This window comes from Polaribacter sp. Q13, assembly GCF_016858305.2.
GTDB lineage: Bacteria > Bacteroidota > Bacteroidia > Flavobacteriales > Flavobacteriaceae > Polaribacter.
Genome location: NZ_CP074436.1, coordinates 4114679 through 4172349, shown reverse-complemented (window position 1 = coordinate 4172349; position 57671 = coordinate 4114679). Strand labels below are relative to the sequence as shown.

61 protein-coding genes and 1 other RNA gene (2 of these 62 running past the window's edge) are annotated in these 57671 nt (G+C 30.4%); 38 read left to right on the top strand and 24 right to left on the bottom strand.

Translation table 11 applies throughout. The annotated features are described in order from the left end of the window. Both purL and JOP69_RS17680 read left to right on the top strand, forming a co-directional pair. Positions 1–354, top strand: the 3' end of a protein-coding gene (gene purL, locus JOP69_RS17685; protein WP_203393552.1) for a phosphoribosylformylglycinamidine synthase. It extends 3339 nt beyond the left edge of the window; the window shows 354 of its 3693 coding nt (coding positions 3340–3693); its start codon lies off the left edge, out of view; it ends in the stop codon at positions 352–354. A 90-nt stretch (positions 355–444) separates the two neighbouring features. Beyond that, the gene (locus JOP69_RS17680) at positions 445–1653 is read left to right on the top strand and encodes a threonine/serine exporter ThrE family protein (RefSeq protein WP_203393553.1); all 1209 of its coding nucleotides are present in this window, start codon (positions 445–447) and stop codon (positions 1651–1653) included. Positions 1654–1741: 88 nt separating this feature from the next. Here the strand turns inward: JOP69_RS17680 and JOP69_RS17675 are convergent, their stop codons facing one another. Together JOP69_RS17675 and JOP69_RS17670 are read right to left on the bottom strand one after the other, a co-directional pair. Continuing rightward, the gene (locus JOP69_RS17675; RefSeq protein ID WP_203393554.1) at positions 1742–1966 is read right to left on the bottom strand and encodes a hypothetical protein; all 225 of its coding nucleotides are present in this window, start codon (positions 1964–1966) and stop codon (positions 1742–1744) included. 62 nt (positions 1967–2028) lie between these two features. Further along, on the bottom strand, positions 2029–3423 hold the full coding sequence (locus JOP69_RS17670) for an MATE family efflux transporter (RefSeq protein ID WP_203393555.1): 1395 nt from the start codon (positions 3421–3423) through the stop codon (positions 2029–2031). A 133-nt stretch (positions 3424–3556) separates the two neighbouring features. Here JOP69_RS17670 and tpx point away from each other — a divergent pair, with 133 nt between their 5' ends. From tpx to JOP69_RS17630, 8 genes are all read left to right on the top strand, one after another. Beyond that, on the top strand, positions 3557–4054 hold the full coding sequence (gene tpx / locus JOP69_RS17665; RefSeq protein WP_203393556.1) for a thiol peroxidase: 498 nt from the start codon (positions 3557–3559) through the stop codon (positions 4052–4054). A 3-nt stretch (positions 4055–4057) separates the two neighbouring features. Further along, positions 4058–4438 (top strand): diacylglycerol kinase family protein, encoded by a 381-nt coding sequence (locus JOP69_RS17660; RefSeq protein ID WP_203393557.1) that lies wholly within the window; start codon positions 4058–4060, stop codon positions 4436–4438. A 42-nt stretch (positions 4439–4480) separates the two neighbouring features. Next, on the top strand, positions 4481–6955 hold the full coding sequence (locus JOP69_RS17655) for a DNA translocase FtsK (protein WP_203393558.1): 2475 nt from the start codon (positions 4481–4483) through the stop codon (positions 6953–6955). Between the two features lie 37 nt (positions 6956–6992). Beyond that, positions 6993–7649, top strand: a complete 657-nt coding sequence (locus tag JOP69_RS17650; protein WP_203393559.1) for an outer membrane lipoprotein carrier protein LolA — start codon at positions 6993–6995, stop codon at positions 7647–7649. 62 nt (positions 7650–7711) lie between these two features. Further along, complete coding sequence (locus JOP69_RS17645) at positions 7712–9175, top strand: LptF/LptG family permease (protein ID WP_203393560.1); 1464 nt, start codon at positions 7712–7714, stop codon at positions 9173–9175. Positions 9176–9181: 6 nt separating this feature from the next. After that, positions 9182–10327: a 3,4-dihydroxy-2-butanone-4-phosphate synthase gene (ribB, locus tag JOP69_RS17640; RefSeq protein WP_203393561.1), complete on the top strand. Its 1146-nt coding sequence runs from the start codon at positions 9182–9184 to the stop codon at positions 10325–10327. Between the two features lie 114 nt (positions 10328–10441). Next, entirely contained in the window at positions 10442–11044 is a 603-nt protein-coding gene (locus JOP69_RS17635; protein ID WP_203393562.1) for a TetR/AcrR family transcriptional regulator, read from the top strand. Between the two features lie 65 nt (positions 11045–11109). Further along, positions 11110–11844 (top strand): SDR family oxidoreductase, encoded by a 735-nt coding sequence (locus tag JOP69_RS17630; protein WP_203393563.1) that lies wholly within the window; start codon positions 11110–11112, stop codon positions 11842–11844. Positions 11845–11849: 5 nt separating this feature from the next. On the opposite strand, the gene pepE is transcribed toward JOP69_RS17630, so the two are convergent. After that, positions 11850–12554 (bottom strand): dipeptidase PepE, encoded by a 705-nt coding sequence (gene pepE, locus JOP69_RS17625; protein ID WP_203393564.1) that lies wholly within the window; start codon positions 12552–12554, stop codon positions 11850–11852. A 93-nt stretch (positions 12555–12647) separates the two neighbouring features. On the opposite strand from pepE, the gene JOP69_RS17620 reads away from it, so the two are divergent. The 7 genes from JOP69_RS17620 to cysK all read left to right on the top strand — a co-directional run bounded on the left by JOP69_RS17620 (position 12648) and on the right by cysK (position 21371). Next, positions 12648–13430 (top strand): carboxypeptidase-like regulatory domain-containing protein, encoded by a 783-nt coding sequence (locus JOP69_RS17620; protein WP_203393565.1) that lies wholly within the window; start codon positions 12648–12650, stop codon positions 13428–13430. 9 nt (positions 13431–13439) lie between these two features. Beyond that, positions 13440–14252, top strand: a complete 813-nt coding sequence (locus tag JOP69_RS17615) for a hypothetical protein (RefSeq protein ID WP_203393566.1) — start codon at positions 13440–13442, stop codon at positions 14250–14252. A gap of 11 nt (positions 14253–14263) precedes the next feature. Then, entirely contained in the window at positions 14264–14959 is a 696-nt protein-coding gene (locus JOP69_RS17610) for a hypothetical protein (protein WP_252191142.1), read from the top strand. A gap of 127 nt (positions 14960–15086) precedes the next feature. Further along, entirely contained in the window at positions 15087–15584 is a 498-nt protein-coding gene (locus tag JOP69_RS17605) for a DUF6702 family protein (protein WP_203393567.1), read from the top strand. 61 nt (positions 15585–15645) lie between these two features. Next, on the top strand, positions 15646–17775 hold the full coding sequence (locus JOP69_RS17600; RefSeq protein ID WP_203393568.1) for a M1 family metallopeptidase: 2130 nt from the start codon (positions 15646–15648) through the stop codon (positions 17773–17775). 139 nt (positions 17776–17914) lie between these two features. Beyond that, positions 17915–20113 (top strand): M1 family metallopeptidase, encoded by a 2199-nt coding sequence (locus JOP69_RS17595; protein WP_203393569.1) that lies wholly within the window; start codon positions 17915–17917, stop codon positions 20111–20113. 343 nt (positions 20114–20456) lie between these two features. After that, positions 20457–21371 (top strand): cysteine synthase A, encoded by a 915-nt coding sequence (cysK, locus tag JOP69_RS17590; RefSeq protein ID WP_203393570.1) that lies wholly within the window; start codon positions 20457–20459, stop codon positions 21369–21371. A 150-nt stretch (positions 21372–21521) separates the two neighbouring features. Here cysK and ftsY read toward each other — a convergent pair whose 3' ends face one another. The 10 genes from ftsY to JOP69_RS17540 all read right to left on the bottom strand — a co-directional run bounded on the left by ftsY (position 21522) and on the right by JOP69_RS17540 (position 28685). Then, complete coding sequence (gene ftsY, locus JOP69_RS17585) at positions 21522–22496, bottom strand: signal recognition particle-docking protein FtsY (RefSeq protein WP_203393571.1); 975 nt, start codon at positions 22494–22496, stop codon at positions 21522–21524. Positions 22497–22806: 310 nt separating this feature from the next. After that, positions 22807–22959 (bottom strand): DUF4295 domain-containing protein, encoded by a 153-nt coding sequence (locus JOP69_RS17580; RefSeq protein ID WP_203393572.1) that lies wholly within the window; start codon positions 22957–22959, stop codon positions 22807–22809. A 52-nt stretch (positions 22960–23011) separates the two neighbouring features. Next, positions 23012–23194, bottom strand: coding sequence for a 50S ribosomal protein L33 (gene rpmG / locus JOP69_RS17575; RefSeq protein WP_068449915.1), 183 nt, complete (start codon positions 23192–23194; stop codon positions 23012–23014). Between the two features lie 27 nt (positions 23195–23221). Next, complete coding sequence (gene rpmB, locus JOP69_RS17570) at positions 23222–23461, bottom strand: 50S ribosomal protein L28 (RefSeq protein WP_105049176.1); 240 nt, start codon at positions 23459–23461, stop codon at positions 23222–23224. A 109-nt stretch (positions 23462–23570) separates the two neighbouring features. Next, positions 23571–24050: a threonine/serine exporter family protein gene (locus JOP69_RS17565; RefSeq protein WP_203393573.1), complete on the bottom strand. Its 480-nt coding sequence runs from the start codon at positions 24048–24050 to the stop codon at positions 23571–23573. A gap of 2 nt (positions 24051–24052) precedes the next feature. After that, entirely contained in the window at positions 24053–24814 is a 762-nt protein-coding gene (locus tag JOP69_RS17560) for a threonine/serine exporter ThrE family protein (RefSeq protein ID WP_203393574.1), read from the bottom strand. A gap of 41 nt (positions 24815–24855) precedes the next feature. After that, positions 24856–26100, bottom strand: coding sequence for a competence/damage-inducible protein A (locus JOP69_RS17555; RefSeq protein WP_203393575.1), 1245 nt, complete (start codon positions 26098–26100; stop codon positions 24856–24858). A gap of 113 nt (positions 26101–26213) precedes the next feature. After that, entirely contained in the window at positions 26214–26822 is a 609-nt protein-coding gene (locus tag JOP69_RS17550) for a fumarylacetoacetate hydrolase family protein (protein ID WP_203393576.1), read from the bottom strand. Between the two features lie 74 nt (positions 26823–26896). Next, entirely contained in the window at positions 26897–27766 is an 870-nt protein-coding gene (gene purU / locus JOP69_RS17545; RefSeq protein ID WP_203393577.1) for a formyltetrahydrofolate deformylase, read from the bottom strand. 79 nt (positions 27767–27845) lie between these two features. Further along, entirely contained in the window at positions 27846–28685 is an 840-nt protein-coding gene (locus tag JOP69_RS17540) for a 1,4-dihydroxy-2-naphthoyl-CoA synthase (protein WP_203393578.1), read from the bottom strand. Positions 28686–28783: 98 nt separating this feature from the next. Between JOP69_RS17540 and JOP69_RS17535 the strand changes: the two genes are divergently transcribed. After that, positions 28784–29911 carry an alpha/beta hydrolase-fold protein gene (locus JOP69_RS17535; protein ID WP_252191141.1) on the top strand — a complete coding sequence of 376 codons (1128 nt, stop codon included), beginning with the start codon at positions 28784–28786 and terminating at the stop codon, positions 29909–29911. A 197-nt stretch (positions 29912–30108) separates the two neighbouring features. Here the strand turns inward: JOP69_RS17535 and JOP69_RS17530 are convergent, their stop codons facing one another. From JOP69_RS17530 to ffs, 5 genes are all read right to left on the bottom strand, one after another. Continuing rightward, positions 30109–30600, bottom strand: a complete 492-nt coding sequence (locus tag JOP69_RS17530; RefSeq protein ID WP_249987321.1) for a DNA-binding protein — start codon at positions 30598–30600, stop codon at positions 30109–30111. Beyond that, positions 30600–32258, bottom strand: coding sequence for a 2-succinyl-5-enolpyruvyl-6-hydroxy-3-cyclohexene-1-carboxylic-acid synthase (menD, locus tag JOP69_RS17525; RefSeq protein ID WP_203393580.1), 1659 nt, complete (start codon positions 32256–32258; stop codon positions 30600–30602). Before menD ends, JOP69_RS17530 begins: the two co-directional genes overlap by 1 nt. Positions 32259–32553: 295 nt before the next feature. Next, entirely contained in the window at positions 32554–33207 is a 654-nt protein-coding gene (fsa, locus tag JOP69_RS17520) for a fructose-6-phosphate aldolase (protein ID WP_203393581.1), read from the bottom strand. A gap of 239 nt (positions 33208–33446) precedes the next feature. Continuing rightward, a complete protein-coding gene (locus JOP69_RS17515) occupies positions 33447–34250 on the bottom strand; it encodes an SDR family oxidoreductase (RefSeq protein ID WP_203393582.1) in 804 nt (267 codons plus the stop codon). A gap of 167 nt (positions 34251–34417) precedes the next feature. Beyond that, positions 34418–34516: signal recognition particle sRNA small type (gene ffs / locus JOP69_RS17510), an RNA gene on the bottom strand. Positions 34517–34693: 177 nt separating this feature from the next. Here ffs and JOP69_RS17505 point away from each other — a divergent pair. The 6 genes from JOP69_RS17505 (at position 34694) to JOP69_RS17480 (ending at position 41778) form a co-directional block, all read left to right on the top strand. Continuing rightward, positions 34694–35215 (top strand): DUF4199 domain-containing protein, encoded by a 522-nt coding sequence (locus JOP69_RS17505; protein ID WP_203393583.1) that lies wholly within the window; start codon positions 34694–34696, stop codon positions 35213–35215. A gap of 63 nt (positions 35216–35278) precedes the next feature. Then, positions 35279–36235, top strand: coding sequence for a glycosyltransferase family 2 protein (locus tag JOP69_RS17500; protein WP_203393584.1), 957 nt, complete (start codon positions 35279–35281; stop codon positions 36233–36235). Between the two features lie 48 nt (positions 36236–36283). Beyond that, positions 36284–37999 (top strand): phospho-sugar mutase, encoded by a 1716-nt coding sequence (locus tag JOP69_RS17495; RefSeq protein WP_203393585.1) that lies wholly within the window; start codon positions 36284–36286, stop codon positions 37997–37999. Then, on the top strand, positions 37999–39828 hold the full coding sequence (locus JOP69_RS17490) for an ABC transporter ATP-binding protein (protein ID WP_203393586.1): 1830 nt from the start codon (positions 37999–38001) through the stop codon (positions 39826–39828). Before JOP69_RS17495 ends, JOP69_RS17490 begins: the two co-directional genes overlap by 1 nt. 13 nt (positions 39829–39841) lie before the next feature. Further along, positions 39842–40780, top strand: coding sequence for a glycosyl transferase family 90 (locus JOP69_RS17485; RefSeq protein WP_203393587.1), 939 nt, complete (start codon positions 39842–39844; stop codon positions 40778–40780). A 5-nt stretch (positions 40781–40785) separates the two neighbouring features. Beyond that, complete coding sequence (locus JOP69_RS17480) at positions 40786–41778, top strand: glycosyltransferase (protein WP_203393588.1); 993 nt, start codon at positions 40786–40788, stop codon at positions 41776–41778. A 3-nt stretch (positions 41779–41781) separates the two neighbouring features. Here JOP69_RS17480 and JOP69_RS17475 read toward each other — a convergent pair whose 3' ends face one another. The 4 genes from JOP69_RS17475 to JOP69_RS17460 form a co-directional block, all read right to left on the bottom strand. Further along, positions 41782–43203: a CCA tRNA nucleotidyltransferase gene (locus tag JOP69_RS17475; protein WP_203393589.1), complete on the bottom strand. Its 1422-nt coding sequence runs from the start codon at positions 43201–43203 to the stop codon at positions 41782–41784. A 148-nt stretch (positions 43204–43351) separates the two neighbouring features. Continuing rightward, positions 43352–44467, bottom strand: a complete 1116-nt coding sequence (locus tag JOP69_RS17470; protein ID WP_203393590.1) for a glycosyltransferase family 1 protein — start codon at positions 44465–44467, stop codon at positions 43352–43354. 1 nt (position 44468) lies between these two features. Further along, entirely contained in the window at positions 44469–45221 is a 753-nt protein-coding gene (locus tag JOP69_RS17465) for a glycosyltransferase family 2 protein (protein WP_203393591.1), read from the bottom strand. Positions 45222–45234: 13 nt separating this feature from the next. Continuing rightward, the gene (locus tag JOP69_RS17460; protein ID WP_203393592.1) at positions 45235–46050 is read right to left on the bottom strand and encodes a 2,3,4,5-tetrahydropyridine-2,6-dicarboxylate N-succinyltransferase; all 816 of its coding nucleotides are present in this window, start codon (positions 46048–46050) and stop codon (positions 45235–45237) included. 366 nt (positions 46051–46416) lie between these two features. Between JOP69_RS17460 and ruvX the strand changes: the two genes are divergently transcribed. The 4 genes from ruvX (at position 46417) to mazG (ending at position 49192) form a co-directional block, all read left to right on the top strand. Then, a complete protein-coding gene (gene ruvX / locus JOP69_RS17455; RefSeq protein ID WP_203393593.1) occupies positions 46417–46827 on the top strand; it encodes a Holliday junction resolvase RuvX in 411 nt (136 codons plus the stop codon). Positions 46828–46967: 140 nt separating this feature from the next. Beyond that, positions 46968–47558: a peptide deformylase gene (gene def, locus JOP69_RS17450; protein WP_203393594.1), complete on the top strand. Its 591-nt coding sequence runs from the start codon at positions 46968–46970 to the stop codon at positions 47556–47558. 95 nt (positions 47559–47653) lie between these two features. Further along, on the top strand, positions 47654–48076 hold the full coding sequence (locus tag JOP69_RS17445) for a DUF5606 domain-containing protein (RefSeq protein ID WP_203393595.1): 423 nt from the start codon (positions 47654–47656) through the stop codon (positions 48074–48076). A 336-nt stretch (positions 48077–48412) separates the two neighbouring features. Beyond that, positions 48413–49192, top strand: a complete 780-nt coding sequence (gene mazG / locus JOP69_RS17440) for a nucleoside triphosphate pyrophosphohydrolase (protein WP_203393596.1) — start codon at positions 48413–48415, stop codon at positions 49190–49192. 50 nt (positions 49193–49242) lie between these two features. Here mazG and JOP69_RS17435 read toward each other — a convergent pair whose 3' ends face one another. After that, the gene (locus tag JOP69_RS17435) at positions 49243–50199 is read right to left on the bottom strand and encodes a glycosyltransferase family 2 protein (protein ID WP_203393597.1); all 957 of its coding nucleotides are present in this window, start codon (positions 50197–50199) and stop codon (positions 49243–49245) included. A 295-nt stretch (positions 50200–50494) separates the two neighbouring features. Here JOP69_RS17435 and JOP69_RS17430 point away from each other — a divergent pair, with 295 nt between their 5' ends. The 3 genes from JOP69_RS17430 to JOP69_RS17420 are packed head-to-tail and all read left to right on the top strand — an operon-like array spanning position 50495 to position 51883. Continuing rightward, positions 50495–51031, top strand: coding sequence for a YfiT family bacillithiol transferase (locus JOP69_RS17430; RefSeq protein WP_203393598.1), 537 nt, complete (start codon positions 50495–50497; stop codon positions 51029–51031). Between the two features lie 45 nt (positions 51032–51076). Then, a complete protein-coding gene (locus tag JOP69_RS17425) occupies positions 51077–51541 on the top strand; it encodes a DUF962 domain-containing protein (protein ID WP_203393599.1) in 465 nt (154 codons plus the stop codon). Between the two features lie 3 nt (positions 51542–51544). Then, entirely contained in the window at positions 51545–51883 is a 339-nt protein-coding gene (locus JOP69_RS17420) for a tRNA-binding protein (protein WP_203393600.1), read from the top strand. A gap of 45 nt (positions 51884–51928) precedes the next feature. Here the strand turns inward: JOP69_RS17420 and JOP69_RS17415 are convergent, their stop codons facing one another. Then, on the bottom strand, positions 51929–52087 hold the full coding sequence (locus tag JOP69_RS17415; protein WP_105048061.1) for a YqaE/Pmp3 family membrane protein: 159 nt from the start codon (positions 52085–52087) through the stop codon (positions 51929–51931). A 286-nt stretch (positions 52088–52373) separates the two neighbouring features. On the opposite strand from JOP69_RS17415, the gene JOP69_RS17410 reads away from it, so the two are divergent. The 7 genes from JOP69_RS17410 to JOP69_RS17380 form a co-directional block, all read left to right on the top strand. Further along, complete coding sequence (locus JOP69_RS17410) at positions 52374–52850, top strand: lipocalin family protein (protein ID WP_249987345.1); 477 nt, start codon at positions 52374–52376, stop codon at positions 52848–52850. 17 nt (positions 52851–52867) lie between these two features. Continuing rightward, a complete protein-coding gene (locus JOP69_RS17405) occupies positions 52868–53563 on the top strand; it encodes an OmpA family protein (RefSeq protein WP_203393601.1) in 696 nt (231 codons plus the stop codon). 100 nt (positions 53564–53663) lie between these two features. After that, a complete protein-coding gene (gene rlmD, locus JOP69_RS17400; protein WP_203393602.1) occupies positions 53664–55118 on the top strand; it encodes a 23S rRNA (uracil(1939)-C(5))-methyltransferase RlmD in 1455 nt (484 codons plus the stop codon). Between the two features lie 158 nt (positions 55119–55276). Continuing rightward, positions 55277–55567, top strand: a complete 291-nt coding sequence (locus tag JOP69_RS17395; protein WP_166381745.1) for a 4a-hydroxytetrahydrobiopterin dehydratase — start codon at positions 55277–55279, stop codon at positions 55565–55567. Further along, positions 55557–56030 (top strand): DUF6452 family protein, encoded by a 474-nt coding sequence (locus tag JOP69_RS17390; RefSeq protein ID WP_203393603.1) that lies wholly within the window; start codon positions 55557–55559, stop codon positions 56028–56030. Before JOP69_RS17395 ends, JOP69_RS17390 begins: the two co-directional genes overlap by 11 nt. Next, positions 56011–56736 carry a DUF6048 family protein gene (locus JOP69_RS17385; protein ID WP_203393604.1) on the top strand — a complete coding sequence of 242 codons (726 nt, stop codon included), beginning with the start codon at positions 56011–56013 and terminating at the stop codon, positions 56734–56736. Before JOP69_RS17390 ends, JOP69_RS17385 begins: the two co-directional genes overlap by 20 nt. A 63-nt stretch (positions 56737–56799) precedes the next feature. Next, a protein-coding gene (locus JOP69_RS17380; protein WP_203393605.1) for an isopenicillin N synthase family oxygenase crosses the window boundary here: on the top strand, positions 56800–57671 show its 5' portion. It continues 76 nt past the right edge of the window; 872 of the gene's 948 nt are visible here — the first part of the coding sequence; the start codon lies at positions 56800–56802; the stop codon falls past the right edge of the window.

Below are 57671 nucleotides of genomic sequence, written 5' to 3'. Positions count from 1 at the left end.
TTTACATCGGTGAAAATTCAGGAAAATAATTCAGTAATGTTATCTAGTTTAGCAGGAACTGAATTAGGGGTTTGGATTTCTCATGGTGAAGGTAAATTTAACTTACCAGAATCTGAAGAAAACTATAATATTGTTGCCAAGTATGGTTACGCAGGATACCCGAATAACCCAAATGGATCTGATTTTAATACAGCAATGATGTGTGATAAGTCTGGAAGACATTTAGTAACAATGCCTCATATAGAGCGTTCTACTTTTCAATGGAATTGGGCAAATTATCCAACAAATAGAAAAGATGAAGTTACACCTTGGTTAGAAGCATTTGTAAATGCTAAAAACTGGTTAACGAAATAATTTCTCAAAAAAAGTATATCTAAAAGGGCTTTTTTCAAAGCCCTTTTTTTGGCTCTAATAATCAATCAAATAGATTATTTAATAAGTAAAATGAAAGTTCCAGAAAAATATTATTTCATCATTGAATTAGGAAAAGCACTACATATATACGGTATTCCTTCCTATAAAATTCAATCGTACCTTACAGAAGTAGCCAAGACACAAGGCATTACAGGTAGTTTTATGGATTCGCCAACATGGATAAATTATGTTTTTTATGAAGATGAAAATTCTTATAATTATATAGAATGTATTCCTCCGGGATCATTAAATTTAGGAGCTTTTTCTAGAATTGCAGAATTGACCAATAAGGTTATTGATTTAAAAATTGACAATGATTCTATAAGTAATGAATTGAAAATAATTCATTCTAAAACCAAAATTGTAAATCATTTACATTTAACTTTAGCATACGCTTTCTCTGCGGGTTGTTTTAGCATTATGATTGGTACCAATTGGATCTCTTTTATATTTTCATTATTACTTGGCGCATTTATATACCTTTTAGTGTATTTATCAACAAAATCTAAATATTTAGAAAATGTTTTTGAATCATTAAGTGCTTTACTAGTAACTATTATTTGTTGTGCTTTATCTTTAATTTTTCCTAACTTCAATTTAGGTTTAACCATATTGGCTTCTATTATTATTTTTATTCCAGGTTTAGCTATTACAACGGCCTTAGAAGAAATAACATCTAAAAGTTTAGTTTCTGGTGGAGCAAAATTATTCGATTCAATTCTTTTATTATTTAAACAATTTTTTGGAGTAATACTAGGCATCTCCTTAATGACCTCTATCGTTGATATTGATTTAACATATCATGTTTCCGAAATGCCAAAATGGACCATATTTTTGGCCATTCCTATATTTTCAATTACTCTTTTACCCATATTTCAAGTTCGAAAAAAAAATATGCTATTTGGAGCGATAACAGGTATTACAGCCTTTTTTATAACTGTTTTATTATCTGGATACGGAGTATTGATAAGTACTTTTATTGGAACTTTAGCAGTAGTAGGAATTAGCCGTTTATTTGGTCTGATTTCAAAAACTCCAAAAACAGTCTATTTAATTCAAGGTATTATTATGCTTGTACCAGGAAGTAAATCTTTTATGGGCTTAAGTAATTCCTTTTTTAACCCATCTACAACCACGGGATCTGTAAATTTATTTGAGCAAGTTACTTTTATTCTTATGGGAATCATTGGCGGACTGCTTTTTGCAGGTACATTTAGAGAAAGAAGTTCCAAAAAATAAGGGGCTATAAACCCCTATTTTTTTTTATCAGAAAAAGTAATTTTATCTAAGTCCTTAAAGCATTCAGCAGCTTTAAGGTTAAAAATAACTACTCGTAATCTTTCATTTCTGCATCATAAAAAGCACCTGCTTTATCCATTAGGTCGGCTAATTCTGTTGCAATATCCTCTTCACTTTCCCCTGTTAAATCTTCAAACCATTCTATTTCATCATCTTTTAAATTGATTAAAAAACGAGGAAATTCTGTATGTAATACAAAAATATCATCCGGAAAGTTACTGTTATCTGCTAATAAAAATTTAGGTAAAGTCATTTTTTATGTTTTTTTTTAAGCAAGGTGTTTAACCCCTTGTATTCTAAAGAAGTTTAGCCCCCTTATATTGTTTTTAATAAATCTTGTTTGCCCTTTATCAACTTTAAAGTTAACGAATTAAAACGGATAAATAATAAAATGGATGCTGTTGTTAAACCTGCTAACAAACCTAACCAAATACCAAAACTACCGTACATTTCTTCACTTCCCAAATAATAAGAAACCGGAAAACCAACCACCCAATAGGAAATAAAAGTTAGAATTGTAGGTATTTTAACATCTTGCAAGCCACGTAAAGCTCCTAAAAACACTACTTGAATACTATCTGAAATTTGAAAAAAGGCTGCGACTAACAATAAGTTTGAAGCAATTGAAACTACCTCCATATTATCGGCATAGTTTGCAGAATCTTTTAGGTCTACATATATATTTGGTAGGCTATTACGAAAAATAAAGAATAATAAAGCAAAGAACACAGCCAATAACACACCTAATAAAAAGATTGAGAAAGCAATTCTACGAAGCTCCTTATAATTTTGTAATCCTTTCTGATTCCCAACTCTTACCATAGAAGCAACACTTAAACCGGTTGCAACCATAAATGTCATAGAAGATAAATTTAACGCAATTTGATTTGCTGCTTGCGGGTTTTTACCCAACATACCACTTAACCAAACTGCTGCAGTAAAAATAGCAACTTCAAAAAGCATTTGCATAGCACTTAAAGAACCTAAATTGACAATTTTTTTTATCGCAAAAATATCTAAAACAAAGAATTTTATATTTTTTACAATTTGCGCTGATCTTTCTTTATAACGGAGCAATAACCACAAGTATAAAACCATTACAACTCTAGAAATTAATGTACCATAAGCTGCACCAACAATACCCATTTCTGGAAAACCAAATTTACCAAAAATTAATAAATAGTTTAAAACTACATTTATTACATTTGCTATTAAGGTTGCATACATTGGATATTTTGTCATAGACATTCCATCACTAAATTGCTTAATTGCTTGAAAAATAACCAAAGGAATTAATGAAAATGCTACTAAATCTAAATACGGAATTGCCAATTCCACTACCTCTTCTGGCTGTTTCATTAAATACATTATCGGCTTAGAAAAGAAAACGCCCAAGAAAAGTACAATACCTAATGTTGTACATAAAAACAATCCACTTTTATAGATAGACCTTGCTTGTTCTAAATTATCTGAAGAATCTGCCTCTGCTATTAAAGGTGTAATAGCTGTAGAAAAACCAATACCAATAGACATGGCTATAAACATAAAACTATTCCCTAAAGAAACCGCCGCTAATTCTGCTGTTCCCATTTGGCCAACCATAATATTATCAACAAAACTCACAAAAGTATGTCCTAACATACCTAACATTACAGGTGCTGCAAGTTTCCAGTTGTATTTAAATTCTGAAGTGTATTGGGTAATATTCAAGATAATTTCTAAATTTTAAGATTGCAAAGATAAGTATTAAAGCAAGATGATTATATCTTGAAGTTATCCATTTTCTGATAAAGTTTTATAAATAAAAAATGTTACTTTTGATGTTCTAAAAAAACATACAAAAATGGCAAATATCACATTAAAAGGAAACGCAATAAATACAATTGGTAATTTACCAAAAGTGGGTACTAAAGCTACTGATTTTAAACTAACTGCTGTAGATTTATCTCAAAAAAGCTTATCAGATTTTGCTGGTAAAAAAGTGATTTTAAATATTTTTCCAAGTGTAGACACTGGTACTTGCGCTACCTCTGTTAGAGAATTTAATAAAAAAGCAGCAGATTTAAAAAATACTGTTGTTTTATGTATCTCTAAAGATTTACCATTTGCTCAAGCTCGTTTTTGTGGTGCAGAAGGTATTGATAATGTAGTAATGTTGTCTGATTTTGCTGATGGAAACTTTGGAAAATCTTACGAATTAGAAATAGCAAATGGACCTTTAGCACATTTACATTCTAGAGCAATTGTTATTGTTGATGAAAACGGAAATGTAGTGTATACAGAACAAGTTTCTGAGATTGTTGATGAACCTAATTATACAGCTGCTTTAAACGCAATTTAATTTATGAAAAATCCTAATGATAGCTTTTTAAGAGGAAGACTTCGCAGTTTTAAATTTGCATTGAGAGGAATGTGGCTTTTAATAACAACGGAAGACAGCATAAAAGCACAACTTTTTATTGCCGGAATTGCTACTGTTTTAGGATTTTATTTTAATATTTCTAGTATAGAATGGATGTTTCAAATTATAGTAATTGGCCTCATTTTAGTGGCTGAAGCTTTAAATACCGCTATCGAAAAAGTGGCAGACTTTGTGCATCCAGATTATCATGAAAAAATAGGCTTTATAAAAGATATCGCTGCAGGCGCACCCAGTTTTGCAGCTTTTACCTCATTAATTATTGCAGGCTTTATATACATACCTAAAATAGCTTTATTATTTTAGGTAAAACTTATATTTACTGCTAAAATAGACCAAAAATTATTAATGGCTAAAAGGAAAACAAGTACCAAAACACCCCTAAATTCTACGGAAAAAACTCCGAGTATTTTTGCCTTTTTTAAAACAAGACAGGCTAAAACAATTCTAGGATCTTTTTTAATTTTATTCTCGGCTTTTCTATGCATTGCTTTTATTTCTTTTTTCTTTAATTGGCAAGAAGATCAAAGTACACTTACAGAGTTGGCAGATAAAACGGTTAGAAGTAAAAATTTATTAGGTAAAATTGGCGCAAATTTAAGTAACTTTTTTATTTATAAAGGTTTCGGAATTGCCGCTTTTATCATTGCTTTTCAAATACTTTTAACTGGTTCGTATATCCTTATTAAAAAGAAGTTTGCTGCCATAATTATTTCTTGGAATTGGGGTTTAATCGCTATGTTATGGATTTCTGTAACACTTGGTTTTGTAAAAAGCAATTACGCTCTTTTATCTGGTGTAGTTGGTTTTGAAATTAATAGTTATTTAAAAGCCTTTATAGGCAATACAGGTTTGGTAATACTTTTAACCTTCTTTTTAATTACTTATTTAGTAATACGTTATAAAGTAACTTTTGATAAATATATAGAAGATTTAAAAAAGAAAAGAGAAGAAAGAGAAATAAGAAGAGAGCAAGAGGCTATTTTAAGTGAAACAGAAACAGAAGAAATCGCACCTGTTAAAACAGTAGAAAACACAGAGACTATCTCCTTAAAAACAGATAAAAAAGAAAAATCTGTGGTAGAATTATCACTAGAAAAACAACAACCAACTATTACCAAATACTCAGATGTAACCGCTAAAAAAGAAGAAATTTCTTTAAAGGTTGATAAAGCTACGGGTCCTATATTAAAAACAGAAATTCCTGTAGAAGAAGAACAAGAAGTAGAAATCGATGTAGAGATTGATGTAGCTATTGGCAGAGACGAAGAACATTCTACAGAAAATTTATCTAATCAATTGGTAAAAGATTTTGGTGAGTTTGACCCTACTCTAGAATTAGGAAATTTCAAATTCCCGACTTTTAATCTTTTAAAACAATACAACGAATCTATTTCTATAGATCCAGAAGAATTAGAAGCTAATAAAGATAGAATTGTTGAAACTTTAAAGAACTACAAAATTGGTATTGCAGAAATTAAGGCAACTGTTGGGCCAACCATTACCTTATATGAAATTGTACCAGAAGCCGGAATTAGAATTTCTAAAATTAAAAATTTAGAAGACGATATTGCGCTTTCTTTATCTGCTTTAGGAATTAGAATTATTGCACCAATACCTGGTAAAGGAACTATTGGTATAGAAGTACCTAATAAAAAATCGACCATCGTTTCTATGCATTCTGTAATTTCATCAAAGAAATTTCAAGAATCTACCATGGAGTTACCAATTGCTTTGGGTAAAACCATTTCTAATGAAACCTTTGTAGTAGATTTAGCTAAAATGCCTCACCTTTTAATGGCTGGAGCAACCGGACAAGGTAAATCTGTTGGATTAAATGCGGTTTTAACATCACTTTTATATAAAAAACACCCTGCAGAAGTTAAATTTATTTTAGTAGATCCAAAGAAAGTAGAACTTACTTTATTTAATAAAATAGAGCGCCATTATTTAGCAAAATTACCAGATGTAGAAGATGCAATTATTACCGATACCACAAAAGTGGTGCATACTTTAAATTCGCTTTGTATAGAAATGGACAATCGTTACGACTTGCTAAAAGCTGCAATGGTTCGTAATATTAAAGAATACAATGTTAAGTTTAAACAACGTAAATTAAACCCTAATGATGGGCATCAATATTTACCCTATATTGTTTTGGTTATTGATGAATTTGCAGATTTAATTATGACTGCAGGTAAGGAAGTAGAAACTCCAATTGCACGTTTAGCTCAGTTGGCTAGAGCCATTGGTATTCATTTAATTGTAGCAACACAAAGACCGTCTGTAAATGTAATTACCGGTATTATTAAGGCCAACTTCCCTGCAAGAATTGCTTTTAGAGTTACCTCTAAAATAGATTCTAGAACCATTTTGGATGCTGGTGGAGCTGATCAATTAATAGGTCGTGGAGATTTATTATATACAGCAGGTAACAACCTTAACAGAATTCAATGTGCCTTTGTAGATACACCAGAAGTTGAAAAAATTACAGATTTTATTGGGTCTCAAAAAGCCTATGCAGAAGCCTACCAATTACCAGAATATGTAGATGATGAAAGTGGCACGAGTCTTGATATAGATATAGCCGATAGAGATAAACTCTTTAAAGATGCTGCCGAAATTATTGTTACGGCACAACAAGGATCTGCATCTCTATTGCAAAGAAAATTAAAATTAGGGTATAATAGAGCAGGTAGATTAATAGATCAATTAGAAGCTGCCGGTATTGTTGGTGGCTTTGAAGGAAGTAAAGCCAGACAAGTTTTAGTGCCAGATTTTATAGCTTTAGAGCAATTATTAGAAAACGAAAAGAACCAATAGCCTCTCGACAACGATCGAGATGACAAGAAATAAAATTATGAAAAAAATAGGAGTATTATTTTTAAGTTTATTTTTAACTACCATTACTTTTTCTCAAAATGCAGAAAAAGCAAAATCTCTTTTAGACGAAGTTTCTGCCACAATGGGAGCTTATAAAAACATGTCTATTAGCTTTAGTCAAACATTAAGTAATGAAGATGCAGGCATTATGGAAGGTGATGAACCACCAATTAGAGGAAAAATAACCTTAGAAGGAGAAAAATATAGTCTAAATTACTTAGGAAATCAATTTATTTTTGATGGAAAAAAACTGTATGTCATCAATAATGATGAAAAAGAAATTTCAATTACAGATGGCGATATGAGTGGAGATGATGGTTTTATTTATCCTTCTAAATTATTAACTTTTTACAAAGAAGGTTATAATTTTGAAATGGGAGATTTAAAGAACTTAAACGGCAGAAAAATACAATTAGTTACCTTAAACCCAATAGATAGTGATTCTGATATTGTAAAGGTAGAATTGGCTATAGATGCAAAAACAAAGCATATTTATAAGTTAATCCAGACAGGTAGCAATACTTCTAAAACTACATTTACCATTACAGAATTTAAAAGCAATCAAACACTATCTAATAGTTTTTTCTCAGTTGATGAAGAAAAATACAAAAAGCTAAATTTTTCAATAGATTAATAATTGTCCAATTAACAGAAAATTAGTAGCTTCTTTCATCATAAGAAACTACTTTTGCCGAGATGAAAATTTTAGATAGATACATCCTAAAAACATTTTTAGTTCCTTTTGTAGCTACATTTCTAATTGTGCTTTTTGTTTTGGTGATGCAAGTTTTATGGCAAACCTTCGAAAACATTGCAGGTAAAGGAATTAGTGTCCCTTTTATCTTAAAATTCTTATATTACTCTACCTTAATTATTACACCACAGGCATTGCCTATTGGCGTGCTATTATCTTCTATAATGGCATTGGGTAATTTAGGTGAAAATTACGAGTTTGCAGCAGCAAAATCTGCAGGTATTTCTTTACAACGTTTGGTAAGACCTTTGGTAGTTTTAACATTGATTCTTAGTGGTGTTAACTTCTTATTTTTAAATAACATTTACCCTTACGCAGTCTTAAAACAAAAAAATTTATATTTAAATATAAAAAAGAAACAACCTGCTTTGGCATTAGTTCCAGGGAGTTTTAATAGTGATTTACCTGGCTTTCAAATTAAATTTGATGAAAAGCATGATGAAGAAGGTAAGAATGGAACAGAAGTAAGTTTATTAAAGAAAGTATTAATCTACGATTTAACAGCAGGAAAAGGAAACCAAAAAGTTATTACCGCAGAAAGTGGTAAAATTATTTCTGAAGAAGGAAGCCGTTATATGACCTTAGTTTTATACGATGGCTACTATTATGAAGAACATGTAAAATCTGCCAAAACCAACTTGCAAAGAAAAAAGATGGCAGCCTCTAATGCTACCTTTAAAGAATATGAATTTAACATTGATATTTCTTCTGTAACAGGAGATAATGATTTAGACAAAACAAATCATACAAAAAACTTTATGATGCTAAGTTTAAATCAATTAGGAGATACCATTCCAGATTTAAAAGCAAGTTATGATGAAGTGCTTCTTTTAAAATCTAAAAACTTATATGCTGCAACCACTGCTAGAGATTTATACAACTATCCAGACTCTTTAAAAACAGCAAACATTAACATAGATATTATAGAAAACTTTGATTTAAAATCTAAAATTAATATTCTAAATTCTGCCACAACAAAGACAGAACGAGCAATAAGTTCTATAAAGAACAATATGACTTCCATTAAGTACAAAAGAAAAAATTTAAATTTCTTTGATACAGAATACTATAACAGAATTGCATTTTCGTTATCCTGTTTAATTCTATTTTTTATAGGAGCCCCATTAGGTTCTATTATTAGAAAAGGAGGTTTTGGTATGCCTATGATCTTGGCTATCGCTATTTATGTAACCTATTTCTTTAGTAATACATTTGGTAAAAACTTAGCCGAAGAAAGTTCTATTTCATCCTTTTTAGGATCTTGGATAGCAGCTTTTATAATGATTCCAATAGGAATTCTTTTAACAAGAAGAGCAACAAAAGACAAAGGAATTTTTAATGTAGATGCCTTTACGCAACCCATTATTAATTTCTTTAAAAAAATATTTTCAAAAAAAGAAGCATAACTAATTATGACAGTTCAAAATACCAAGAGAAGCACGCAATTAAATTCTATTTCAGAAGCGATTGAAGACATTAGAAACGGTAAGATTATTATTGTTGTAGATGATGAAAACAGAGAAAATGAAGGTGATTTTTTAGCCGCTGCAGACAAAGTAACACCAGAAATGATTAATTTCATGGCAACACATGGTAGAGGTTTAATTTGTGCTCCATTAACAGAAACACGTTGTAAAGAATTAGACTTACACGTAATGGTTAATAACAATACGGATCCTATGGAAACCGCTTTTACCGTTTCTGTAGATTTACGCGGTAAAGGTGTTACAACAGGTATTTCTGCAGGAGACAGAGCTTTAACAGTAAAGGCATTAGTAGACAAAAACACAAAACCTTTTGAGTTAGCAAGACCAGGACATGTTTTTCCTTTAATAGCCAAAGAAGGTGGCGTTTTACGTAGAACCGGTCACACAGAAGCTGCTATAGATTTTGCCCGTTTAGCAGGATTACAACCTGCTGGTTTTATTGTAGAAATAATGAATGAGGATGGAACAATGGCACGCTTACCTCAACTTTTAGAAGTTGCCAAAAAATTCGATATTAAAATTGTTTCTATTGAAGATTTAGTGGCTTACAGAATGGAGCATGATTCTTTAATTGAAATAAAAGAAGACTTTAATCTACAAACTAGATTTGGTGATTTTAGAGTAAGAGCCTACCAACAAACTACAAATAACCAAGTTCATATTGCCTTAACAAAAGGTTCTTGGACTAAAGATGAAGCAATCTTAACAAGAGTAAATTCTACTTTAGTTAATAATGATATATTAGGAACCTTAACAAATAATGCCGACAAGAAATTAGACCAAATGTTTCAGGTGATTAATGACGAAGGAAAAGGCGCTATTATTTTTGTGAATCAACAGAATCATTCTCAGAATTTATTAAGTAGATTGTCTGTTTTAAAAGAGAATCAGAAAAACGGGAACATTAAAGCTCCAGAAATTAAAATGGACAACAAAGATTTTGGAATTGGAGCTCAGATTTTACATGATTTAAACATTCGTCAATTAAAATTAATTACAAATACACAACAAACAAAACGTGTAGGTATGATTGGTTATGGTTTAGAGATTGTAGATTATGTAAATTATTAATACACTTACATTCATTTTGTCTATGAATTTTATTTAACATTTACTTTTAAATAAGTAAATGTTAAATAAGGTTAATAAAACATACTGCTTAGTATTTTTTATTAAATTCGAAAAATGTTACAGAAACTAAAATCGGAATCTACAAAACAATTAATACTCAATGAGTCTTATAAATTGTTTTATAAAAATGGTTTTAAAACAACAAGCATAGATAAAATAATGAAAGAAACAAAGCTTACAAAAGGAGCTTTTTATCATCATTATAAAAACAAAAGAGAGTTAGGCTTAGCTGTAATAAAATTAAAATTACAAGAAAGAGTTTATGATCTCATGATTTCTCCACTTTACACCTCTATTGATGCCATTGAACTTCTTAAACTAACTTTTTTAGATAAAATTAAATCATTTTCTATAGAAGAAAAACAACAGGGTTGTCCAATGAATAATTTAATAAACGAAATTGGAGACTCAGAAAAAGTATACCAAACAGCTTTAAAAAGTATTATGGAAGAATGGAAACTTGCAGTAGTACAACTCATAGAAAGAGGTAAAAAAGAAAAAACAATTCAAACATCTATATCAAGCAAATCTGTTGCTGTTTATTTAATAAGTGCTTTTGAAGGTATTAGAGGCATCAGAAAAATATACGATAATGATGAAGTTGTAGATCAATATAGATTAGGATTATCGATGTATATAAATCAAATAAAAGCATAATTTTTTTTTACAATAAAAACATACCGATTAGTATCTTTTAAGATAGAAACGATAAAATTAAAGAAATGAAATTAGCAAACAAAGTAGTTATTGTAACAGGTGCATCTAAAGGAATAGGTAAAGAAATAGCACTACTATTAGCTAAAAATAAAGCGAAAGTAATTGTTAATTATGCGAATAGTGAAGCAGAAGCAAATGAGACCGTTAGTACTATTATTACCAACGGAGGGCAAGCATTTGCTATAAAAGCAGATGTTAGTAAAAGAAAAGAAGTTACTTTCCTTTTTGATAAAACCATAGAAATTTATGGCAAAATAGATGTATTAGTCAACAATGCAGGTGTTATGAATTCTAAAAAACTAAAAGATAACACAGAAGAAGATTTTGATACTCATTTTAATGTAAATGTTAAAGGACTTTTTAACACATTTCAGGAAGCAGAAAGCAAACTTGCAGATAATGGAAGTATTATAAATATTTCTTCTAGCACCGTAAAACTAATGTTACCAACATACGCTATTTACTCTGCAACCAAGGCTGCTGTAGAACAAATGACACGTGTATTTTCTAAAGAAATTGGTAGAGGCATTTCTGTAAACGCCCTGGCTCCAGGCCCTACAGAAACAACCTTATTTTTAAAAGGAAAGTCGCCAGAATTTATTAAAACATTAAGTGCCATGAACGCTTTTAACCGCTTGGCAAAACCTATTGATATAGCTCGTGTAGTTTTGTTTTTGGCTAGCGATGAATCTCAATGGATTTCCGGACAAGTTATTGGCGCAAACGGAGCAATGGTATAAAATATTTAAAATTCATTAATTAGTCCCCCACTTTTTAATTCAATTGGCTGCTTATTTTGTTCAAACAAACGAGCAGTCAATTTCCCTCTTAAAAAAACAGCATCATTAGCAACTTCTAGCCAACTTCCTTCTCGCAAACCTAAAACCGGAGTATCATTAAATACATGAAACTCTTTTATACGAGTGTCCCTAGTTTCGCCCATGTGAGTAGAACCTTCAATTGGATCTAAATAATGCGCATTTATATTAAAAGGAATACAGCCCAAAGTTGTAAAACTCGGTGGATATACAATTGGCATATCATTGGTATTCTTCATATTTACACCACAAATATTACTTCCGGCACTTGTGCCTAAATATGGGGTACCATTATCTATAATTTCTTTTAAAACAATTAAAACCTCATTTTTGTATAATTGATTTACCAACTCAAATGTGTTTCCTCCTCCTGTAAAAATTGCTTCAGAATTTTTAATTGCTTCTTTAGTATTCTCAAACTCATGAATCCCTTTTACATCAATATTAAGATTAGAAAAAGCTTTTTTGGCAATGGCAGTATAAGTGTCGTAAGAAATTCCACTTGGTCTTGCATACGGAATAAATAATAGTTCTTTTACTCCTTTAAAGTGTAATTTTAGAGTAGGTAATAAATATTCTAAATAAGTACTTCCATGTACTGTAGATGTACTAGCAATAATCATTTTTTTCATATACCAAAAATAAGAATTTTAAGCGTTCTTTTAACACAAGTTTACAATTCTCTTAATAGAGTTTTATGACACTTTACGACGTTCTTTGTAAGAATGAAAAAATTGTTAGCCATATTCACTTTTCTTATTAGCATTCCTATTTTAGAGGCTCAAGAAAAAAGGACTTTTATTACAGGTACAACTGTTTTAGATAGTTTGGCTATTGCAGATGTACATATTGTAAATAAAAACTCTAACATTGGTACGATTACCAACGATCATGGTTTTTTTGAAATACCTGTTAAAATTGGAGATACCTTATTTTACTCTCATTTAAAATACAAACACAAACAAATTGTAATTACAGATAACATAATTTCTGCTAGAAACTTAAACATTCAACTAGAAGAAAATACCGTTGTTTTAAAAGAAATTGTACTAGAAAAACAAGAAAGTATTTTTTATAGAGATCCAGAAATAACAACTTATAAAGGACCTGTTGTAAATGCAGCAAAACTGAATTTACCTTATGCAAATACCACTATAAATGAAGATAAATCTCTTGTAAAATTCCGCTCTGGTACTTCCATCAATTTAGGCAATTTAATAAATACTATTAACGGAAATAAGAAAAGAGAAAAACTGCTAAAGGAAATGGCTTTAGAAGATACTGAACTAGAAAAAATTAGGAAACATTTTACTGATGACTTTTTTATTACAGACTTAAAAATTCAAAAAGTTTATATAAATCAATTTCTAAATTATTGCATCGATAAAAATATAATTCGTATTTTTAAAAGAGATAATAAATTAGATGTACTAAAATTATTAATGAAGGAAAGTAAACTTTTTCCTCGCAAAATAGTAAATGAAGATTTATATTTAACCGATCATTAGCACCACTCAATGGAAAAAAAACTATTTCAACTTTTTTTATTTTTTACAACCCTAACTTCTTTGGCCCAAGAAAGACAAACGTTAATAGCTGGAAGAGTTTTGGACTCTTTGGGCGTTGTTAAAAGAGCAAATATCATCAACTTAAAAACAAATCAAGGTACTTTTTCTTTTGATGATGGTCGTTTTCAAATTCATGTTTCTTTGGGCGATTCTTTAAGGTTTTCTACGATACAACACGTTACCCAAATAATAACCATCAATAAAGAAATAATAGATAACAAAGCCCTAATAGTAAGACTAAAATTTAATACGTATGTTCTGGATGAATTTGAATTAAAAAGAAATAATTTAACTGGTAAATTGGCTTTAGATGTTAAAAACATACCTACTGAAGAAAAGTATGCTTTATTAAAAAGCAATATGGATTTTTCTAATGTAGATTTTTCTATAGTAGACCATAGAATAGACGCTAATGATAGAGTAAAATCTACCCCAGTAAATACCGTTGCTAATTCTTATTCTGGCATTAATGCAGGAGGACTCATACAGGGCCTGTTTTCTTCTAAGAAATTTGAAAAATCACAATTACTTGATGAAAAATTCGATCGTAAAAAAGCATTTAGAAACAAAATACTATCAGAACTTGGAGAAGATTTTTTCTTTGAAAAATTAAAAATACCGAAAGAAAAATATTTTCATTTTTTAGACTATTGTGATTATTTAGATCTCGATAAAATATATAACGAAAATAAAATTTTAAAACTGATAGAAATATTTCAGAAAGAAAGTATCCCATATTTAAAAATCCTAAAAGAAGAATAAGTTAAAAATGTATGGTAAAAAGACTGCTTCCACTTTTTATACTCTTCATAACTTTTACTTCTTTATCACAAGAAACAAAAATATTGCTTTCTGGCAAAGTTACCGACTCTTTGGGTGCAGTTCAAAATGCCAATATCATTAATCTCGAAAAAAAACAAGGTACTTTTTCTTTTGATGATGGCCATTTTAAAATCTATGCTTCTGAAGGAGATTCTTTACAAATTTCAACAATACAATACACTACCCGAAAAATAATTATTAGCAAAGAAATAATCGATTCAAAAACATTAACGATTAAACTAAAACGACATACGTATGTTTTAGATGCTTTCGATTTAAAAAGAAATAATTTAACAGGAAGTATAAGTATCGATTTAAAAGAAGTACCAACAGACAGAAGAGATTCTTTATTACAAAATACGTTAGATTTTTCTAAAATTGATTTTAAAATAGTAGACACTAGAATTGATGAGAACTTAAGAATGAAACCTCCCATTGTAAATACGGTTGCTAATTCATTTTCTGGAGGTGGCGGTAGCACTTCAATTCCTTTTAAATTTAAAGACCTAATATTAAAGAGAGAGTTAAACCGTAAAAAAGGGGTCCCTAATAAAATACTATCAGAACTTGGTGAACAGTTTTTCTTTGAAGAGTTAAAAATTCCTAAAAAAATTACAATCATTTTTCAGAATACTGCAATCCTTTAGGCATAGAACAGCTACATAAAGAAAACAAGGTTTTAGAACTTATAAAAATCTTTCAGAAAGAAAGTATTCCGTATTTAAAAATCATAAAAAAAGAGTAATTTGGCGCAATAATTGTTTTAATATCAATATGAATTCTAAAAAAACTTTTTTACTTTTATTTATAATTCCATTGCTCTCCTTCTCTGCTCACAAGTATTATTTAAGCTTAACTCAGATTGAATACAGAAACGAAAAACAAGTTGTACAAATAACAATTAATGTTTTTATTGATGATATAGAAGATGCTTTAAACAAGAAATATAATATAGACTTACAATTAGACACAAAAAAGGAATTAAAAGACAATGATGTTTATTTTATAAAATATTTAAACGAAAAATTGCATTTAAAAATTGATACTGTTTCTAAGAACTTTAATTATATTGGTAAAGAATATGATGGAGATTTAGTGTATTTTTATTTGGAAATTGAAGATGTAAAACAAGTGCATACTATAGAAATTACCAATAAAATTTTAACTAACCACTTTCCTCAACAACAAAATTTAATTAAGTCTAAAGTTGGTGAAAAACACAAAAGTATTTTACTAAATGCTAAAAACGATAAAGGTTTGTTAAAATTTTAACTCTTTTTAACTTTTTTAACTACTTATCCTTAATTTGTACGCTAATTCAATTCAGGTACAAATGAAAAAAATTACATTACTACTAATTAGTGTTTTTTTTATTGGGACAAATATATTTGCCCAAGAAAAAAATATTACCCAGCAAGGTCATATCAATCAGAATAAGTTTAAACAACTTAAAGACGAATTAGCAACTCCTAATAGTCAAAGAACTGCTTCTGGAGCACCTGGTGTAAATTATACACAACAGAAAGTAGATTATGTAATGGATATTATTTTAGATGACAACAATCAAAAAATAACGGGTAAAGAAACTATTATATATCATAATAATTCTAAAGATACATTAACTTATTTATGGGTGCAGTTAGATCAGAATATGAGAGCAGCAGATTCTAAAACGCCAGATATTCAACCAAATAAAATTTCTAAATCCTTATCTAAAAGTAGCTTTAATCGTAGTTTTCCAGAAACACCTTTTAAGGGTGGTTTTAATATTACGAGTGTATCAAACATTAATGGCAGTAAATTATCATACACCATTAACCAAACAATGATGCGTATTAATTTGCCACAACCTTTGGCTGCTGGAGCAACTTTTTCTTTTAAAGTAAGTTGGTGGTACAATATTAATAATCATAGAACTCAAGGTGGTAGATCTGGTTTTGAACATTTTACAGAAAATAATAACAACAATTATGTAATTGCACAATTTTATCCAAGAATGTGCGTGTATGACAACATAGAAGGATGGCAAAATGGTCAGTTTTGGGGAAGAAGTGAATTTGCATTAGAATTTGGAGATTTTACCGTAAATATCACAATCCCTAAAGACCACATGTTAGGTGCAACAGGTATTTTACAAAACGAAAGTGAAGTTTTTACAAAAACAGAATTAAAAAGATTAGCAAAAGCTAGACAAACTTTTGACAATCCTGTTGTTATTCGCACTCAAAAAGAGGCTACAAAAATTGAAAAAAGCAAATCTAAAGAAACCAAAACCTGGAAATTTGTTGCTAAAAATGTTAGAGATTACGCTTTTGCATCTTCAAGAAAATTTATTTGGGATGCTATGGCAGTAGACATTAACGGTAAAACGGTAATGGCATATTCTTTATATTCTAAAGAAGCAAATCCTTTATATGGCAAACATTCTACTAGAGCAGTAGCGCAAACCTTAAAAACATATTCTAAATATACTTTTGATTACCCGTACCACAAAGCAATTTCTGTAGATGGACAAATGGGAATGGAATACCCACAAATTTGTTTTAACCCAGGAAGACCAGATGCAGATGGTACGTATTCTGACAGAGTGAAATACAGAATGATAAAAGTAGTTATTCATGAAGTTGGTCATAACTTTTTTCCGATGATTGTAAATTCTGATGAAAGACAATGGACTTGGATGGATGAAGGACTAAACTCTTATGTAGAAATGCAAGCAGAATTAGAATATGATAAAGATTTTCCTATTACAAGAGGCTATCCTAAAAATATTGTAAAATATATGGCTGGAGATCAATCTAAGATTGCACCTATTATGACCAAAGGAGATAATGTGTATGAATTTGGTAACAATGCGTATGCCAAACCAGCTACCGCTCTATGGATTTTAAGAGAAACTATTATGGGAAAAGAATTGTTTGACCATGCTTTTAGAACCTACTCGAAACGTTGGATGTTTAAACACCCAACACCTGCAGATTTCTTTAGAACTATGGAAGATGCCTCTGGTGTAGATTTAGATTGGTTTTGGAGAGGTTGGTTTTACACTACAGATGTAACTGATATTGGCATTAAAAGTGTAAGAAAATACTACACAAAAGCAAATGGAGATAATGTAGATTTTATTGAAGATACCACAGAAGGCTTAGGTTTTGGAGCTGCGAAAAACAAAAAATCTAAATTTCATTATGAAATTACCTATAACAAACCAGGTGGATTAGTAATGCCAATTATTGTACAATTTAATTATACAGATGGTACAACTGAAAGAAAAGTATATCCGGCACAAATTTGGAGACTTAATGATCAAGAAATCACCAAAGTTTTTTCTTCTAACAAAGAAGTTTCTAAAATTATTATAGACCCTAATTTAGAAACCGCCGATGTAGATACCTCTAACAATAGCTGGCCAAAAGAACAAAGTAATAAGTTCGAAAAATTCAAAAGCAAAATAAAGGGATAACCATAATTTTTAACCAAAAAAAAGCGATACATCAACATATCGCTTTTTCTTATAAAAGTTTGTTAATTTTTTAACATTTCCCCACCTATCTATACACTAATCACTAATTTTATCCACAATTAAATTCAAATTAAATCAAATGAAAAAACTCTCTTTACTGATGTTTTCTCTATTTTTTGTTGCAACAGGTATTTTTGCTCAAGAAAAAAAAGAAGAAAACAGCGCTCCACAAGGGCACACAGACCAAAACAAATTTAGACAACTAAAAGATGTTTTGGCAACTCCTAATGATCAACACACAGCCTCTGGTGCTCCTGGAAGTCAATACAGTCAACAAAAAGTTGATTATGTAATGGACATTCGTTTAGAAGAAAGTACTAATAAGATTTACGGTGATGAAACAATTACATATCACAACAATTCTAAAGATCAATTAGAATATTTATGGGTACAGTTAGACCAAAACATGAGAGCAGACGACTCTAAAACCCCATTAGCTAAATCTACAGGTGCTTCACCTTTTATTAGTCCGGATAAGTTTAAAAGTACTTTTATGGAAGAAGGAAAAGGCTTTGGTTTTCATATCGAAAAAGTAGAAAGTAATGGTAAACCTTTATCACACTTTATAAACAGCACCATGATGCGTATTAATTTACCAACACCTTTGGCTTCTGGAGATACTTTTAAATTTAGCATAAAATGGAATTACAAAATTAACGACATCAACAAAGATGGTGGACGTTCTGGTTTAGAAACTTTTCCTGACGGAAACAATAATTATACAATTGCTCAATTTTTTCCAAGATTAGCCGTGTATAACAACGTAGAAGGATGGCAAAATATGCAATTCTGGGGTCGTAGTGAATTTGCTTTAGAATTTGGAGACTATGAAGTAAACTTAACAGTGCCTGCTGATCATATTGTAGATGCAACTGGAGTTTTACAAAACGAAAAAAATGTATTATCTAAAACACAACGTAAACGTTGGGAACAAGCAAGAACATCTTATGACAAACCCGTTATAATTGTAACGCAAGCGGAAGCTGAAAAAGCAGAAAAAGGACGTGCTAAAAATACAAAAACGTGGAAATTTAAAGCAGAAAAAGTAAGAGACTTTGCATTTGCATCTTCTAGAAAATACATCTGGGATGCCATGGCAACCAAAATAAATGGTAAAACGGTAATGGCTGTTTCTTTATATCCTAAAGAAGGAAACCCTTTATGGGAAGAGCACTCTACAAGGGCTGTTGCACATACATTAATTGAATATTCTAAATTAACATTCGATTACCCGTATCCTAAAGCTATTTCTGTTCATTCGCAAAGACAAGGAATGGAATATCCTATGATTTGTTTCAACTTTGGGCGTCCAGAACCAGATGGAACGTATTCTGACAGAACTAAAAAAGGAATGTTAGGTGTAATTATACATGAAGTAGGCCACAACTTTTTTCCTATGATTGTAAATTCTGATGAAAGACAATGGACTTGGATGGATGAAGGATTAAACTCTTTTGTTGAAATTTTAGCAGAGTACAGTTATGATTATGACTTATTTGCAAGTAACCCAGCAAAAGAAATTACAAGATATATGAGCGGAGACCAAAGTAACATCTCTCCGATTATGTCTCAAGGAGATTATGTAAAACAATTTGGCCCTAACGCTTATACAAAACCTGCGGCGGCTTTATATATTTTACGTACAACGATTATGGGACCAGAATTGTTTGACCATGCATTTAGAACTTATTCTAAACGTTGGATGTTTAAACACCCTACTCCTGCAGATTTCTTTAGATCTATGGAAGATGCATCTGCGATGGACTTAGACTGGTTTTGGAGAGGTTGGTTTTATACCACAGATGTAAATGACATTGCTATTAAAACAGTAAAACCTTTATTTTTAACAGACAAGCCTAACGAAAGAGTTGCAAAACTAAAAGAACAATACAAGCAATATTTTGATGGTTTAGGAGACTTAGTTTACATTACCGATAAAAAAGAAGATGCCAATCCTAAAGCAATGGATGCGTATGCAGAAGGTAAAGAAGTACCTTCTTTTATTTATTCTGTAGAGTTTGAAAAACAAGGAGGACTAATAATGCCACTAATTATAGAGTTAACCTATGCAGATGGTACTACTGAAAAACAAACATTTCCGGCTCAAATATGGATGAAAAATGATACTGTTAAAAGAGTATTTGCATCAAGTCAAGAAATTAAAAGTATCACCGTAGATCCAGATTTTGAAACAGCAGATGTAGATACCTCTAACAATAGCTGGCCTAAGAAAGAATCTAATGCCTTTGATAAATTTAAAAACAAAGTAAAACAATAAATTACTTACTGTTTTCTTACACTAAAAGCCTCACGTTTGTGTGGCTTTTTTTATGCTGATAATTCTTATAATAAAACTCATTAAACATTTTACTATAATTGTTTATTATGCAATTATTTTAAAGCCAATTGTAAGAAAAAACGGCTCATCATATATAACCATAAAAAATAAATTTAATTTCCTTAAAAAAATCGTTTTAAAACGCAAGGACTGCAATCTTAAAATTATAAACTAACCTCCTATTTTAGCATTAAATTAGGATTTTTTATAAGGCTATTTCAGCATAAAAAATTAATTTAGCTAACACATTTAAATAATCACACAATCTAAATATAATAACCACATGAAAATAAATAATATCTTAGAAGGCATTGGGAATACACCCGTTGTAAGATTGGCAAAATTATTTCCAAACGCAAATGTTTGGATGAAACTAGAAAAAGCGAATCCAGGTGGAAGTATAAAAGACAGAATTGCATTGGCAATGATTGAAGATGCTGAAAGTAAAAACCTTATTAATAAAGATACCGAAATCATAGAGCCAACCTCTGGTAACACTGGTGTTGGTTTAGCCATGGTTGCAGCGGTAAAAAACTTAAAACTTACCCTTGTAATGCCCGAATCTATGTCTATAGAAAGACGTGCATTAATGAAAGCTTATGGAGCAAATCTTGTGCTTACTCCAAAAGAACTTGGTTTGGGAGGTACTATTACAAAGGCAAACGAAATGGTAGCAGAAAATAAAAATGCGTGGATGCCATCTCAATTTACAAACCCAGCAAACCCAAAAATACACCATGAAACAACTGCTCAAGAAGTGGTTAATGATTTTCCAGAAGGTTTAGATTACTTAATTACAGGAGTTGGAACTGGTGGACATATTACTGGTATGGCTGAAGTTTTAAAAGAAAAATTTCCAAGTATAAAAGTATTGGCTGTAGAACCTAGCGGCTCTGCTATTATTTCTGGAGGAGAACCAGGACCTCATAAATTACAAGGAATTGGCCCAGGGTTTTTTCCTGAAACTTTCAATAGAAATATAATTGATGGTGCTGTTAAAATAACAAATGAAGAAGCATTTGCAGAGGTTAGAAACATTGCAAAAACGGAAGGAATTTTAGTAGGTATTTCTACAGGAGCCTCTTTAGCTGCTGTTAGAAAACAACTACCAACATTACAAGGAGAAGAAATCATATTAACTATGAATTACGATACAGGAGAACGTTACCTTTCTGTAGAAGGTCTTTTAACAGATTAAAAAAATACAATTATTATTATTAAAAAAGCCTCACAAATTGTGAGGCTTTTTTTAAATCTAAAATTACACCAGATTCTTATATTCTAATAAATTGAAATACTGAAACTATTTCTGTATCACAAGATTATGTCTTATTTTAATGAGTAAGGTTTATTTAAAAAATGAATCTACAAATTCATGTTTATTAAACACTTGTAAATCATCAATTCCTTCTCCTACTCCAATATATTTTACAGGTATTTTAAATTGATCTGAAATACCAATAACAACACCACCTTTTGCTGTACCATCTAATTTAGTAACTGCTAAAGAAGTAACTTCTGTAGCCAAAGTAAATTGTTTAGCTTGCTCAAAGGCATTCTGACCTGTAGAACCATCTAAAACTAATAATACATCATGTGGAGAATTGTCAACCACTTTTTGCATTACACGTTTTATCTTCGTTAACTCATTCATTAAATTAACCTTATTATGTAAACGACCTGCAGTGTCTATAATTACAACATCTGCCTCTTGATTTACTGCAGATTTTAAGGTATCAAAAGCAACAGAAGCAGGATCAGATCCCATTTCTTGACGTACAATTGGTACATCTGTTCTGTCTGCCCAAACTTGTAATTGGTCTATGGCTGCTGCTCTAAAAGTATCGGCTGCTCCTAAAACAACTTTTAATCCTTGTTTTTTAAATTGTGCTGCTAACTTACCAATAGTAGTTGTTTTACCAACTCCATTTACACCAACTACCATTAAGACATAAGGCATTTTATTACCGTCTTTATCTTTAGGTATTTCCGGAATTACAAATTCGGTTTCGTTACCTACATTGGTTTCAGAAAGTAAGCCTGCAATTTCTTCGCGCAGAATTCTATTTAACTCATCTGTACCAACATATTTGTCTTTGGCAACTCTAGCTTCTATTCTTTCAATAACCTTAAGAGTTGTATCTACACCAACATCTGAAGCTACTAAAATTTCTTCTAAGTTATCTAAAACCGCGTCATCTACTTTAGATTTACCCGCAACTGCTTTTGTTAATTTACCAAAGAAACTTTCTTTAGACTTTTCTAACCCCTTGTCTAAGGTTTCTTTTTTTTCTTTTGAAAATATTTTTTTAAAAAAACTCATTTTTATCTTTTATACTATAATAGCAATACGTTAAAAAACGTGCCATTTATTGGGTTTGGTCAAATTGTCACTAAATAAGCTTGCGTTAGCGATTGAAATGGCATCCTTTTCTCTTAAAAAGCAACTTATTTACTTATTAGTAAAAGGTTTTCATTAAAACACAAAATTATCTTAACTATAACAGCATAAGAAAAGATACAATGTAAAGCGCGACCTTTTTAGGTAACGCCCAAAAATACGGAATTATAAGACGCAAAAAAAACTACTTTCTAAATTAGAAAGTAGTTTTATATATTTTATATAGTAAATATTACTTTTTTGCTAAAAATGCATCTACTTTTGATGGATCCATAATTGCTTCTACGAAAGTATACGCTCCAGATTTTGGAGATTTTACCATTTTGATAGCTTTACTTAATCTTTTTGAAGATGTTTGTAACGATGCTACTGTTTTTTTTGCCATTGTCTAAGTTTTTTAAATCTATGTGCTCTATTCTGAGTTCTAGATAGTTTAATTATTTAATTTCTTTGTGAACAGTCATTTTCTTTAAGATAGGATTGAATTTTTTAATTTCCATTCTATCTGGAGTGTTCTTTTTGTTCTTTGTTGTAATGTATCTAGAAGTACCTGCTTTACCAGAAGCTTTATGCTCTGTGCATTCTAAAATTACCTGAACTCTGTTTCCTTTTTTTGCCATCTGTATAAAATTTTAAATCGCTTAAGCTTATTTAGTTAAAAATCCGTTAGCTCTCGCTTCTTTTATAACTGTAGAAATTCCTTTCTTGTTAATATTTTTTAATGCAGAAGCAGATACTTTTAATGTTATCCATTTATCTTCTTCTGGGATATAAAAACGCTTGGTCATTAGATTAGCGTCAAACTTTCTCTTAGTTCTATTTAAAGCGTGAGATACATTGTTCCCAACCATTGCTTTTTTACCTGTTAATTCACAAACTCTAGACATCTTTTCGACAGTATTTATAGTGTTATCTCTAAACGAGGTGCAAATATACAGATAATTCTAATTCTGAACAAAACTATTTTACTATTATTTATCAAATAATTTCAATTGCTTAAAAATGTATGTTTTTTGCAGACTCTTTACGGCTAATTAACATGGGAAAAGAAACGCCTGCCGTTAGAGAAAAAATAATAAAAATAGCTTTTAAGCCATCATTTATAGTATGATTTAATATAATTTGATATGTTTTTGCATCTAACTCTGTTGTAAGCTTAAAAAAACCTAACATAGCCTCATACGCAAAAGCCCCTGGAATCATAGGTATAACTGCCGGAATAGATAAAATTAGAGGTGGCACATGTTGTTTATGTGCCGCTGGAATACTTAAAAACCCAACAACAATAGCCCCTACTAATGATGCTAGCGTTATATGTACCCCAAAGTGAATTAAAATTAACTTACAAGTACCGCCAATAGCTGCTAACACAGCTGCCATAATTAATGCTTTTTTAGGTACATTAAATAATTTAGCAAAACCTACAGAAGCAACAGCCAACCAAACTGCCATTTCTAAAAAGTGGAAAATTTTCATCTTTAAAAATTATAAATTAACATGGCAACAAACATGCCTAATGAAATAAATAGTGCAATTAGCATGGCATGAGTACCTCTAACAATTCCGTTCATGGTATAACCATCCATTAAATCAGAAAATGAATTGATTAAAGGTACGCCAGGAATTAGAAATAAAACAGAGGTAGCAAAAGCCAAATGATTTGTGCTACTATCATTTAAAAAAGTACTTCCACCAGCAATTAAACTGGCTGTTAATGCAGCAAAAGCAATACTTAAATAAACATTAAATTTTATTTTTGCCGAATAATGCCTTACAATAAAACCAAAAAATGTAGCTACAAAAGCAATAAGCATATCTAAATACATCCCTCCAAATAATCTACAGAACCCTGCATCTGCAAAACTTACAAAGATTAAAACCGATATAAATGAGTAACGAGGAATGTTTTTTATTCTAACAATCTCATTTTGTAATTGTTTTAATAATAATTTACCTTCTACAACTTTCCAACTTAATTTACTTATTTCTGATACTAGAGTAAAATTTACACTGTGCGGAGGTGTTTTTTTAAAACTATTATAAAGTTCGTCTGTTGTGTTATTTCTTAGTAATAAAAATACCGTTTTATGGGTTATTAATGTTTCGCAACTATACCCTAAACCAGCTCCTAAACGTTCTATAGTCAACCTAATTCTATGGGTACTTGCTCCAGACTCCATTAACAAACTACCTACTTCTAAAAGACTATTAGAAGTTTCTATAATTTCTTTATCTTTCATTTTATGTTATTTCCTTCCAAACATTAGAAGACTTAAAAGATTTATAATACTAACTCTTTGTACACTATTTCTAACGCTTTACTAACCGTTCTATTAATTACCTTTTCTCTTGGTTGGCCAAAATTAAATTCTTCTACAATTTCTTTATCATCAGAAATAACAGCAATGTAAACTATCCCTACACTTTTATCTGTAAGATCTGTTGTTGGCCCCGCATTACCAGTTACTGCAATTGCATAATTTGTTTGTAATTTAGCCTTAACTCCTTTAGCCATTTCTAAAGCGACTTCTTTACTAACTACACTATATTTTTTGATGGTTTCTGCAGAAACACCTAATAAATTAATTTTTGTTTCGGCAGAATAAGTTACAAAACCACCTTTATAATAAGTAGAAGCACCTGGTACAGAAACTAAATTTGCAGAAATTTGTCCACCTGTTAAGCTTTCTGCGGTAGAAATAGTTTTATTTTTCTTTTGTAACAACTCCCCTATTCTTTTTTCTAAAGAACTATCATCATCTAAACCCGTAATAATTTCTGGTAGTAATTGGTAAATTTCAGCTACTTTCTCATTTATCTCAGTTTCTAAAATTTCTTTGTCCTCGCCTTTGGCGGATAAACGCAGCCTTACTTTACCAAATGAGGGTAAATATGCCAACTTAATATAAGAAGGTAAATTATTTTCGAATTCTTCAATTCTTTCTGCAATGCTACTTTCTCCGGCTCCATACGTCATAATAGTTTTATGAATAATGAAGGGTAATTTAAATTGCTTCTGAATTTTTGGTAAAACTTTATGGGTAATTAAACCTTTCATTTCATACGGAACTCCTGGAAGTGACACAAAGACAGTCTTATTTTCATAAAACCACATTCCGGGTGCAGTACCAAAATTATTCATTAACAAAGTTGCTTTTGAAGGCAATTGTGCTTGGTATCTTTGTATTTCTTTAAATGGATGATTTATTTTTTGGAATAGTCCTTTTATATGTGCTATTACCTCCGGATATTCTATAAACTTATTATCATTAAAAAACTTCGCAATTGCTTTTTTAGTAATATCATCTTTAGTTGGACCTAAGCCTCCGGTTATGATAACAATATCCACCCTATCTTGTGCTTCTTTTAGAGCGTTTAGAATGTGTTGCTCATCATCTTGAATAGATGTTATTTGATACACTGAAACTCCTATTTTATTTAATTGCTGACCGATAAATTGTGAATTGGTATCTACAATTTGTCCGATGAGAATTTCATCTCCTATAGTAATAATTTCTGCTTGCATATAATTTTATTTAAACGCAAAGGGCGGAGAGTTATTTCGCTAAGGGCACAAAGAAAATATTTCTTTGCCTTTTGCTCACTTTTCGTTTTCTTTGCGAACTTTGCGGTTAATTTCTACTTTACCCTTATATTAAAAGCTTCTTTTCCTTCAATAACTCCTTTTAAATTATCATTTTCTACAACTTTACCAACACCTGCTGGTGTACCTGTAAAAATAATATCTCCTTTTTTAATGGTAAAGTATTGAGAAACATACGAAATTAGTTCATCGGTTTTCCATAGCATTGCATTGGTATTTCCGTCTTGAACAAGTTTATCATTTTTATACAATTGAAACTGTAAATTCTCCAAATCAAAATCTTCCTTCGGATAAAACTCTCCAACAACGGCACTTCCGTCAAAAGCTTTTGCTTTTTCCCAAGGCAATCCTTTTTCTTTACATTTTGCTTGTACATCTCTTGCCGTAAAATCGATTCCTAATCCAATTTCATCGTAATACTTATGTGCAAATTTGGCATCAATATGTTTACCCACTTTATTTATTTTCACCAAAACCTCAACTTCATAATGAACATCATCTGAAAAAGGTGGAATAAAAAATGGATTTTTTCTTGGTAAAATAGCAGAATCTGGTTTTAAAAAAACTACAGGGTTTTCTGGTCTTTCATTTGCTAATTCTTCTATATGTTTTGCGTAATTGCGCCCAATACAAATTATTTTCATAAACTATAATTACAATTTATGAATTATGAATTACAAATTATCAAAATTCGTAATTCATAATTCGTAATTAAAAATTATTCTCCTGCCTCCGGAAAAACAATAGCTCTATTTCCTGAAACAATTATTTGATGATTCAAGTGATTTTTTACTGCTTTTGCCAATACCAATTTTTCTATATCTGCACCAATTCTTTTTAAGGTTATTGGTGTACTTTCATGCGTTATTGGTTTTACGTCTTGCTCTATAATTGGCCCTTCATCTAAATCTACAGTTGCATAATGCGCCGTTGCTCCAATTAGTTTCACACCTCTTTCATACGCTTTTTTATACGGATTTGCTCCTTGAAAAGCAGGTAGAAATGAATGATGAATATTAATAATTCTCTCAGGATAATGTTTAATAAAATCCGAAGATAAAATCTGCATATACCTTGCCATAATTACTAAATCTACCTCATTAGCGTCTAACAATTGTACAATTTGATCTTCTTGATCTCTTTTGGTCTCTTTTGTAACTGGTAAATGATAAAAAGGTACATTAAACATATCTGCTACATACCTTAATTTGTTATGATTACTGATAATCATTTTTACATTACAATCTAAACGTCCTTCTTTAGATCGTTCTAACAAATCATATAAATTATGACTTGTGTGCGAAACCATAATGGCTACATTTTGTTTTTTATCGCAATAATTTACAGACCAATCCATGTTTAATGGTGTTGCCAATTTCGAAAAATTATTTTCTAGTGTTTCCTTAGAGATATCCGTTCCCTCTGCATCTAAACGGACTCTCATAAAATAGGAGTTCTCAAGTGAATTTACATACTGCTGAGAACTTAAAATATTGAATCCGTTTTCATAAAAAAAACTGGTAATTTTTGCTACCAATCCTTTTTGATCCGGACATTTTATTAAAAAAGATACTACTTGTGGTTTCATTATAATTAATTATGAATTACTAATTTCAAATTACGAATGTTGATAATTCGTAATTATTAATTTCAAAATTGTTAATTGGTTATGGTATCCATTTTTTAGGAAAGTTTGGTTTTCTCTTTTCAAGAAAAGCATCTCTTCCTTCTTTTGCTTCATCAGTCATATATGCTAAACGGGTAGCTTCACCAGCAAAAACTTGCTGACCAACCATACCATCATCTGTTAAATTCATGGCAAACTTTAACATTTTTATAGAAGTCGGACTTTTAGCTAATATTTCTTGCGCCCATTCATAAGCCGTATCTTCTAATTCTTCATGCGGAATAACGGCATTTACCATGCCCATATCATACGCTTCTTGTGCAGAATAATTTCTTCCTAAAAAGAAAATTTCACGAGCTCTTTTTTGCCCTACCATTTTTGCCAAATAAGCAGAACCATAACCACCATCAAAAGAAGTTACATCGGCATCTGTTTGTTTAAAAATTGCATGTTCTTTAGAAGCCAAAGTTAAATCGCAAACCACATGTAAACTATGTCCGCCACCAACTGCCCAACCCGGAACCACTGCAATTACAGCTTTTGGCATAAACCTTATTAAACGTTGTACTTCTAAAATATTTAACCTGTGATACCCATCTTCACCAACATAACCTTGATGTCCACGCGCTTTTTGATCACCTCCAGAACAAAAAGAATACACACCATCTTTGGTGCTGGGCCCTTCTGCAGAAAGTAGTACCACACCAATGTTTACATCTTCTCCTGCATCATAAAAAGCATCGTATAATTCTTTGGTTGTTTTAGGTCTAAAAGCATTTCTAACATTAGGCCTATTAAACGCTATTCTAGCAACTCCATTACACTTCTTATAGGTAATGTCTTCGTATTCTTTAACAGTTTTCCACTCGGGTTGTATCATAATTTTGTATTTTGGACGTTCTTTTAGAAGAACAAAATAATTGGTTACAAAAATAAAGAATCAAATTTATGATAAAGAAATCGTTCATACTAATATTTATGCTGTTTTGCCTTAGCGGGTTTTCTCAAAATATTATAAAAAAAACTATCCTATCTGATTATGCTGATGATCAAAGAAAAATAAGAATCTACCTTCCAAAGGGTTATGACAAAAATGAAGAAAAAAACTATCCTTTAGCTATTGTTTTAGATAGTGAGTTTTTGTTTGATACTTATGTTGGTAATTCTGTTTTATTTGCAGCTAAAGGCAAAGCCCCTAAACAAATTGTGGTAGGAATTGAAATGGCTAAAACCAGAAAAAAAGACACCTATTTTAATGTAACTAATGGAGAATTAACTACAGATAATAAGAAGTTTTATCAATTTATAAAAGATGAAGTAATTTTTGAATTGGAAAGTAATTACAATACTTCTCCTTTTATTACTATTGTAGGGGAAGGCACTTCTGCCAACTTAGTTTCCTTTTTTTTAGGTGAAGAAATCCCTCTGATCAACTCTTACATTTGTATAAATCCTACTTTTTCTGATTTTACAGGACAACAAATGCAAGATTATAATTTACCTAGATTATTAAAAGAAGACAACACTTTTTACTTGTACATCAACAACTCCACTTCATTTTCTACAACAAAACAGACTCAAATAGGAGAATTACAAACAGGTTTAAGTGCTTTAGAGTTAAAAAACTTTAATATTATAAATGACACTATAAATACTACTAGCAGCATATCTGCAATGAGCGAAGCAATTCCTAGAGCTTTAAACAAAGTTTTTGAAGTTTACTCTGCTATTTCTAAAGAAGAATTTGAGAATAATATAAAAGATTTATCTCCTTCTGACGCAATTGCTTATTTAGAAAACAAATACGTAGAAATTGAATTCCTTTTTGGGAGTAATTTAGATATTAGAGAAAGTGATGTGTATGCAATAGAAAAAATAGTTATGGAAAAAGAAAATGGAGATCAATTACTTCCGTTTGGTAAAATGATTCTAAAATTATATCCATCATCTCCTTTAGGTGATTATTATGTTGGTAAATATTACGAAAAAGGAAAACAAATTAGAAAAGCTATTATACAGTATAAAATTGGTTACGGAAAAATGGATCCTGCAGACCCAAATGCCGATAAGTTTTATGAAAATATTTTAAGATTGGGCGGAAGGTAAAAAGTATGTCGTATGCAGTATGCAGTATGCAGTATGCAGTATGCAGTATGCAGTATGCAGTATGCAGTATGCAGTATGCAGTATGCAGTATGCAGTATGCAAAATTAAAAAATCTATAATCGTTAAAAAAATAACAAATAAAATTTATAAAAAAATAACTTTACTGCCTACTGCTAACTGACGACTGAATACTGATGTTACACCAACTCTATTCTATCTTCTTTAATAAGAATTAGTTTTTGTCTATATAAATTTCCAACAGCTTTTTTAAAGGCTTTTTTACTCATTTTCATATGAAAACGAATAGAATCTGGAGAACTTTTATCTGTTAATAATAAAAAACCTTCTCTACTCTCTTTTAATTTTGTCAATACTTTCTCTACATCAGAATCTATTACATTTCTAAAACCTTGTGGTCTTAAAGAAACATCTATTTTTCCGTCTTCACGTATTTGCTTGATGTATCCTGTAACTTCCATATTCTCTTCTAATTCCTGAAAAACTTCACTTCTAAAAAGTAAACCATCAAATTCTTCATTAATTAAAACGGTATACCCTAAATTGGTTTCTGTCTCAATTACTAAGCTAACTTTATCTCCCTCTTTCAAGTACATCTCTACCTCTTCCGAGTTATTTTCGTCATCTTGCAAGTTCTCTTCTTCGTCGTATAAATCTTCTTGTAAACTCATTATTGTATATATTTAAAATATTCTTTTAAAATTAAATTATTTTCTTCACTTGGCGTAAAGATTTCTAATATTTTTGGTTTTTCTGATGCTTCATAAAAACCTTTTAATTGTGCTGTTACTGTTTCGGTAGAATCTGCCTTTAAATAATCTAACTCGTACATTTTACATAAATGTTCTGCAGTTAAAGTATGCGGAGTTTCAAAATACCTCGCAGCATTGGTAGTTCCTGGTCCCGGAATAATTTTAAAAATTCCACCACCAGAATTATTGATTAATATAATTCTAAAATCCTTCGGAATATTAGCGTTCCACAAAGCATTACTATCATAGAAAAAACTAATATCTCCAGAGATAAAAACCGTCTGCTTTTCACTTGCAAAAGCGGCTCCAATTGCCGTTGAAGTACTTCCGTCAATTCCGCTTGTTCCTCTATTACAAAACACCTTGTTTGATTTATCAATAGAAAATAATTGCGCATATCTAATAATAGAACTATTACTAATTTGCAACTTACTATTAGCTGGAATACTTTCTACAACCTGCTCAAAAACTTTAAAATCTGAATGTGTTGCTTTTGATAAATATTCTTGATGTTTTACACGTTTTTCATCACAAATTTGCAACCATTTTTGTTGATACTTACTTTCTTTTTTTATTATTTCTTTATTAAATTTCAAAAAGAAATCTAATGGTTTTATTTGTATAAATTCTGACAAACAGAAAAACGTATTTACTGCTTTCTTTTCATCTATATTCCAATGATGTTTTGGTTGATATTTTCTTAAAAACTGTTTAATTTTCTTAGAAACAATCATGCCTCCAAAAGTAATTAACACCTCTGGTTTTAAATCTTCAAACTGATTTTCATCCAAAGAAAAAATTAACTGATCTATAGAATTAACAGACTTTTCTTGATGTAAATTAGAGGTTGTTTCTGTTAAGATTAACACAGATTCATCCTCTGCATACAAATCCATTAATTTATGTAAATCGGCATCAGGATAATTAACGCCAACAAGAATCATTTTCTTTTCTACTGCATTCCATATTTTTGATAAATTCCCATAATCAATATGAGAATTATCTAAAGAACTTAAAGCAATATGCGGAAAATTAAAACTTTGCATTTCTTCAACAGTTTCATACAAAGGCTCATCAAACGGAACGTTTATATGCACAGGTCCTTTTTGTGAAACTGCTATTTGCAAAGCTTCTCCTATTAATTGAGAATTACGTGTTTTATATTTCTCGTTCTCAATTAGATTGGCAGCGAACAAAATATGATTATCAAACACATTTTCTTGACGAATCGTTTGCCCGTCTCCAATATCAATTAAATGTTTTGGTCTGTCCGCAGAAATTACAACCAACGGAATGTTGCTGTAAAAAGCTTCTGCAATTGCCGGATAATAATTTAACAATGCAGAACCAGAGGTACAAATAATGGCTACAGGTTTCTGAGTTTGTTGCGCAATACCTAATGCAAAAAAAGCAGCACAACGCTCATCTACCACACTTAATGCTTTTATTTCTGGGTGATTAGAAAAACCAACCGTTAACGGAGCATTTCTAGATCCTGGAGAAATAACAACGGTATCAATATGAAATTGAATACATGCTGAAATTACAATTTGTGCTAAAGGTTTCTTTGGGTACATTTAATATAGTTGCAAAGTTACAAAGCCGCAAAGTTACAAAGTCAAAAAGTTATTGAAGATAAAAAAGTCGCAAACTTTCATTTATTACTATGAAAGTTAACGACTCTTTAATTTTATTTATTAGCTATTAGCTCGCAAACAAGTTTAGCCCTGATTGAGCGGTCTGTTTGAGCTCTTTTTTGCCTTTTTAGCAAAAAAAGCGAGTAGCGAAAGCAGGAAATAGCTTCAAATAAACATTTTCCACACTCAATTCCCACCACAGCTCCTTCCCTTCAGTAAGGTTAGGATGGGTTTATTAATTCCCTTTTTGGTAATCTGCTAAAAATTTAGCCAAACCACTATCTGTTAAAGGGTGTTTTAACAAACCTTCAATTGCACTTAAAGGCCCAGTCATAACGTCCGATCCTAATTTTGCACAGTTAATAATATGCATTGTATTACGTACAGAAGCCGCTAAAATTTGAGTTTCGAAACCGTAATTGTCATAAATTAAACGAATTTCTTTAATCAAGTTCATTCCGTCTGTAGAAATATCATCTAAACGACCAATAAACGGAGAAACATACGTTGCTCCTGCTTTAGCAGCCAATAAAGCCTGACCTGCAGAAAACACTAACGTTACGTTTGTTTTAATTCCTTTAGAAGAAAAGTATTTACACGCTTTTACACCGTCTTTAATCATTGGTAATTTTACCACAATCTGAGGATTTAAAGCAGCCAAAGCTTCTCCTTCTTTTACCATTCCGTCAAAATCTGTAGCAATTACTTCTGCAGAAACATCACCATCTACCAATTCACAAATTGCTTTGTAATGGTTAATAATATTTACTTCGCCAGTAATTCCTTCTTTAGCCATTAAAGATGGGTTTGTAGTAACTCCGTCTAAAATACCTAAAGCTTGCGCTTCTTTAATTTGCTCTAAATTTGCAGTGTCAATAAAAAATTTCATTTATATATATTTAGTTGTAATTGTTCTTAATAATTGTCATCTCGAGCGGAGTCGAGAGGTTTTGGGCGTTCGAGCGGGCTTTACGCACTCGCTTTTTTTGTTAAAAAACAAAAAAGAGCTCAAACAATTGCTTCAATCCCTAACGCAAAGATAGTTAGTTCATAACAATTCTTAGAAGTTAAATAAAGATATTTTCAGACCTCACAGGTTTTAAAAACCTGTGAGATCTTGATCAGAATCTACAATTTATAATGGTTCATTAAAATCTTCTCATACATTCTATCTGGTAAAATTCGTTTTAAAACAATAGAGAATTTTTCCATAAAACCACCAACCTTGTAATGTATTTTCGGGTTTTTAGTTTCTATAATCTTATGCACCGCTTTTGCCATTTCTATCGGATCCATTCCTCCGCTTACATGCGCGTCCATCAAATTTAAATTCATTTGATAATTTTCTTTGTAAGCAGAATCATCAAAAACAGGCGTATGATATCTTCCTGCAGCAATATTGGTTGCAAAATCTCCAGGAGCAACACAAGCAACTTTAATCCCGAATGGTTTCACTTCCATACTGGTCGCTTCCGTTATTGTTTCTAAAGCTCCTTTTGTGGCAGAATATAATCCTCTGAAAGGCAATCCCATATAACCAGCAATAGAAGTTACGTTTATAATAGTACCCGATTTTTGTTTGCGCATTTGTGGTAAAGCCGCTTTCATCACATCTACAGCACCAAATAAGTTCGTATTAAAAACAGCACGCATTTCATCTGTTGGCGTATCTTCAATTGGGCCAGTAATTCCCATTCCTGCATTATTCACCAAAACATCCAACCTACCTTCTTTCTTGATAATAAAATCGATTGCCTTATTTATAGTATCCACTTTTAAAACATCTAAAGCAATCAGATCAAAAGAAAAGTTTTCTGAGTTCTTAGGGTTTCTGCTTGTACCATAAACTTTATATCCTTTTTCAGATAAAAACGTAGCAATAGATTTTCCTATTCCGGACGAAGCACCGGTAATTAATACAACTTTACTCATAAAAATTTAAAATTCTAGAATTAAGATTCAATGTTTACTAAGTAACATCTTTAAATATTAGCAAATATCTTAAAACTAAGTGTAGAAAACTAAAAAGGAGAAAGTTAATAACTATTATAAAAAAGAAAAATTCTGAAGAAGTTCAGAATTAAATTATAGTAAATAAAAAATGGCAAGCTACCTACATCACACTGCTACAACCTAATACCTTTGCTGCGTTCCCGCCCTGGAGGATTCAAAGGGAGCTAGTTGTGTAGGACTTGCCGCGGCAAATTTACAATCTATTTTTATTTTGACAATAAAAAAAGTGTAAATTTTTTGTAACATTTTCAATAGTCTGAATACTAATGTATTGTTGTGATAGTAAACAAACTTTTATGAATAATTAAAAACTATCAACAATGAAAACAATATATTTGTATAACTAAACTTTTAAAAAAAAAATGGAAAATCAAGCAAATAGTAAAAACATCATACTAAATTACGGTCTATACTTAGGTCTTATTGGTGTAATTACACACTTAATTCTTTTTGCCACAGGAACTTTATTAGAATTTCAATGGATAAATAGTGTTGTAAGTTTTATTGCTATGATAACGCTTATTATAATAGGTATTAAAACATTTAGAACAGCAAATGGTGGTTTTATTTCTTGGGGAGAAGGCGTTAAAATAGGTTTAGGAATAACAATGATTAGTGCCGTAATTGGTTTAGTTTACACATTAATTTTCATGAATTTCATAGACCCTACTTTTCAACAACAAGCTATGGAATTACAACAACAAAAATGGTTAGATTTTGGTATGACAGAAGAACAAATTGATGCTTCTACTGCAATGGCAGAAAAATTTCAGTCTCCGGGCATATTATCCGCTATTATTTTAGCAACATCCGCATTCTTTGGTTTTATTGTTTCTGCAATAGTCGCAGCAATAATGAAAAAAAACGAAGAAGAAACATACTAAATTTTAATATTCTAGGTTTTGTACAAACTAAACTTTGAATTATAAATATTGAATAAAAAGAACATGGATATCTCGGTAGTAATACCACTTCTTAACGAAGATGAATCTTTACAAGAATTATACGATTGGATTGCAAAAGTGATGCAATCCAATCGTTATTTATATGAAATTATTTTTATTGATGATGGCAGCACAGATAATTCTTGGAATGTAATTGAAAAACTATCAACCAAACATACAGAAGTAAAAGGAATTCGGTTTCAAAAAAACTATGGAAAATCTCAAGCTTTAGACGCTGGTTTTGAAATGGCAAAAGGTGACGTAGTTATAACCATGGATGCCGATTTACAAGACAATCCAGATGAAATTCCTGAATTGTACGATTTAATTATTAAAGAAGATTTCGATCTTATTTCTGGTTGGAAAAAGAAACGTTATGACAATGTTATCACTAAAAACATACCTTCTAAATTATTTAATGCAGCAGCCAGAAAAACATCTGGTTTAAAACTAAACGATTTTAATTGCGGATTAAAAGCGTACAAAAACGAGGTGATAAAATCTGTAAAAGTAAGTGGCGAAATGCACAGATACATTCCGGTTTTAGCTAAAAATGAAGGGTATACTAAGATTGGAGAAAAAGTAGTACAACACCAAGCAAGAAAATACGGAGAAACAAAATTTGGAATGGACCGTTTTGTAAATGGTTTTTTAGATCTGATTACTATTTCTTTTTTATCTAAATTTGGTAAAAGACCCATGCATATTTTTGGACTTTGGGGAACCTTAATGTTTTTATTCGGAATTACATCTGCCTTTTACATTGGTGCTTTCAAACTTTATAAAGTATTTAATGGCATAAAAACAATTTTAATTACAGATAATCCTTGGTTCTATATTGCATTAACTTCCATGATTTTAGGAACTTTATTATTTTTAGCCGGATTTATTGGGGAACTCATAATAAAAACAAAGAGCAACGAAAAACACTATACAATTAAAGAAAAACTCAATTTCTAAATAGTATATTTGTACATAAATTAAGTAATACAACACAATCTCTATACAATGGATAATATTTTAGACAAAGCAAAACAATGGTTAACATCAACTTTTGACGCTGAAACTCAAACAGAAATTCAAGATCTAATCACAAATAACCCAGATGCTTTAGCCGACCGATTCTATAAAAACATGGAATTTGGTACTGGTGGAATGCGTGGGATTATGGGTGCAGGAACCAACAGAATTAATAAATACACCTTAGGTAGAGCAACACAAGGCTTGTCTAATTACTTAATAGAAAACGTAAAAAAAGAACAATTAAGCGTAGTAATTGCTTTTGATTGTAGACATAATAGTAAAAAGTTTGCAAAGATTGTAGCAGATGTCTTATCTGCAAATAATATAAAAGTATTTCTTTTTGAAGATTTACGTCCTACTCCAGAATTATCTTTTGCTGTACGTCATTTAGGATGTGATGCAGGTATTGTATTAACGGCATCTCACAACCCACCAGAATATAACGGATATAAAGTGTATTGGGCAGACGGTGGACAAATTGTTCCTCCGCATGACGGTGGAATTATTGGAAACGTAAATGCATTAGACTTCTCTGAAGTTAACTTTAATGCAAATGAAGATTTAATTGAGGTAATTGGTAAAAATGTTGATGATGTATTTATTGAAGCTTCTGTAAAAAACGGATCTTTATCTGACAAAATTGATAGAAAGAACTTAAAAATTGTATTTACCTCTTTACATGGTACTTCTATAGTTTCTGTACCAGATGCATTAGCAAAAGCAGGATATACAGATGTACATATTGTTGAAGAACAAAGAGTACCTAATGGAGATTTCCCAACAGTAAAATCTCCAAACCCAGAAGAACCAGAAGCTTTAAAAATGGCTACCGATTTAGCAAACAAAATTGGCGCTGATATTGTAATTGGTACGGATCCTGATTGTGATCGATTAGGTGTTGCTATTAGAGATTTAGATGGTAACATGAAATTAATGAATGGGAACCAAACAATGGTTGTTATGACAGAATTCTTGTTAAAAAAATGGAAAGAAGAAGGTAAAATTAAAGGAAATCAATTTGTAGGTTCTACTATTGTTTCTACTGAGTTAGTAAATGATGTTGCCGCTAGTTATAACGTAGAAACCAAAGTTGGTTTAACAGGTTTTAAATGGATTGCTAAAATGGTAAGAGATTTCCCTGAACTCGATTTTATTGGTGGTGGAGAAGAAAGTTTTGGATATATGGTTGGTGGTTTTGTAAGAGATAAAGATGCTGTAACAGCAACTCTTTTAGCTTGTGAAGTTGCTGCTTATGCAAAACAAAACGGAGCTTCTTTTTATGAAGAATTATTAGAGATTTATATTAAAAACAGCTTCTACAAAGAGCATTTAATTTCAATTACTAAAAAAGGTATGGATGGTGCTGCAGAAATTCAGCAAATGTTAAGTGATATGCGTAACAACCCTTTAACAGAAATTGATGGAGAAAAAGTAGAATCTCTTTGCGACTATGATGCATCAACAAAAAAGAATTTAATTACTGGTGAGGTAACTGCTATTGACATGCCTAAATCTAATGTGTTAATATATCAAACTACATCAGGAACAAGAATTGCTGCAAGACCAAGTGGAACGGAACCAAAAATAAAGTTCTACTTTAGTGTAAACACCAAATTAGACAACGCTAAAAATGCTAAAGCTACGGAAGCCGCATTAGATGCTAAAATTCAAAGAATAATTAAAGAAATGAAATTGAATTAATGAATCATTTTAAAGACATTTTAAAGTTTGCAAAACCTTACAAAAAATTTGCATTGTTAAATGTGTTTTTTAATATTTTATATGCCGTTTTTAATGTACTATCTGTACTCGGTTTTATTCCTGTTTTAGGTATATTATTTGGTAAAGAAGAAAAAGTACATCAAAAACCAGTGTATGACGGCATAAGCAGTATTTACGATTATGTACAAGGCTCTATTAATTTCTCTGTTACTAACATGTTAGATAACGGAGGAATTGATAAGGCATTATTATTTATTTGCGTACTTTCTTTTAGTTTATTCTTCTTTAAAAATCTTTTTAGATACCTAGCTTCTTATGTTTTAGCTTTTCTTAGAAATGGAGTTGTTAAGGATATTAGAGATAAATTATACAATAAAATATTAGAATTACCCATCGCCTATTTTTCCGAAAAGAAAAAAGGAGATACCATTGCTAGGTTAACCGCTGATGTAAAAGAAGTAGAAACTACATTTTTAACTTCTTTAGAAACCATTGTTAGAGAACCTTTAACAATAGTTTTTACACTTATTTCTATGTTTGCCATAAGTGTAAAATTAACTTTATTTGTTTTTATATTATTACCAGTTTCTGGGTTTATTATTTCATCTATCAGTAAAAAATTAAAAGCAAATTCTTTATTAGCACAGCAAGAAACCGGTAACTTTTTATCTTTTATAGAAGAAACCCTAACTGGTTTACGCGTTATAAAAGCTTTTAATGCAGAAAAGAGAATAGAATCTAGATTTACAGATTCTACAGATAAATACAGTAAACTAATGACCAAAGTTATCCATAGAAAATCTATGGCATCGCCTATGAGTGAGTTTTTAGGTGTTACCACTATCATTGCCATTCTTTGGTATGGAGGTAAATTAGTTTTAGGTGAAAATAGCGATATGAAACCACAAGAGTTTTTTGGATATATTGGTTTATTTTACCTCGTATTAAACCCTGTAAAAGCTATTGCAACAACTTATTCAGATATTCAAAAAGGAGATGCATCCGCAGAAAGAATAATGGAAGTTTTAAATACCGAAAACAGTATTAAAGACAAACCAAATGCTATTGTTAAACAAAATTTTGAAAATGAAATTGCGTTTAAAAATATTTCTTTTAAATACAAAAAAGAATATGTTCTAAAAGATTTTTCTTTAACCGTTAAAAAAGGACAAACTGTTGCCTTGGTTGGTCAATCTGGAAGTGGAAAATCTACATTAGCAAACCTTATTACTCGCTTTTATGATGTAAACAAAGGTGAAGTTACCATTGATGGAGAAAACATTAAGGACATTACTAAAAAGTCTTTACGTGGCTTAATGGGAATTGTAACTCAAGATTCTATTTTATTTAATGACACCATTGCTAACAATATAAAATTAGGAACCGAAAGCGCCTCTGAAGAAGCTGTTTTAGAAGCTTCTGAAATTGCGAATGCTAATGAGTTCATTCAAAATTTACCGGCAAAATTTGAAACTAATATTGGTGATAGTGGAAACACTCTTTCTGGCGGACAAAAACAACGTTTGTCTATTGCCAGAGCGGTTCTAAAGAATCCACCAATTATGATATTGGATGAAGCAACTTCTGCTCTCGATACCGAATCTGAACAATTGGTACAAGTTGCCTTAGAAAAGATGATGCAAAACAGAACTTCTTTAGTGATTGCACACAGATTATCTACCATACAGAAAGCAGATAAAATTGTAGTACTAAAAAAAGGAAAAATTGTAGAACAAGGAAAACACGAAGAATTATTGGCTAAAAAAGGCGAATATTTTAAACTGGTTTCTATGCAATCTTTAAGCTAAAATCAATATTAAGATGGGCGTCCTTACTTTTTTTAAAAGAAATAAAACCTTTTATTATATTAAAAATGGTTTCTTAGATGCTTTACCTAGAAGTTTTTTCAACAAAAAGTTAAAACATTGGATAGATTATCAGAATAAATATCCTAAAAAGTTAATTGAAGAAAGAGTTACTTATTACATCAATAACAAACTACCTCAAAAGAAAATTGATGGAATTCAATTAAAAAATTTCCAAAAAAAAGGTCATAAAAGTATGTACTATTATGACTTAATGAAATATGGTCGATATTTTAATCAAAATTTAGTTGTAAAACTCTTATTTGGAGATGTAGACACCAACGTAGCAAGTCCTACTTTTGTAAAAAGCAGACCTATTAATCACAATGGAAATTCCGTTCTTTTACCTTTAAATAAATTAAGACATTTTAATTTTATTGATGATACCACACCTTTTTCTGATAAAAAAGACGAAATTGTTTGGAGAGGAATTACGCACAAGGAAAATAGAAAACTGCTAGTAGAGAAATTTAAAAACAGAAAAGGTTTTAATATTTTACCTATTTTTCTAAAAGATAAAAACAAGACGAATTTTATCAGCATAAAAGAACAATTAAAATATAAATTTATCTTGTCTATTGAAGGCAATGATGTAGCCACGAATTTAAAATGGATTATGTCTTCTAATTCTCTGTGTTTTATGCCTAAACCAAAATTTGAAACTTGGTATATGGAAGGAAAACTAAGACCCAACCATCATTATGTTTTAATAAAAGATGATTATTCTGATATGGAAGAAAAAATGAATTTTTATTCTAAAAACATAGAAGAAGCTGAAAAAATAATACAAAATGCAAAAAATTGGACACTGCAATTTAAAGATACTAAATTAGAAAAAGTACTCTCTTTATTAGTGATGAATTCTTTTTTTGAACAAACCCAACAACTTAAATAAAAACGATGCATATTTTAATAGTAAGCAAAGGCAGTATTCCTGTAACTTTATACGGAGGAACAGAAAGAGTAATTTGGAGTTTGGGAAAAGAACTCAACAATTTAGGCCATAAAATTACTTTTTTAGTAAAAAAAGGATCGCATTGTAATTTCGGTAATGTTATTCACATAAATGATGAAGTTGATATTCTTAGTCAAATTCCAAATAATATTGATGTTGTTCACTTTAATTTTCCTCCAAAAAATATTGAAACATTAAAAAAACCCTATGTAATTACAAAACATGGAAATGCAAATGATACACCAGAATTAGATGCTAACACCATTTTTGTATCACAAAACCATGCCAAAAGATTCAATTCTACTTCTTTTGTTTACAACGGATTAGACTGGAGCGAATACAGCAAACCAACTTTAAAAGCACCTAAAGACTATTTTCATTTTTTAGGTAAAGCTGCTTGGAGAGTAAAAAATGTTACAGGAGCAATTAATACTATAAAAAAGACGAAGAACGAAAAAATTAAAATTTTAGGAGGCGTTCGTTTTAATGTTAACATGGGAATTCGTTTTACCTTTTCGCCACGAGCATCCTTTTACGGAATGATTGGCGGACAACAAAAATTCGATATTTTAAACGAATCTAAAGGACTAGTTTTTCCTGTAAAATGGCACGAACCTTTTGGATTAGCAATTACAGAAAGCTTGTATTATGGTTGTCCGGTTTTTGGAACACCTTATGGTTCTCTCCCAGAAATTGTAACCAAAGAAGTTGGTTTTTTATCTAATAATGCTTCTGACTTAGCAAGTTCTATTGAAAATTACTCAAATTTTTCAAGAAAAAAATGTCATGAATACGCACAAGACGTATTCAATGCAAAAGTGATGGCTTTAGCCTATTTAGAAAAATATGAATTGGTTTTAAATAACAAGAAATTAAATTTGACACCGCCTCATAAAAATGCTGTTATCGAACCTAAATTTTTGGATTGGCAAGAATAAGAACTACCCCAAAGTTAAACCTAAACTTTTCCCTTTTTCAATCATAAAATCATAAGAAGCTTGTTGTTCATTTGGTATTTCACCCTCTAAAATAGCTTCTTTGATTGCTTCTTTTATTTGCCCAATTTCTCTACATGGTTTTAAATTAAATGCTTTCATAATTTCTTCACCAGTAACTGGTGGCTGAAAATTACGAATATTATCTCGCTCTTCAACCTCTTTAATTTTAGCTCTTACCAACTCAAAATTTTGATGATAACGCTTAAATTTCTTTGGGTTTTTGGTGGTAATATCTGCTTCACACAAGGTCATTAAAGAATTAATATCATCGCCAGCATCAAAAACCAATCGTCTTACGGCAGAATCCGTAACTTCTGTAGCCAACACAATAGGTCTAGAACTTAACATGACCATTTTCTGAACAAACTTCATCTTATTATTTAATGGCATTTTTAAACGCTTAAATAAACGATACACCATTTTAGAACCTACAAACTCATGCGCATGAAAAGTCCAACCTACTTTTTTACTAAATTTTTTGGTCGGTGCCTTTCCTATATCATGTAATAAAGCTGCCCAACGCAACCAAACATCTTCCGTATTTTCAGAAATATTATCTACTACTTCTAAGGTATGATAAAAATTATCTTTATGTTTTTGCCCCTCTACTTCCTCTACTCCTTTTAAAGCAATTAACTCAGGCAAAATTTGTTTTAACAAACCTGTTTTTTCTAACAACAAGAAACCTATAGACGGTTTTGGAGATGCTAATATTTTATTTAATTCATCAACAATTCTTTCGCGAGTAATAATTTTTAATCGATACCCATTTCTAGTAATTGCTTCTACAGATGCTGTTTCTATATTAAAATTTAATTGCGTTGTAAAACGAATGGCACGCATCATTCTTAAAGGATCATCCGAATAGGTTATATCCGGATTTAAAGGTGTTTTAATTACCTTATTTTTTAAATCTTCAATTCCGTTAAACGGATCTAATAATTGCCCAAAATTTGTTTCATTTAAACTTAAAGCCAAGGCATTTATGGTTAAATCTCTTCTATTTTGATCGTCTTGTAAAGAACCTTCTGTTACATTTGGATTTCTACTATCTTCTGTATAAGACTCTTTTCTTGCACCAACAAATTCAATTTCTACGTCCTTATAACGCAACATAGCAGTACCGTACGTTTTAAAAACCTGAACTTTTGGTTTATTCGGTAATAGTTTAGAAACTCTTTGAGCTAACTCAATTCCGCTTCCTACAGCAACCACATCAATATCTTTTGCATTGCCTCTTTTCAATAAAAAATCACGTACAAACCCACCAATCACAAAACTATCAACCCCTAATTCTTTTGAGGCTTTAGAGATTACACTAAATATTTCTGATGAGATTGCTTCTTTAAAAAAAATTTTTTGCATGAATTTATTTATTGTGATTTACTAGGTTTATGTGCAGTAAAATTACCTAATAACATTAAAACCTCTTTATTAATTGAACCGCAAAATTAACATTTAATTTAAGACTAGAAAAATAGTTTTGCATCCCTTTTAAATAATCAATAAGACTTTATGAAAGCAGATTTTTGTATATAGAAAAATACTTTTCGGCAATTACATCATCATTAAATTTCTGCACAAATTTAAAGCCTTTCTCAATCATGTTATTTGCTAACCTTTCATCGTTTAAAACCAGTTGTATTTTACTTGATAAAGCCTCAACATCCTTAGGAGTAACATACATAGAATCAGTACCACCTGCTTCAGAAAAACAACTTCCTGTACTTGTAATAACCGGTGTTTTAGAATATAATGCCTCTATAATCGGAATTCCAAACCCTTCAAAAACACTAGGATACACAAAAACTGATGCCAACTGATAAATGGCAGATAATTCTGGCATGCTTACATTTTCTAAAAAATGAACTTTTTTTTCTAACTGATTATCCTTTATATAGCTTTCTAAAACTTTAAAATAAGACGTTTTACCTCCAATAATTATTAAAGGAACATCAATATTTTCAATAGCCTTTATAAGAGATAAAATATTTTTTCGCTCGTTTAAAGCACCTACATTTAATATAAATTTTTCTGGTAGCTTAAACTTCTCTTTAACCTCTCTTTTAAATACAGTAGATTTTTCTTCTTTAAAAGTTGCATGACAACCTTGGTAAATAACGTCTATTTTAGCTGCATCAATTTTTAAATACTGTACAATATCTCTTTTAGTTTGTTCGCTAATCGCGATAATTTTATCAGCATTATTAGCCGAAAACTTTACTTTTTTAAGATGTATAATTCTATCAAAAAAAGAGTATAACTTAGGATATCTAATAAAAATTAAATCGTGTATGGTAACAACACTTTTTATTTTTGAATTCTGTATCCCACCTGGAAGTTCTCCTGTTAATCCGTGAAAAATTTGAACACCATCTTTTTCCAATTGATATAAAATAGGACCTTGTCTCCATATAGACGAAAATTTTCTCCAGAATTTCGTTTCGGGTAAAATTTCAAAAATATTTTCTTTTGGTTGAAGTCGTTTTACTTTTTTCGGTTTTGGATTGTATAAATTATAAGTATTATGCGGATAAAATTCTGATAAAATCCTAACCAAATCTCTACCATAATTACCTAAACCAGAAGTGTTGTGATAAATTCTTTTTGCATCAAATCCTATTTTCATCTTAACTTTTTTTAGTTAGTAACCAAAGTTTAATATATCTAGATAAAACACCATAAGATTGTGTTTTTGCAAAAATTAATCCCGCATAACCATCAAGAAAACCCAATTTAATAAAGTAATGTTTTATAAACCTAGCGGATGGTTTTATAATAAAATGAAAAAGACTCACAGTCGATTTTCCTTTGCTAAATAATTCTTCTGACTTTAAGGTAGAATACCTATTTAGTTTATTGATATAGTGATTATAATCTCTAAACGTATAATGTTCTATATTTTCTTTTAAAACCCCTATTTTTCCTTTAAAATTAATTTTTTCATGCACAAGAGCTCCATCATATTTACAAAAATCTTTTAAGAAAAGTCGTATAACTCTATCATTTTGAACACCACCATATTTTATATTTTTACCTGCAAAATAGGTTATTCTTCTAATATTATATCCCACAAAATCTTTAGGGTTTTTAACCACATCTAAAATTTCTTTTTCTAAAGCAGGTGTTACTCTTTCATCTGCATCTAAAATATAAATCCAAGCATGGGTTGCTTGGTCAATAGCAAAGTTTTTTTGAGAAGAAAAATCATCAAACTTTCGTTTGATGATTTTTACATTTAACATCTCTGCTATTTCTAAAGTTTTATCTGTACTATAAGAATCTATAACAATAATTTCATCTGCAAAACTTACTGATTTAATAGCATCACCAATATGAATTTCTTCATTTAATGTTGGAATAATTGCAGTAATTTTTGTCATAGTTTTTTAATTCTTAAACTGCTACATCATATTCACGTAACGCATCGTTTAAAGAAGTCTTTTTATTGGTACTTTCTTTTCTTTTTCCGATAATTAATGCACATGGCACATTGAATTCTCCTGCTGCAAATTTCTTAGTATAACTACCAGGAATTACTACAGAACGTGCAGGTACTACACCTTTAGTTTCCACAGGTACATCACCAGTAACATCAATAATTTTAGTACTCATTGTTAATACAACATTTGCACCTAAAACCGCTTCTTTTTCGACTCTTACTCCTTCTACAACAATACATCTAGAACCTATAAAAGCTCCGTCTTCTATAATTACAGGTGCAGCTTGTAAAGGCTCTAAAACACCACCAATACCAACACCACCAGAAAGGTGTACATTTTTACCAATTTGTGCACAAGAACCAACTGTTGCCCAAGTATCTACCATAGTACCTTCATCTACATACGCACCAATATTTACATAACTTGGCATTAAAATAGTACCTGGTGAAAGATAAGATCCTTTACGAGCAGATGCTCCAGGAACTACACGAACTCCTTGTGCTGCGTAATCTGTTTTTAAAGGCATTTTATCGTGATATTCGAAAATACCAGCTTCTAAAGTTTCCATTTTCTGAATAGGAAAATATAAAACTACCGCTTTTTTTACCCATTCGTTAACTTGCCATCCACCATCTATTGGCTCTGCAACTCTTAACTCTCCTTTATCTAATAAATCAACAACTTTTCTAATAGTGTTAATTGTATTTTCTTCTTTTAACAACTCGCGATTATCCCAAGCTGACTCTATGATTTTTCTAATTTCTTTCATCGTAATAAGTATATTTGTGCAAATATAAATCTATCCACAAAAACGTGGACGAATATACGTTTTTTAAACAGATTATTACATCTTGTTTAAAATACAATTATCATTTATTATAGATAAATGATTTAAGACCGCTTTGCTTTTAGAATCAACTACCAAGACTTCACTGTAACCATCTGACAAACAAATGTTTTTTAAATGATTCACAATAAATTTGAATAGTTGTACACCTATCGGCAAGTATTAAGAAAACGAATTTAACTGGATGTTTATATAGTATAAAACAAAAAAACGTTCATTAATTGATAATATTTCAATTAAACAGTAGTTATTATATTATAACTTTTATTTTTGCAAAAAACATTTAATTTGGGTAAAATTCTCGCCATTGATTTTGGTAAAAAAAGAACAGGTATTGCAGTTACTGATGAACTACAAATTATAGCCTCTGGTTTAACAACTGTAAATACAGATGATTTAATTCCTTTTTTGAAAAAATATATTTCAGAAAATCAGGTAGAACTTTTTATAGTAGGAAAACCGAAACAGATGAATAATACAGATAGTGAAAGTGAAACGTTAATACTTCCTTTTCTAAAAAAATTAGAAAAACAAATTCCTCAAATTCCACTTCTAAGAATTGATGAACGTTTTACTTCTAAAATGGCTTTTCAAACAATGATTGATGGTGGTTTAAATAAAAAGCAACGTAGAAACAAGGCTTTAGTTGATGAAATTAGTGCGACTATCATTTTACAGTCGTATTTATATAACAAATAACAATTATGTAAATCTATAATTACAGCATTGTTGAATTGTTAAAATAATTCTAAAAGTTATGACTTATAAAAATTCGTAATTCAAAAATTCGTAATTCGTAATTCTAAATTGTACTTTTGCCAATCTTAAAATAAAAAGAAATGATATTACCAGTTGTAGCTTATGGAGATCCAGTTTTACGAAAAATGTCCGTAGAAATTGATGCAGATTATCCCGATTTAGAAAAATTGATTTCTAATATGAAAGAAACCATGTACAATGCTTCTGGTGTTGGTTTGGCAGCTCCTCAAATTGGTAAAGCAATCCGTTTATTTATTATTGATGCTTCTCCTTTTGCCGAAGATGAAGATTTATCTGACAAGGACAGAGAAGCTTTAAAAAACTTCAATAAAGTATTTATAAATGCTAAAATATTAAAAGAAGAAGGTGATGAATGGGCTTTTAACGAAGGATGTTTAAGTATTCCTGATGTTAGAGAAGACGTTTTTCGTCAGCCAGAAATTACCATTGAATATCAAGATGAAGATTTTAAAACCCAAACAGAAACCTTAGATGGTTTAGCTGCAAGAGTTTTTCAGCACGAGTATGATCATATAGATGGAATTTTATTTACAGATAAACTTTCTTCACTAAAAAAAAGATTGATAAAAAAGAAATTAGAAAATATTTCTAAAGGGAAAATTAATGTAGATTACAGAATGCGTTTCCCAAATGCTAAAAAAGGTAAATAATAAAAATTAAGTTTGTCCGTGTGCAAACGAAAACTATTTGTTTTCGAATTAAAACTACAACCGCTCACGAGATAATATAGAACAAAATATACAATATGGAATTTAACAAAATTATTGCCGTAACAGGTAAACCTGGATTATTTCAAGTAATCTCACAATCTAAAAATGCCGTAATAGCAGAATCTTTAGTAGAAAAAAAACGTGTAGCAATTAATGCTGCTCAAAACGTAAGTTTGTTAGAAAACATAGCAATTTACACGTACGAAGAAGATGTACCTTTATTAAACATTTTTACCGCTATGTATGAAAAAACAGAAGGTAAAGAAGCTTTATCTCATAAAGAAAGCAGTAAAAATTTAACAGCTTTTTTCTCTGAAGTTTTACCTGGTTATGATGAAGAAAGAGTATACGCTTCTAACATAAAAAAAGTAATTCAGTGGTTTAATATTTTAGTAAAAGCAGGTATGGATTTTTCTAAAGTAGAAGAAGTGGCTGTTGAAGAAACGGAAAAAGAGTAAGCAGTATTCAGTCTCAGTTTTCAGTGAGCAGGTTTGTGGTATTAAGTGTTAGAAACTAAATTATATAACGACTGTCATTTCGAAATGAGCTTTTTTATGCGATTGAGAAATCTCATAAACATATTAGATTTACTATATACTGAACATAATATTCAACTTAGAAACTGAAAAAGAGTAAGCAGTATTCAGTCTCAGTTTTCAGTGAGCAGGTTTGTGGTATTTAATATAAAAAAAATAACAACTGTCATTCCGAACGAAGAATGAGGAGGAATCTTAGTTAGATTTCTCAATCGTTTTTCAACTCATTTCGAAATGACATTTTAATAAAACATCATTTTGAATAGCAGAAAAGAACAGTTAGCCGCTTTTAATAGATTGTTAGATATTATGGATGATCTTCGTGAGAAGTGTCCGTGGGATAAAAAACAAACTTTAGAAAGTTTACGTCATCTAACTATAGAAGAAACGTACGAATTAGTAGATGCTATTCTTGATAATGATTTACCAGAAATAAAAAAAGAATTAGGCGATGTGCTTCTGCACATCGTCTTTTATGCTAAAATAGGAAGCGAACAAAAAGCTTTTGACATTGGTGATGTTGCTAATGCTATTTGCGACAAATTAATACACAGACATCCTCATATTTATGGAGACGTTGTTGCAGAAACGGAAGAAGAAGTAAAACGTAATTGGGAACAATTAAAATTAAAAGAAGGAAACACATCCGTTTTAGAAGGTGTTCCTAAAAGTTTACCTGCCGTTGTAAAAGCAAGCAGAATTCAAGAAAAAGTAAAAGGTGTTGGTTTCGACTGGGAAAAACCCGAACAAGTTTGGGAAAAAGTACAAGAAGAATTAACTGAATTAAACGAAGAAGTGAAAGCTGGAAACAAAGAAAATACCGAAAAAGAATTTGGGGATGTCTTATTTTCTATGATTAACTACGCTCGTTTTATTGGTGTAAACCCAGAAAATGCTTTAGAAAAAACCAACAAAAAATTTATAAATCGTTTTCAATTTTTAGAAGAAGAAGCTAAAAAAGAAGGAAAAGAACTTGCAGATATGTCCTTAACTGAAATGGATGTCTATTGGGAAAAATCTAAAGAGTTTTTTAGGTAAAAATATCTAAACCTCAATGACTTTAAAAACCTTTAAGGTTTATTACTTAATTATTTTTTTTGGATAAATTTCGATTCTAAAAACCCCAATCCATAGCCTAAAAATTGGGTTAAAGTAGTAAATAAACTTAAAAAAGCGACATACAAATTGGTATTCTGAACTAAAGAATCTAAGAAAATTAGCGCGAAATAAAATCCATAGAAATAGAGTAATTGATTGTAGCCAAAGAAGGCTAAAATGATACTTATACCAATCCCTATAATAAACAAAGAAGGAAACCAATACGTTGGTTTTGCTGTTGATGGATACTTTTTATTTAAAATTGGTCTTGCGGTTCCAAAACCATAAGTTTGTTTAAAAAACTGTGGAATTGTACTTCTTCTTTTATGGTAGACAAATGCTTTTTCTATCAATTGTGTTTCACAATCGTTTTCCCAAAGTCGGAACGTTAAATCGATATCTTCTCCGTTTTTCATTTTAGAAAAACCTTGTGTTTTTTCGAATGCTTTTTTAGACAAACCTAAGTTAAAGCTTCTTGGTTGAAATTTACCAACTGCTTGCTTTTTACCACGAATTCCTCCTGTTGTTAAAACAGAAGTCATTGAATAATTAATAGCTTTTTGCAGGGATGTAAAACTGCTATGCGCTGCATCTGGTCCACCAAAAGCATCTGTAAAATTAGATTCTATAGCTTTTTTTACTTCGGATAAATACTGCTCTGGTACAATTACATCAGAATCTAAAATAATAAAATAATTTCCCGTAGCTTTTTGCATCCCGAAGTTTCGGCTTGCTCCTGCTCCACTATTTTCTTTAAAAAAATATTTTAAATCTAATTGATTTTTATATTTCTCTACAACTAAATCACTTTTATCCGAAGAACCATCTTCTATAATTAAAACTTCAAAATCAGTAGAAAAATCTTGTTTGGTAAGACTTTCTAGCAACTCTTCTATTTCATTAGGTCGATTATAAACAGGAATTATTAAAGAAAAATTTAGACTCAAATTTTAAAGGTTTTCAAAGTTTTAAAGGTTAAAAAATTTTAAAACTATCTTGTAAATGTAAAAAATAGAACGGTCATACATCAAATAAAACTAAGAAAAAGACAATTTTAATGCGAGTTTAAATGTTTTTAAAATAAATACTATCTTATACCCAAATAAATCGAACGTTTTTGATCATTGAGAAAAACTTTCTCTTTTTGAAAAAGATACGGTGAATGCATTTATCAGCTTTAAAAAAGCGTAACCTATAAACCCTAAAAACAGAAATTCTAAACGTTTCATAAATAAAACAACAATGACATTAGAAGAATTAAAATATCCGATAGGAAGAACAAATATCCCAGAAAATATCACCAAAAAAAATATTGAAGATTGGATTTCAATTTTAGAAAGATTCCCTCAAGAACTAGAGTTTTTAACCAAAAACCTATCGGACAACCAACTAGACACTCCTTACAGAGAAGGTGGCTGGACAATTAGACAAGTTGTACATCATTGTTATGACAGTCATCATAATTCGTATACGCGTTTTAAATGGACTTTAACAGAAGACAATCCTATAATTAAAGCATACTATGAAGAGCGTTGGGCAGAATTACAAGATGCTAAATCTGCACCTATCTTTTTATCTATTGATGCTTTAAAGGCCTTACATTCTAAATGGGTATATTTATTACGTGACTTAAAAGATGCTGAATTAGAAAAAACTTTTATTCATCCTTCAGATAATAAAAAGGTTCATTTAAAGGAAAGTATTTGTATTTATGCTTGGCACAGCAAACATCATTTTGCGCACATAGAAGAGTTAATGATTAGAAATGGCTGGAAATAAAAAATAGTATAAAAACACTTATCTTTAAGCTTATAAATAACATTCATGAAAACTGCCAAAGAGTATTTTGACGAATATGCTGTAAGTCATCAAAATGAAACAAACCAAGCAATACATTATATTTGTGTTCCATTAATTTTTTTTAGTGTTATTGGTTTACTCATGAGTATACCAACTACATTTTTAGAAAACTCCTTAAATTTATCTAATCCATTAATAGAAAATTGGGCCGTAATAGTTGGTTTTGTTATTTCTGTTTTTTATCTACGATTAGGTATTTGGTATTTTATAGAAATGTTATTTATAATTTTAACAGCCATTTTAGCCAATTTTTTGCTAGCCAATCAAGTAAACTTACTTTATGCATCTCTTATTATTTTTGTTTTAGCTTGGATTGGTCAGTTTTATGGACATAAAGTAGAAGGAGCAAAACCCTCTTTTTTAAAAGATTTAGAATTTTTACTGATAGGTCCTTTATGGGTTATTCAGAAATTAGGAAAGAAAAAATAACCGATGAAAGAAGAAATTAATTTCGAAGATTTTTTAAAAGTTGATATTAGAATAGGTACCATAATTGAAGTGAATGATTTCCCTAAAGCTAAAAAACCTGCGTATCAATTAAAAATTGATTTTGGTGCTTTAGGTATTAAAAAATCGAGTGCACAAATAACAGATTTATATACCAAAGAAGCCCTCTTAAATAAGCAAGTTACTGTAATAGTAAATTTTAAACCTAGACAAATTGCCAACTTTATGAGCGAATGTTTGGTGATGGGTGTTTATAATACAGATGGAAATGTAGTTTTATTACAAGCCTCTAAAGAAATTAAAAACGGAGAACAAGTTAATTAGTGGTTTAAGGTTTCTAAAAGATTATTTATATCAATTCTCTAAAAATTAATTCTTAGGATTATTTAAAATTACTAAAGCACCTATTACTCCAGGAATCCATCCGCAAAGCGTTAATAAAAAAATAATAAAGAAAGAACCACAACCTTTATCTATCACAGAAAGTGGCGGAAAAAAAATAGCGAATAATACTCTTATAAAACTCATATTTATATATAGTTAGTTACATAAATAAGACGAACCAAAAATAGATTTGTTACAAAATAATACTGAAAAAAATAAAAGTTAAACTATGGTATTTTCTATTTAAAATCTTACCAAAATCATCTTTAAATAGCAAAATAGACTTTATTTAAAATGAAGGCTAAAAAAATACAGAAATTAAAGCAATAATAGTGACTATTCACATCTACATGTGTCTTAAAATTATAGCATAAAAAAAAGATTATGCTAACTACTATTCTTAACTTTGCAAAAAATAATTTATTTACTTATGAAAAAAATTTTATGTATTGTCTTATTGATGACTGCAGCTATTGGGTGTAAATCTACTTCTGCTGTTAGTACCAAACTAGACAATAAAACCGAACGAATATTAAAAGGTAATTTCACAATTACAGCTGTTAATTTTCCTGGATCAGATTTTTTAAATGTTACTTCTTTTTACATTGCAGATTCTAAATGTTTTGTTGGTAGTAACTGGAGCTTTATTTCAAATAATAACAAAGGAGAAATGTCTCTTAACACCCCAGATACTTCTTGTAAAGAATTTAGCTCTCCAATAACTTGGTACCTTAATAAGGATGGTAATTTTGTGTTAAAAATTATTAACGATTACAAGGCTAAAGAAGTTAATAATGGTTTTGTTTTAAATATTAAAAATGTAACAGAAACAAGTTTCGACTTGGTAGACCAAATTAACGTTGCAGGACAAACAAAAGATATTACGTATTCATTTCAAAGACAATAATCAATTAAAGAAACACAATGAAAAAATCAATAATTTATAGTTTATCAGTATTACTTTTAACGGCAAGCATGCTTACTTCTTGTGAAGCTGTTAAAAATGCAAATAACACTCAAAAAGGTGCTGGTATTGGTACTGCAGCAGGTGCTATTTTAGGTGCCGTAATTGGAAACAATGTTGGAAATGGAAAAAATTCTGAATTAGGCGCTGTATTAGGTGGCGTAATTGGTGGAGTTACCGGTGGTGTAATTGGTAATAAAATGGACAAACAAGCTCGTGAAATTGAAGAAGCTTTACCTGGCGCGGAAGTAGAAAGAGTTGGAGAAGGAATTATGTTAACTTTAGGAGAAAATGCTGTAAGGTTTGATACTAATAAATCTACTTTAACTGCTACTGCACAAGCAAACTTAGAAAAATTGGTTCCAGTTCTTAATAGTTATGAAAATACCAATATTGCTATTTATGGTTACACAGATAGCACTGGTAAAGTAGAATACAACCAAACTTTATCTGCAAAGAGAGCTAATTCGGTAAAAGACTATTTAATTTCTAAAGGAATACTTGGCACTAGAATTGAAACCAAAGGTTTAGGTATTAATGATCCTATTGCAACAAACGAAACTGCAGAAGGAAGAAGTAAAAACAGACGTGTGGAATTTGCCATAGTTGCAAACGAACAAATGATTAAAGAAGCACAAAAAGAAGCAGGAAACTAAGTATAATCTTACTTTTATAGAAAGGCCACTCAAATGAGTGGCCTTTTTTGTTTCATCAAACTATATTTTCCCTAATTTTGCATCCCATAAACAATTAAGAATGCCACGTAGAGAACGAAATAAATTTGTAAAGAAGAATCAAGTTTTAGAATTAAAAATTGAAGATTACGCTTTTGGCGGAAAAGGAATTGCAAGAATCCATTCTGAAGAAGGAAGTTTTGTTGTTTTTGTACCAAATACGTTACCTGGTCAGTTGGTAAAAGCACAAATTAGCAAGTCTAGTAAAAACTATGCAGAAGCTAAATTGATAGATGTTTTAGAACCTTCTGAAGATGAAGTGGAAGTACCTTTTCAAGATATTCCGGGTGCGCCTTACATTCAATTACCTATAGATTTACAACATCAATATAAAAAAGAAAGTACTTTATCTTTATTCAAACGAATTGGTAAAGTAGAAAATATCGAAGATTTATTTGATGAATTTATTACTTCTCCAAATGTATTTCATTACAGAAATAAAATGGAGTATGGTTTTTCTGCTATTGGTTATGATAGAATTACAAAAAGAGATAAAGACGAGTTCACTCTAGGTTTTAAAAGACGTGGTGTTTGGTGGATGGGGGATAATTTAGAAAAAGATTCTGGTTTGTTTGATAAGCAACTAGAAGACAATCTAAAAAACATTCGTCAATATTGTATAGACACCGGTTTAGAACCTTGGCACGGACCAAGAAAGACAGGTTTTTTCCGTTACTTTGTAGTAAGAAAATCTTTTAAAACAGACGAATTGCTATGTAATTTAGTTACTACCTCTCCTGAATTAGAGAATTTCGATTTACAGAAATTTGCGACTTTCCTTAAAGATATTTTTGGAGATCGTTTAGCAGGTTTATTACATACCATTAATGACGAAACCGGAGATAGAACTATTGCAACCGCAGGTAGTTTAGATTTAGTGTATGGAAAAGATAAAATTGTAGAAGAATTATTAGGTTTAAATTTTGAAATTAGTATGAAAAGCTTTTTTCAAACCAACCCAAAATGTGCCGAAAAACTATACTCTAAAGTTGTTGAATATGTTTTAGAAGACAAAACAAAAGTAGACAATACTGTGGTAATGGATTTATTTTGCGGAACAGGAACCATCGGTCAAATTGTAGCTTCTAAAAGTGAAAACGCAAAAATTGTAGGCGTAGATATTGTAGCTTCCGCTATTGAAGATGCAGAGAAAAATGCCAAAAGAAATAATATTGATGGCCTAAAGTTTTATGCCGCAGATGTTGGTAAGTTCTTAGTTGCACATCCAGAATATCAAGATAAAATAAAAACGATTATTTTAGATCCTGCTAGAGCAGGAATTGCACCTAAAACACTACAAAAAATAATCAATTTAAATGCAGACAGAATGGTGTATGTTTCTTGTAACCCTGCAACACAAGCTAGAGATACAGAATTATTGGCAGAAGCGGGGTATCAAATGAAAAAAATTAGTTTGGTAGATCAATTTCCGCATACGAGTCATATTGAAACGGTTGTCTTGTTTGAAAAAGCATAAAACTTATTTGTTTATAAAAAGGTTTATTTATAAAACTCCATAAAGAACTAATAATAAGTGAACTAAATTATTAGAATTAAGATAATTTTATTAAAATGGACAATAAATATTTGTAAGAATCATTATATATTGGTAACTCAAAATAAAAGTTAAAAAGAATGAAAAAACTAACAGACTTCGAAATTAATAGGAAATTAGAAAAATTACAAGATTGGGATTATTATGACGATGCTTTGCATACAGATTTTGAGTTCGATAACTTTAAAGATTGTATGTCTGCAATGAATAGAATTGCTTTTGAATGTGAGGCTTTAAACCATCACCCAGAATGGACAAATAACTATAATACATTAGATATTAAGTTAACCACACATGATGCAGAAGGGGTTACAAAATTAGATTTTAAATTGGCAAAAGCCATCAATAAAATTGTAGAAGTTGAAGAATAGTTTACACAAAATTATAGTTATTTTAGTCTTTGGTTTGCTTATAAATACCTCTTGTACAAAAGATGATTTCTGTTTGCAAAACCCTGTTACTCCTAAATTGGTGTTGCGTTTTTATGATGACACTAATAAGGAAACCTTAAAAAGCGTGAGTACTTTATATGTTTGGGCAGAAGGAAAAGATACCATCGCAAATTTTAATGGTACTAGTTTAGACTCTATTTATATTCCTTTGAATAGCTTAGATACAAAAACTGTTTATAAATTTTCTAACGGAACAGACGTAGATACTTTTACCATAACTTATACACCAAAAGAAAAATACGTTTCTCGTTCTTGCGGCTATAAAGTTACTTTTAATGATGTTACTTTTTATTCTGATAATACTTGGATAAAAGAATTTACGCCATCTACATTAACAACTCTAGACAGTCAAAATATAGCACATGTACAAATATTTCATTAGCATCTATTTCCTTTTTGTTTTTGTTAATGGGCAATCTCAAGAACAAAAAAAAGACACACTTATAGATGCCAAAAAAGACTCTATAATCTACAAATCTAATTACGGACTAAGACTAGGCGTAGATCTTAGTAAACCAATATTAGCACAATTCAAAAGTACGTATTCGGGTTTAGAAATTGTGGGAGATTATAGAATTAAGAAAAACTTATATATTGCTGCAGAAGTTGGTTATGAAGAAGAAACCACAGCAGAAGATTACACAAATTCTACAGTAAAAGGAAGTTATTTAAGGCTAGGTGTTAACTATAATGTTTACAAAAACTGGTTAGACATGAACAACGAAATATTTATAGGATATCGTTATGGTTTTAGTCTTTTCGATCAAACTTTAAATAGTTATACACCCAATGTAATAACTGGCTTAGATGATAACCCTATCTATTTCCCTTCAAACGCAAATACAACCGCAAACACTGCCTCTGGCTTAAATGCACATTGGTCTGAATTTGTAATAGGTTTAAAAGTAGAAACATTTAAAAATTTCTTCGTTTCTTTTAGCGGTTCTTATAAGATTTTAATGAGTGTAAAAGAGCCAGATAATTTCGAAACCCTATATGCTCCTGGTTTTAATAGAATCTTTGAAAGCAGTACCGGTTTTGGTTTTAATTACACCATGACTTACTTAATTCCCTTTAAGAAAAAATAATATTATTTCAATTTAGTATTTTTTAGTAACTTTAACGTCCTTTATTTTTTTAATTTAATCATCATGAATAAAATACCAAGTGTAAATTTAGCCGATTTTTTATCTTCGGATAAAAGCAAAAAACAACAATTTATCGATGAAATTGGTCATGCCTACGAAAACATAGGTTTTGTGGCTTTAAAAGGACACTTTTTAGATGATACGTTAGTAGAAAACTTATATAGAGAAATAAAAAACTTTTTCGATTTATCAATAGAAACAAAAGAAAAATACGAGATTCCTGGAATTGGAGGGCAACGTGGTTATGTCTCTTTTGGAAAAGAATCTGCGAAAGGCAAAAAAGAAGGAGATTTAAAAGAGTTTTGGCATTTCGGACAATATGTAGATGCAGACTCTAAATATGCTAAAGAATATCCAGAAAATGTTACAGTAAACGAATTAGCTAAGTTTAATGCAGTTGGTAAAGAAACTTACCAAATGTTAGAAAAAACAGCTAAATATGTCTTACGCTCTTTAGCCTTACATTTAGGTTTAGAAGAAACCTACTTTGATAATTATATAAAAAACGGAAATAGCATATTACGTCCTATTCATTATCCGCCTATAAAAACAGAACCAAAAGGTGCAGAAAGAGCTGCAGCGCACGGAGACATTAATTTAATTACCTTATTAATGGGCGCACAAGGAAAAGGATTACAAGTACAAAACCATAAAGGAGATTGGATTGATGCCATGGCAGCGCCAGACGAAATTATGATTAATGTTGGAGATATGTTATCGCGCCACAGTAATAACAAACTAAAATCTACCATTCATAGAGTTGTAAATCCGCCAAAAGAAATGTGGGGAACATCAAGATATTCAATTCCATTTTTTATGCATCCTATTTCTGATATGAAGTTAGATGTTTTAGAAAACTGTATCGACGAAAAGCA

Excerpts from the sequence above, each read along its gene's own strand:
- JOP69_RS17655 (WP_203393558.1), top strand. The coding sequence starts at position 4,481 with ATGGCTAAAAGGAAAACAAGTACCAAAACACCCCTAAATTCTACGGAA.
- JOP69_RS17395 (WP_166381745.1), top strand. The coding sequence starts at position 55,277 with ATGAAAAAACTAACAGACTTCGAAATTAATAGGAAATTAGAAAAATTA.
- JOP69_RS17620 (WP_203393565.1), top strand. The coding sequence starts at position 12,648 with ATGAAAAAATTGTTAGCCATATTCACTTTTCTTATTAGCATTCCTATT.
- JOP69_RS17650 (WP_203393559.1), top strand. The coding sequence starts at position 6,993 with ATGAAAAAAATAGGAGTATTATTTTTAAGTTTATTTTTAACTACCATT.
- JOP69_RS17500 (WP_203393584.1), top strand. The coding sequence starts at position 35,279 with ATGGATATCTCGGTAGTAATACCACTTCTTAACGAAGATGAATCTTTA.
- JOP69_RS17415 (WP_105048061.1), bottom strand. The coding sequence starts at position 52,087 with ATGAGTTTTATAAGAGTATTATTCGCTATTTTTTTTCCGCCACTTTCT.
- JOP69_RS17405 (WP_203393601.1), top strand. The coding sequence starts at position 52,868 with ATGAAAAAATCAATAATTTATAGTTTATCAGTATTACTTTTAACGGCA.
- ribB (WP_203393561.1), top strand. The coding sequence starts at position 9,182 with ATGACAGTTCAAAATACCAAGAGAAGCACGCAATTAAATTCTATTTCA.
- JOP69_RS17615 (WP_203393566.1), top strand. The coding sequence starts at position 13,440 with ATGGAAAAAAAACTATTTCAACTTTTTTTATTTTTTACAACCCTAACT.
- JOP69_RS17610 (WP_252191142.1), top strand. The coding sequence starts at position 14,264 with ATGGTAAAAAGACTGCTTCCACTTTTTATACTCTTCATAACTTTTACT.
- JOP69_RS17600 (WP_203393568.1), top strand. The coding sequence starts at position 15,646 with ATGAAAAAAATTACATTACTACTAATTAGTGTTTTTTTTATTGGGACA.
- JOP69_RS17385 (WP_203393604.1), top strand. The coding sequence starts at position 56,011 with ATGTACAAATATTTCATTAGCATCTATTTCCTTTTTGTTTTTGTTAAT.
- JOP69_RS17460 (WP_203393592.1), bottom strand. The coding sequence starts at position 46,050 with ATGAAAGAAATTAGAAAAATCATAGAGTCAGCTTGGGATAATCGCGAG.
- JOP69_RS17480 (WP_203393588.1), top strand. The coding sequence starts at position 40,786 with ATGCATATTTTAATAGTAAGCAAAGGCAGTATTCCTGTAACTTTATAC.
- JOP69_RS17645 (WP_203393560.1), top strand. The coding sequence starts at position 7,712 with ATGAAAATTTTAGATAGATACATCCTAAAAACATTTTTAGTTCCTTTT.
- ftsY (WP_203393571.1), bottom strand. The coding sequence starts at position 22,496 with ATGAGTTTTTTTAAAAAAATATTTTCAAAAGAAAAAAAAGAAACCTTA.
- JOP69_RS17465 (WP_203393591.1), bottom strand. The coding sequence starts at position 45,221 with ATGACAAAAATTACTGCAATTATTCCAACATTAAATGAAGAAATTCAT.
- JOP69_RS17540 (WP_203393578.1), bottom strand. The coding sequence starts at position 28,685 with ATGATACAACCCGAGTGGAAAACTGTTAAAGAATACGAAGACATTACC.
- JOP69_RS17565 (WP_203393573.1), bottom strand. The coding sequence starts at position 24,050 with ATGAAAATTTTCCACTTTTTAGAAATGGCAGTTTGGTTGGCTGTTGCT.
- JOP69_RS17515 (WP_203393582.1), bottom strand. The coding sequence starts at position 34,250 with ATGAGTAAAGTTGTATTAATTACCGGTGCTTCGTCCGGAATAGGAAAA.
- JOP69_RS17530 (WP_249987321.1), bottom strand. The coding sequence starts at position 30,600 with ATGAGTTTACAAGAAGATTTATACGACGAAGAAGAGAACTTGCAAGAT.
- JOP69_RS17445 (WP_203393595.1), top strand. The coding sequence starts at position 47,654 with ATGGAATTTAACAAAATTATTGCCGTAACAGGTAAACCTGGATTATTT.
- JOP69_RS17660 (WP_203393557.1), top strand. The coding sequence starts at position 4,058 with ATGAAAAATCCTAATGATAGCTTTTTAAGAGGAAGACTTCGCAGTTTT.
- tpx (WP_203393556.1), top strand. The coding sequence starts at position 3,557 with ATGGCAAATATCACATTAAAAGGAAACGCAATAAATACAATTGGTAAT.
- rlmD (WP_203393602.1), top strand. The coding sequence starts at position 53,664 with ATGCCACGTAGAGAACGAAATAAATTTGTAAAGAAGAATCAAGTTTTA.
- JOP69_RS17550 (WP_203393576.1), bottom strand. The coding sequence starts at position 26,822 with ATGAAAATAATTTGTATTGGGCGCAATTACGCAAAACATATAGAAGAA.
- JOP69_RS17595 (WP_203393569.1), top strand. The coding sequence starts at position 17,915 with ATGAAAAAACTCTCTTTACTGATGTTTTCTCTATTTTTTGTTGCAACA.
- JOP69_RS17430 (WP_203393598.1), top strand. The coding sequence starts at position 50,495 with ATGACATTAGAAGAATTAAAATATCCGATAGGAAGAACAAATATCCCA.
- menD (WP_203393580.1), bottom strand. The coding sequence starts at position 32,258 with ATGTACCCAAAGAAACCTTTAGCACAAATTGTAATTTCAGCATGTATT.
- JOP69_RS17470 (WP_203393590.1), bottom strand. The coding sequence starts at position 44,467 with ATGAAAATAGGATTTGATGCAAAAAGAATTTATCACAACACTTCTGGT.
- JOP69_RS17475 (WP_203393589.1), bottom strand. The coding sequence starts at position 43,203 with ATGCAAAAAATTTTTTTTAAAGAAGCAATCTCATCAGAAATATTTAGT.
- JOP69_RS17605 (WP_203393567.1), top strand. The coding sequence starts at position 15,087 with ATGAATTCTAAAAAAACTTTTTTACTTTTATTTATAATTCCATTGCTC.
- JOP69_RS17420 (WP_203393600.1), top strand. The coding sequence starts at position 51,545 with ATGAAAGAAGAAATTAATTTCGAAGATTTTTTAAAAGTTGATATTAGA.
- JOP69_RS17580 (WP_203393572.1), bottom strand. The coding sequence starts at position 22,959 with ATGGCAAAAAAAACAGTAGCATCGTTACAAACATCTTCAAAAAGATTA.
- JOP69_RS17425 (WP_203393599.1), top strand. The coding sequence starts at position 51,077 with ATGAAAACTGCCAAAGAGTATTTTGACGAATATGCTGTAAGTCATCAA.
- JOP69_RS17635 (WP_203393562.1), top strand. The coding sequence starts at position 10,442 with ATGTTACAGAAACTAAAATCGGAATCTACAAAACAATTAATACTCAAT.
- JOP69_RS17555 (WP_203393575.1), bottom strand. The coding sequence starts at position 26,100 with ATGCAAGCAGAAATTATTACTATAGGAGATGAAATTCTCATCGGACAA.
- JOP69_RS17485 (WP_203393587.1), top strand. The coding sequence starts at position 39,842 with ATGGGCGTCCTTACTTTTTTTAAAAGAAATAAAACCTTTTATTATATT.
- JOP69_RS17680 (WP_203393553.1), top strand. The coding sequence starts at position 445 with ATGAAAGTTCCAGAAAAATATTATTTCATCATTGAATTAGGAAAAGCA.
- rpmG (WP_068449915.1), bottom strand. The coding sequence starts at position 23,194 with ATGGCAAAAAAAGGAAACAGAGTTCAGGTAATTTTAGAATGCACAGAG.
- JOP69_RS17560 (WP_203393574.1), bottom strand. The coding sequence starts at position 24,814 with ATGAAAGATAAAGAAATTATAGAAACTTCTAATAGTCTTTTAGAAGTA.
- JOP69_RS17495 (WP_203393585.1), top strand. The coding sequence starts at position 36,284 with ATGGATAATATTTTAGACAAAGCAAAACAATGGTTAACATCAACTTTT.
- rpmB (WP_105049176.1), bottom strand. The coding sequence starts at position 23,461 with ATGTCTAGAGTTTGTGAATTAACAGGTAAAAAAGCAATGGTTGGGAAC.
- purU (WP_203393577.1), bottom strand. The coding sequence starts at position 27,766 with ATGAAACCACAAGTAGTATCTTTTTTAATAAAATGTCCGGATCAAAAA.
- cysK (WP_203393570.1), top strand. The coding sequence starts at position 20,457 with ATGAAAATAAATAATATCTTAGAAGGCATTGGGAATACACCCGTTGTA.
- def (WP_203393594.1), top strand. The coding sequence starts at position 46,968 with ATGATATTACCAGTTGTAGCTTATGGAGATCCAGTTTTACGAAAAATG.
- JOP69_RS17410 (WP_249987345.1), top strand. The coding sequence starts at position 52,374 with ATGAAAAAAATTTTATGTATTGTCTTATTGATGACTGCAGCTATTGGG.
- JOP69_RS17490 (WP_203393586.1), top strand. The coding sequence starts at position 37,999 with ATGAATCATTTTAAAGACATTTTAAAGTTTGCAAAACCTTACAAAAAA.
- JOP69_RS17505 (WP_203393583.1), top strand. The coding sequence starts at position 34,694 with ATGGAAAATCAAGCAAATAGTAAAAACATCATACTAAATTACGGTCTA.
- JOP69_RS17630 (WP_203393563.1), top strand. The coding sequence starts at position 11,110 with ATGAAATTAGCAAACAAAGTAGTTATTGTAACAGGTGCATCTAAAGGA.
- fsa (WP_203393581.1), bottom strand. The coding sequence starts at position 33,207 with ATGAAATTTTTTATTGACACTGCAAATTTAGAGCAAATTAAAGAAGCG.
- JOP69_RS17535 (WP_252191141.1), top strand. The coding sequence starts at position 28,784 with ATGCTGTTTTGCCTTAGCGGGTTTTCTCAAAATATTATAAAAAAAACT.
- pepE (WP_203393564.1), bottom strand. The coding sequence starts at position 12,554 with ATGAAAAAAATGATTATTGCTAGTACATCTACAGTACATGGAAGTACT.
- JOP69_RS17675 (WP_203393554.1), bottom strand. The coding sequence starts at position 1,966 with ATGACTTTACCTAAATTTTTATTAGCAGATAACAGTAACTTTCCGGAT.